This window comes from Saccharopolyspora sp. MMCC62, assembly GCF_057736575.1.
Genome location: NZ_JBYKCM010000003.1, coordinates 458,584 through 516,254 on the forward strand (window position 1 = coordinate 458,584; position 57,671 = coordinate 516,254).

The following is a 57,671-nucleotide window of genomic DNA, read 5'->3' on the forward strand; positions in this document are numbered from 1 at the left end:
CCGCGCTGGAGGTGCTCGGCGCCGACCCGGCGCGGGCCGTGCCCTGCCCGCTGCCCGCCGAAGCCCCCGCCGAGCTCGACGCCCGCTCGCTGCCCGCCACCGTCCTCGACTCCGAAGCGGAGACCGTGCTGCTGGCCGGGCGGGTGCGCGGCTGGACCTTCGTCATGGACGACGCCAACACCACCGAGGACCTCGGCGACGACCCCGCCACCGCGCTCTCCGCCGCGGCGGGCGGACCGGCGGTGTCGCTGCACATCGACATCAACGCCCTCAACCGGCTCTGCTACGCCGAGGGCGGGGCAGCGGTGTTCAGCACCGACTTCGACAACGTCGAGAGCGACGTGGCCGAACTGCCCGCCGACGCGCCCGCGGCCGTGCGTGCCGCGATCGACGCGGCCGGGAACCTCGACGAGCTCATCGAGGACGACCAGGACGACCAGGACGATCCGACGAGCCGCGACTTCGCGTTCCTCGACCGCCTGGCCTGCGCGCTCGCCGGTGCGAACTGGACCTACGACGAGCTCCGCGCCGCCGAACCCATCGCCGTCGAACTGGACTGAGCCGGGACCGCGCCGGTCAGGAGAGGGCTTCGAGGGCTCCGGCGACCAGATCGGCGAGCTCCCCGCCCGGCTCGGCGCGGTCCGCGCGCCAGATCAAGCCCGTCGCCAGCACCGGGTCGATGTCCGCGAACGGGAGCACCACCACCCGGTCGTGCTCCCACGGGCGGCCCATCTGGTTCTGCGGGTCCAGCATCGAGATCGCGAACGCCCCGCCGTTCGCCACGAACTCACCGGTGCCCGAGTAGTCCCTGGTGCTCAGCGTGGTGCGGCGGTGGATGCCCGCCGCGGTCAGCTGCACCTCCAGCTGGTCGAAGTACGTCGGGGACAGGCCCGAACCCGGTCGCGCGTAGACGTGGCCGGTCAGCTCGGACAGCGACACCGACTCGCGGCCCGCGAACTCGGCGGCGGGCAGCACCGCGCCCAGCGGTTCCCGCATCACCTCGCGGACCTCCACGCCCTCCGCGTGCGCGGGCAGGTGCACCAGCGCCAGCTCCAGCTCGCGGCGCCGAACCTGCTCCACCAGGTCCAGGCTGCCGCCCGGCCAGCGCCGCACCTCGCAGCCCGCCGTGCGGTCGAAGTCGCGCAACCGGTCCCGCAGCCGCGGGTGCAGGCCCGGCGGCACGCCCACGTGCACGATGCGCTGCTGGGTGCCCAGCTCCTGGCGCAACCGGCCCGGGATGTCGTCGAACCGGGTCAGCACCTCGGTGGCCAGCGGCAGCAGGGCGCTGCCCGCCGCGGTGAGGTTCACGCTGTGCGAATCGCGGTCGAACAGCCGGACGCCCAGCTCGCGCTCCAGGTCGCGGACCCGCCTGCTCAGCGGCGACACCGCCATGTGCAGCTGGCGCGCCGCCTTCGAGAAGCTCAGGTTCTCGGCGACGGCCGCGAAGTAGCGCAGGTGGAACACCTCCATGTGCCGCAGCCTATTACCCCGTTCGGCCACGCCCCGCCCCGCCCGATCAGCTGGTGATGTCCTTGCGCCGGAAGCTCCAGTGCGCCAGCAGCACGAACACCGCCGCGTACACCAGCGACGAGCACGCCCCGTTCGCCATGCCCGTCCAGTCGACCTCCTCGGCCAGCAGATCGCCCCACGCGTACGCGTAGTGCGTCGGCAGGAACGAGCGCAGCCCGCCCAGCGCCGAGATCTGGTCCAGGATCTGCGACAGGATCGACACCAGTACCGCGCCGCCCACCGCGCCCAGCGGCGCGTCGGTGCTCACGCTCAGCCACAGCGCCAGCCCGGCGACCCAGCTCAACTGCACCGCCAGGTACAGCACCGCCAGCACCAGGGTCAGCAGGCCCACCGGGAACGACAGCACGCTGCCGCTCGGCGTCACCAGCTCACCCGTGCCGTACCAGAACAGGCCCGCCGCCAGCGCCATCGCGGGCAGCAGCGCGATCCCCAGCAGCGACAGCAGCGCCGCCACCACCGCCTTCTGCCGCAGCAGCCGCCCGCGCGGCACCGGTGCGGCCAGCAGGTAGCGCAGGCTCGACCAGGAGGCCTCGCTGGCCACCGTGTCGCCGAAGAACAACGCCACCACCAGGACCAGCAGGAACCCTCCCGAGGAGGACACCGCGAACGCGGTGAAGTTCAACCCGCCGGAGGTCGCCATCCCGGACAGGTCCGCGGTCCGCGGCACCGAACCGTCGTCGCCGATCTCGAACGCGGCGAGCAGCAGCAGCGGCAGCAGCACCAGGAAGCCCAGCGCCAGCCGCGTCCGCCGCCTGCCCGCCTGCCGGGCCAGCTCCACCCGCACCGGCAGCGTCCGGCGCACCTGGTAGCCCTGCACGCTGCCGTCGGGCTGGGTGGGGTCCTGCGCGCTGACCGGCAGCGCGGCCGCGGTCTCCTCGTCCGCCGCCGGGGGCGGGTCGACGACCGCGGCCGGGATGCTCTCGACGACGCCGGTGCCGGGTCGCCCGCCGGTGGGGCGCTCGGTCCCGTCCGGCCCCGCGGGCCTCGGGTCGTCCGCCCCCGCGGACCTAGGGTCGTCCGGTTCGGCGGGCCGAGGCGCGTCCGGCCCGGCGGACCGGGGCTCGTCCGGTTCCCAGGTGGGGCTGGTCCAGTCCCTGGGGGAATCGTCGCGGGGTGCATAGCCGTCGCGGTACCCGTGCTCGCCGTGGCGTTCGGCATCGCCGCGATGCCGACCGCCGTCGTGGTCCGGGCCCGACCGGCCGGAACCGGCGGCCTCCGGTACCGGGAGGTCGAGGTCCAGGTCGTCGGGGACGGCGTCCGCCCGCTCCGGCGGCACGTCCCAGGTGAGCTCGGCCGGGTCGACGTCGCGCTCACCCGGTGGATCGTCCGGCAGCATCGCGTCCGAACCCCACAGCTGGCCGCGCGGCTCGGCGGAATCCCCGCCGAGCAGGCCGCCGGACTCCAGGGCGCGGGCGATCGCCGCCCGGTGCCGCTCGGACTCCGACGACAGCGGCTCGGTCTCCCGCCCGCCCGCGTCGGCCCACGGCTCGTCCGCCGAGGAGTCCGGGGCCGCCGGCCCGCTGGACCGTTCCGGCATCAGCGCTGCTCCTCTCCGACCAGGTTCAGGAATGCGTCCTCCAGCCTGCGCCGCGGACCCACCTGGTCCACCGCCACCCCCGAGATCACCAGCGCGTTCACCGCGATCGACCGGTCGTGCCCGCGCAGGTCGGCGTGCACCAGCTCGCCGTCCACCTCCACCGCGCCGAGCCCTTCCAGCGCCCGCAGCGCCGCCGCGGCCCGCGCCGGGTCGTCGACGCGGAAGGTGGCCTGCCCGTCCACCGACACGACGTCGGCGACGCTGCCGGAGGTGACCACCTCGCCGCGGTGCATCACGATCACGTGCGTGCAGGTCTGCTCCACCTCGGACAGCAGGTGGCTGGACAGCAGCACGCAGCGGCCGGTCGCCGCGTAGCGGCGCAGGATCTCGCGCATCTGGTGGATCTGCGGTGGGTCCAGCCGGTTCGTCGGCTCGTCCAGCACCAGCAGGTCCGGCAGCCCGAGCATGGCCTGCGCGATCGCCAGCCGCTGCTGGGTGCCCTGGCTGAACGTGGCGGTGCGCCGGTGCGCGTGCTCGCCGAGGCCCGCGATGTGCACGACCTCGTCGAACCGGGCCTGCAGCATCGGCCTGCCGGTCGCCGCCCAGTAGTGCTTCAGGCTCTCCAGCCCGGTCAGGTGCGGCGGGAAACCGGGGGACTCCACCAGCGACCCGATCCGGGACAGCACCGGAGCGCCCGGCTCGACCCGGTGCCCGAAGACGCGGACCTCCCCGGACGTCGGGTGCAGCAGTCCCAGCAGCAGCCGCAGCGTCGTCGTCTTGCCCGCGCCGTTCGGGCCGAGCAGGCCCACGATCTGGCCGCGCTCCACCCGCATCGACACCCCGCGCAGCGCGGTGACCTTGCGCGGGAACGTCTTGGTGAGCTCGCTGATCTCCAGCGGCGGGCCGGTGACCTCGGCCTCCGCGGCGGGCGCGTAGCCGCGCCGCAGCCGGGTGAACAGCCAGCCGAGCCCGCCGAGCAGGGCGACCGCGGCGATCCCGGAGACCGGGACCACGGGGAACGTGCCGCCGGTGGTGCTGGTGCCCTTCACCGACGGCACCGACAGCGCCCGCGGCCCCGCCAGGTCCACCCGGTGCACCGCGGTCGCCGTCGGCACCGCGTAGGCCTGGTCGGTGGTGCTCACGGCGAGCTCCAGCCGGTGCCCGCTCTCGACCGAGTGCACCACGCCGGGCAGCGCCACGTTCACCTCGACCGGCGTGCCGTCCGGGCGCAGGCCGGTCACGTGCATCGGGGCGACCGAGTCGCCGAGCAGTTCGCGGCGGCCCTCGCGGTCCACGTCGTAGAGCTTCGCGAACAGCACCGCGTCCCCGGTGGTGGGCTGGCCGGGTTCGGCGGCCACCGACAGCCGGGTCTGCGGCACCCCGGAGATCAGCATCCGGGAGGACATCGGCTCGGTGCCGAACACCGCGACCTGCCGCGGCAGGTCGTACGGTTCGGCCCCGCGGCCCTGCTGCCCCGGCAGCGAGCTCAGCGCGCCCGGGGTACCGCCCGGCGGGTTCAGCACCGTGGTGGCCTGCCCGCGCAGGTCCAGCGAGAACCGCGGGGTGCGGTCCGAGTGCACGCCCGGGTAGTCGGGGGCGGACACGGTGCGCACCGGCACCTCGCCGTCCGCGCGGGCGGTGCCCGCGATGTCGAACCGGAACCGGTCGCCCGGCGCGGGCGCCCCGCCGGCGCCCAGGTGGAAGGCGAACCAGTCGGCGATCCGGGACTGCACGCGCGGCCCCGGCGCCGCGCCGTCGTGCCCGCCCGCGAACCACAGCACGCTCACGTCCCCGCCTGCGGCGGCGATCTGGCGCGCGTTCGCATCGGCCTGGTCCAGGCCGAACAGGGTGTCCTGGGTGCCCTGCGCCAGCAGCGTCGGGATGCGGATGTTCCCGGTCACCGAGCTCGGCGACACCGAGGCGAGCAACCGCCGGGTCGCGGGGGAGGCGCGGCCGGTGCGCGCCAGCTCGCCGTACGCGGCGCACACGTCCGGGGCGAAGTTCCCGCAGGCCACCGAGGAGCCGTCGGCGGGCGCGGGCCCGCCCGGGTTGAACAGCCGGCCCGCCCAGGCGCGCCGGAACACGCCCTCCGGGCCCGCGGTGCCGTGCGCGGGCGTGTCGGCGGGGGAGTCCGCGCCGCTCGCCGCGTTCGGCAGCAGCGCCTGGCCGAGGTCGTTGTAGGTCATCACCGGCGCGATCGCGTCCACCCGCGGATCGCTGCCCGCCACCAGCAGGCTCAGCGCGCCGCCGTAGGAGACGCCGGTGAACCCGACCCGCGGGTCGCTCTCGCCGTCCCGCTGCACCTCCGGCTGCCGCGCCAGCCAGTCCACGATCTGGTGGGCGTCGGAGACCTCGTAGTCCGCGGCGTTGAGCCGGATCCGCCCGCTGCTGCCGCCGAAGCCCCGCGCCGAGTAGGTCAGCACCGCGAACCCGCGCCGCACCAGGTCCCGGGCCTGCGCATCCGCGTCCGTCTTGTCCCCGCCGATGCCGTGCGCGATCACCACCGCGGGCGCCGGAGTCGCAGCGGGCGCGTAGAGGGTCGAGTCGATCTGGATGCGCTCCCGGCCGCCCGGCCCGTCCTGCACGTCGATCAGCGCCTGGCGCGGCGCCGGCGCGGCCGGGGTGGGGCGCTCACCGGACCAGAGCGCCGCCAGCCCTGCGATCAGCAGCACGACGATCACGATGAGCAGCAGGAACGGCCTGCTGCGGCGGGGGAGCGGGGGCACGGGCCCGACAGTAGGGGAAAGAGGCGGCAACGGTTTCATCCTGAGTCGGGTCAGGGCGAAGACGCTATGAAGCAGCAACCGAACAGAAATCCGGCCGTCCGCCGCGGCGTCACCCTCGCGATCGTCGTGTCGTTCGGTGCACTGCCGCATCCCCGAGTGCGGGCGCGGTGATCATAACCGCGTCCCGCGCCACGTCCATCGCCCGTTCGTTCGAGCGCCGCTGGTTCGGGCGATGGGATTGCTCACACGCAGATACCGGTACCCCGGTTCGGGTGGTCCTGTGACCAGGGCATTGCCCCGACCGGTAGCTCGCCGTAGCCTTCCGGCTGCATTCGGGGCGATCAACCCGGGCTGGTGTTCGAAGCAGTGCATAAGTGACAATCTTGGCAACGTTGTGGAGGGGAGTATTCCTTCGCGGCGGCATCGTCATCACGGCCCCACCGGTTGCCTCGAAGCCCCCGTTGGGACCCGGTGCCGTCGACCGGTCGGAAACATCGCCGGTGGAAGAGACCTCCGGTCCCGGCGCACGCCCTGAACCGGAGGTAATCGATGGGTGCCGAGCTGACCTTGGTGGCGCAGCAGGCTCAGAAGACGGCCGACTCCTTGAACGTTCACTGGTGGGTCTGGGCGGCGACGCTGGGCGGTCTCGCCTTGCTGCTGCTGATCGACCTGGTGATCGTCGACCGCAAGCCGCACGAGGTGACCACCGGCGAGGCCGCTCGGTGGGTGACCTTCTACATCGCCTGCGCGATCGTGTTCGGCATCGGTGTGTGGATCTTCGGTGATCAGCATTTCGCGATCGAGTACTTCACCGGGTACATCACCGAGTACTCGCTGAGCGTCGACAACCTGTTCATCTTCATGGTGATCATGTCGAGCTTCGCGGTGCCGACGATCCACCAGCACCGGGTGCTGCTGATCGGCATCCTGCTGGCGCTGGTGATGCGCGGCGCGTTCATCGCGGTCGGTGCCGCGCTGATCGAGCGGTTCGTGTGGGTCTTCTTCGTCTTCGGAGCGTTCCTGATCTGGACCGCGATCGGCATGATCCGGAACAAGGACGAGGACGAGGAGTACAAGGAGAACATCGTCGTCCGGTGGGTCCGGAAGGTCTTCCCGGTCACCGACGACTACCACGAGACCAAGTCCGTGGTGAAGATCGACGGCAAGCGGTTCCTCACCCCGATGTTCGTGGTGATCGTCGCCATCGGCAGCGCCGACCTGCTGTTCGCGGTCGACTCCATCCCGGCGATCTTCGGCATCACCCAGGACCCGTTCCTGGTGTTCGCCGCGAACGCCTTCGCGCTGATGGGCCTCCGGCAGCTGTACTTCCTGCTGGGCGGGCTGGTCGACAAGCTGGTGTACCTCAACGTCGGGCTGTCGATCATCCTCGGCTTCATCGGCATCAAGCTGGTGGTGCACGCGCTGCACGAGTACCACGCGGTTCCCGAGTGGCTGGACATCAACAACTGGATGTCGCTGGGCGTCATCATCGGCGTGCTGGTGATCACCACGGTGGCCAGCCTGGCGAAGGCCCGCAAGGACGAGGCGGCGACGGCTCCGGCGGAGCCCGAGACCAAGCCCTGATCGCGCTCGGCGGCCGCCGCCGACGAGATCGAGACCGCGAACCGCGCGGCATCCCGACGACCGGGGTGCCGCGCGGTTCCGCGTTCGGGGCCGGTCGGCGCGGATCAGTCCGCGGGCATCGCGTAGTCCTGCTGGCGCCACGCCTCGTACACGGCCACCGCCGCCGAGTTCGCCAGGTTCATCGACCGGATGCCCGGCAGCATCGGGATCCGCACCCGATCGGTGATCCGGTCGGAACCGGAGATCTCCGCGGGCAGGCCCGTCGACTCCGGGCCGAACAGCAGCACGTCACCCGGCCGGTAGCGGACCTGCTCCAGCGAGGTCGTCGCGCCCGTGGTGAACGCGAACACCCGCTGCGGGTCCAGCTCCGCCAGCAGCGATTCCCAGTCCTCGTGCACCCGCAGCACCGCCCGGTCCCGGTAGTCCAGGCCCGCCCGGCGCAGCCGCGCGTCCTCCACGCCGAACCCCAGCGGCCGCACCAGGTGCAGCGCGCAGCCGGAACCGGCCGCCATCCGGATGGCGTTCCCCGTGTTGCCGGGGATCTCGGGGTGGTAGAAGACGACGTCGAACACGCGGGGTCCTTTCACGTTCGCTGCCCGCCGCATCGTAGTGACCCCGTCCGCGCCGCCCGGATCGCCGACCAGGTGCGCGGGCCCGTCGCCGTGCTCTGGTAGAGAAGTGCGCATGGCGGGGCGCGGGACCAACACGACGACGAAGGCCGAGCGCACGGCCGCACCCGCGCTGCCGGTGGCGAGCGTGCTGGTGGAGGTGTCGCTGCCCGCGCACCTGGACCGCACCTTCGACTACCTGATCCCGGACCGGCTGCACGAGGCCGCCGTCGTCGGCTGCCGGGTGCGGGTGCGGTTCCGCGGCAAGCTCGTCGACGGATATCTGCTGGAGCGCAAGGAGAACTCGGACTTCACCGGCACGCTGCAGTGGGTGGACCGGGTGATCTCTTCCGAGGTGGTGCTGCCGCCGCGGCTGCTGGAGCTGTGCCGCGCCGTCGCCGCCCGCTACGGCGGGATGCTCGCCGACGTGGTGCGGCTCGCCGTGCCGCCCCGGCACGCGCGCGCCGAGAAGCAGACCGCCGAACCCGCGCCCGCCCCGGAACGGCCGGACGTCGCCGCGTGGCAGCGCTACCAGCACGGCCCCGCGCTGCTGGAGGCCGTGCACGCGGGCAAACCGGCCCGCGCGGTGTGGCAGGCGCTGCCCGGGGAGCAGTGGACCGACCGGCTCGCCGAAGCCGCCGCCACGGCCGCGTCGGCCGGGCGGGGCGTGCTCGTGGTGGTGCCGGACCACCGCGACGTCACCCGGCTGCACGCCGCCTGCGCTCGGGCGATCGGGGAGGCCGGGGTCGTCGCGCTCACCTCTGAGCTCGGGCCGGGGGAGCGGTACAAGCGGTGGCTGGCGGTGCTGCGCGGCGCGGTGCGCGTGGTCATCGGCACCCGCGCCGCCATGTTCGCTCCGGTGCACGACCTCGGGCTGGTCGTGGTGTGGGACGACGGCGACGCGATGCACAGCTACCCGCAGATGCCCTACCCGCACGCGCGGGACGTGCTCACCCACCGGGCGCACGCCGCCGGGGCCGCGGTGCTCGTCGCCGGGTTCGCCCGGACCGCGGAGGCCGCGCTGCTGGTGGAGACCGGTTGGGCGCAGCAGGTCGTCGGCGCGCGCGAGCAGGTGCGGGCCGCCGCGCCGCGGGTGGTGGCGATCGGCGCCGACGACACCCAGCTGGCCCGGGACCCGGCGGCCCGCGCGGCCCGGCTGCCGTCGGTGGCGTTCGACGCGGCCCGCGCGGCGCTGGGCGCCGGGGCTCCGGTGCTGGTGCAGGTCCCGCGCCGCGGGTACGTGCCCGCGCTGGCCTGCGGGGACTGCCGGGAGCAGGCGCGCTGCCGCCGCTGCGCCGGTCCGCTGGGACTGCCCGGCGGGACCGAGGACGGGGCGCCGAAGCCGGCGGCCTGCCGCTGGTGCGGGGCCGCGGAGGCCGCGTTCCGCTGCGGGTCGTGCGGCTCGCGGCGGCTGCGGGCGATCGCGATCGGCGCCGGGCGCACCGCCGAGGAACTGGGCCGGGCGTTCAGCGGCGTCGCGGTCCGCACCTCCGGCGGCGGGGAGATCTTGTCCAGCGTGCCCGCGAAACCGGCGCTGATCGTGTGCACGCCCGGCGCCGAACCGGTCGCCGACGGCGGCTACGGGGCGGCGCTGCTGCTGGACGGGCGCACCCTGCTGTCCCGCCCGGAGCTGCGCGCCACCGAGGAGACGCTGCGGCTGTGGTTCGCCGCGGCGGCGATGGTGCGGCCCGCGCAGGACGGCGGCCGGGTGGTGGTGATGGCCGATTCCACCCTGCAACCGGTGCAGGCGCTGGTGCGCTGGGACCCGGCCTGGCACGCGTCGATCGAACTGGCCGGGCGCGCCGAGCTCGGCTTCCCGCCCGCGATGCGGGTCGCGGCGGTGGACGGCACGCCGGACGCGGTGAACGACCTGCTGGACCACCTGGAACTGCCCGGCACCGGCGAGATCCTGGGGCCGGTGCCGCTGGGCGAGGTCGACGAGGACGGCGGTTCCGAGCAGGAACGCGCACTGGTGCGGGTCACCCGTCCGGAGGGGCGCGAGCTCGCGGCCGCGCTGCACGCGGCGCAGTCGACCCGCGCCTCCCGCAGGCCGGCCGAACGGGTCAAGATCAGGGTCGATCCGCTCGAACTCCTCTGAGCACCCCGCTCCACCCGAGGTGAGTGGCCCATTCGCCCCATGACGCTGGGCGAATGGGCCACTCACCCGGTCAGTAGCGGTAGAGGTTCGGCAGGTTCGGGGCCGGATCCGCGGAGGCGGAGTTCGGCGCCGAGATCCGGTCCGGATCGCCGTCGGAGGTGTAGCGCGATTCGGGGTCGCCCGCCAGCTTGTCCAGCCACTGGGTGGACCCGTACTCGGCCTCCTCGCCGGTGGCGGCCTGCGAGCGGATCCGCGGGATGTTCTGCCCGTCGAAGTCCGCGTCGAACGGGGAGCGCGCCGGGTTCGAGCCGACGAGGAACACCGCGTCGTGGTGGTAGGTCACGCCCTCGGCGCTCCCGTCCGCGGCGAGCGCCTCGTCGTCCGGGTGCACGCCCAGCGGCAGCGCCAGCGCGCGCACCGGCACGTCGGGCAGCACCTCGTTGATCTCCCGCTGCATGCCGGCGATCTGGTGCTGCGCCTCCGCGGAGCTCACCTGGCCGAGGTTGGGGTGTTCCAGGGTGTGGTTGCCGACCTCGAAGCTGTGCTCGTGCAGCCACGGCAGCGTGGTCTTCCCGCCCGGGTCCTCGAACGGCGGGTCGAACACGAAGAAGGTGGCGGTGGGGCGGAACTCGGGGTGCTCGGCGGCGGTGTCGAGCAGGATGCGCACCGCGGTGTCCGGCGCGGGCTGCCCGGCGCCGTCCAGGGCGAACTGGCCGGTGGAGCCGTCGTCGAAGGTGAGCACCACCGGGTGCCTGCCCGCGGGGATGTCGATGCGGCCGCTCGCGTACTCGCTCGCGGTGATCGGCGTGTAGTCCTCCGCGGCGAGCCGTTCCAGCTCGGCGCGGAAGTCCTGCGGGGTGCGGTCGTAGACGCTGCTCGGCTCGGTGGTGATCCGGTGGTACATCAGCACCGGGACCTTGCCGAGTTCGTTGGCGTGCACCGATTCCGGCGCCGGCGGTGGCGGCGGTGCCGGTGGCGGGGGCGGCGGAGCGGCGACGTCAGGGGTGTCGGGGGCTGGGTCCTGGGTGCTGCACGCGGCACCGGACAGGGCGAGCAGCGCCACCGCCGTCACGGCGCAGGTGCGCTCGATCACGCTCAACATCGGTTCGCACGTTAGTGCAGTTTTGGGCCGATGTGGATACTCAAAGTCACTTGTTGATCTCCGCGTTATTACCTGGAAGGGTGGCGCGAACATTCGACCGGCAACGTAACGTGTTCAGTTGTCCGGATTCGCCGACGTCGGGGAGGCGAAAGCTGTGACCGAACCTGCGCCCGAAGGGGCCCCAGGACCAACGAAACCCAGCCGTGACAACGGAATCGGCGGCATCCCGCAGTGGGCCGTCGTCGCCGTCGCCGTCATCGTGCTGCTGATCGCGGGGTACGTGCTGCTCCGCATGTTGTCCACAGAGGACGTGCGGGTGGACGGGCTGCCGTCGCACCCGGTGCGTTCCGAGGCGACGGCCGATGGATCCATTCAGATCCGCTCCGAACGCGCCGATTCCACCGTCCTGCTCGACGGGAAGCCCGTGCCCACCACGCCCCAGGACGGTGCGGTGGCCGTGCACGCGGCCGACGTGCCCGATGGCTCCCACGCGCTGGAAGTCATCACGCCCAGGGCGATCTCCTGGCTCGGCTCCGCCAGCACCACGCACGAGTTCACAGTGGACAGCGAGCCACCGGAACTCCAGGTCGAGGATTCGCTGCGGCCCGAGAAGCTCGGCGAACCCGTCACCGTCACCGGCAAGGCCGCGGGCGCCGACCAGGTGACCGTCGCGGGCAAACCGGTCCGGCCCGGTCCGGACGGCGCGTTCTCCGCCGTCGTCGACAGGCCGGAACGGGAAGTCCAGGTCGTGGCCACCGACCTCGCGGGCAACCGCGCGGAGCGCACCATGACCGTGCACATCAAGCACCCGGGCATGCGCGCCGTGCACATGACCGGGCTCGCCTGGACCAGCGATTCGCTGCGCGAACCCGTGCTCGAACTCGCCAGGCAGGGCCGCATCGACACCGTCGAGCTCGACATCAAGGACGAAAGCGGCGAGATCCCCTACGATTCCGCGCTGCCCGAGGCCAACCGCATCGGCGCCGTGAAGAACTACTACGACGCTCGCGAAGCCCTCGACCAGTTGCACGGCATGGGCGTGCGCGTCGTCGGACGGCTCGTCGCCTTCAAGGATCCGGTGCTCGGCGAGGCGTCCTGGCGCGAAGGCCACCGGGAACGGGTCGTGCAGACCGCGGGCGGGCAGCCGTGGAGCAGCGGGTACGGCGACTTCGCGTTCACCAACTTCGCCGACCCGGCGGTGCGGCAGTACAACATCGACCTCGCCGCCGAGGCCGCCTCGCTCGGCTTCGACGACATCCTCTACGACTACGTGCGCAGGCCGGACGGCGGCATCGAGAAGATGCGCTTCGCCGGGCTGCACACCACGCCGGAGCAGGGCATCGCGGACTTCCTCCGCGACACCCAGACGGCGGTCCGCTCGAAGGGGGCGCTGCTCGGGGCGTCGGTGTTCGGCATCGCCGTGGACCGGCCCACTCAGATCGCCCAGGACATCCCGCGGATGGCGAAGTACGTGGACTACATCGCACCGATGGTCTACCCGTCGCACTGGGGGCCGGGCGAGTTCGGCGTCGACGACCCGAACACCCAGCCCTACGACATCGTGCAGCGGTCGCTCGCCGAGTTCGCCAAGGCGGTCGAGGGGACCGACGTGCAGATCATCCCGTGGCTGCAGGACTTCAGCCTCGGCGCCAGCTACGGGCCCGCCGAGGTGGCCGCGCAGATCAAGGCCGCGGAGGACGACGGCATGCCGTCGTACCTGCTGTGGGCGGCGAACTGCCGCTACCACGGCGACGCGCTGGTACCGCAGAAGCCGTAGCCGCACCCGCGGTCGCACCGGAGTGAACGGACCGTTCGTCCCACCTCGTCGGACGAACGGTCCGTTCACTCGTATCCGCATGAGTGAGCTGCGCGAGATCGTCTCGGCGTGGGGTGTGGGGAACGGTCGTCCGGTGTCGTCGGGCCAGCGGTCCGTGCTCCCGGGCCGCGCAGTTGATCTCGGTCCGCCAACGATGACCCGTTCGTGTTGTCGAGGCGGCTTTCGCTCGGCACAGTGACGGGCACTCGGAGATCGGAGGCACTCGATGGTGCGAGCACGACCCGTTCGGATCACCCTGGCGGCGGTCACCTCCTGTGCGCTGATCACCCCGATGGCCCAAGCGTCCCCGGCCCCGCAGCCGCCGCCGGTGCCACCGAAATCGCCGGAGGCCGTCGGCTACGGCGGCGCCGTCTCCAGCGTCGACCCGGACGCCACCCGCGCCGGCATCGACGTGCTCCGGGCCGGCGGCACCGCGGCCGACGCCGCCGTCGCGGTCGCCGCGGCGCTCGGCGTCACCGAGCCCTACTCGGCGGGCATCGGAGGCGGCGGCTACTTCGTGCACTACGACGCGGCCACCGGCGAGGTCTCCACCCTCGACGGCCGCGAGACCGCCCCCGCCGCCGCGCACCCCGAGATGTTCCTGCAGGACGGCGAGCCGATCCCCGCGGCGGAGGCCATCACCAGCGGTCTCGGCGTCGGCGTGCCCGGCACCCCCGCCACCTGGGAGCAGGCGCTGCGGCGGTGGGGGAACAAGGATCTGGGCGAGGTGCTGCGGCCCGCCGAGCGCCTCGCCGCGGACGGCTTCGTCGTCGACGACACCTTCCGCGAGCAGACCGCCGCCAACCAGGAGCGGCTCAGCGCGTTCCCCGCCACCCGCGACCTGTTCCTGCCCGGCGGGCAGCCACCCGCCACCGGGAGCACGTTCCGCAACCCGGACCTCGCCGCGACCTACCGCACCCTCGCCGACGAAGGCCTCGACCCGCTGTACCGCGGCGAGATCGGCGCCGACGTGGTCGACGCGGTGCGCAACCCGCCGGTCGACCCGGCGGCCGGGCGCACCGTGCGGCCCGGCGGCATGACCGCCGAGGACCTGCGCGACTACCGGATCGAGGAGCGCGACCCGACGCACGTGTCGTACCGGGGGCTCGACGTGTACGGGATGCCGCCGTCGGCCTCCGGCGGCACCACGGTCGGCGAGGCGCTGAACATCCTCGAAGGCACCGACCTGGGCGCGCTGGACGAGGCGCAGTACCTGCACCACTTCCTGGAGGCGAGCAAGATCGGCTTCGCGGACCGGAACCGCTGGGTCGGCGACCCCGCGTTCGGCGACGTGCCCACCGCGGAGCTCACCGGCCAGGAGTTCGCCGACTCCCGCGCCTGCCTGATCACCCCGGACGCCGCGCTGCCCGCCCCGGTCGCCGCCGCCGATCCGCGCCACCCCACGCCCTGCGCGCCGCGGCCGCCCGCGCGCGGCACCACCCCCTACGAGGGGCCGAACACCACGCACCTCACCGTCGCCGACCCCCGCGGGGACGTGGTGTCCTACACGCTGACCATCGAGCAGACCGGCGGCAGCGGCATCACCGTGCCGGGCCGCGGGTTCCTGCTCAACAACGAGCTCACCGACTTCTCGTTCACCCCGGCCACGCCCGGCGAGCCCGACCCGAACCTGCCCGAGCCCGGCAAGCGGCCGCGCAGCTCGATCAGCCCCACCGTCGTGCTGCGGGACGGCGCACCGGTGCTGGCGGTCGGCAGTCCCGGCGGCGCCACCATCATCACCACCGTGCTGCAGGTGCTGACCGAGCGGATCGACCGCGGCCTGCCGCTGGTGGAGGCCATCGCGCGGCCGCGCGCCTCGCAGCGGAACTCGCCGAGCACCGAGGCGGAGGCGGAGTTCCTGGCGCTGCCCGAGGCGGAGAAGCTGCGCGCCCTCGGCCACGAACTCGACCCGTCCGCGGAGATCGGCGCCGCGACCGGCGTGGAACGGCTGCCCGACGGCCGCTGGCGTGCCGCCGCCGAAACCACCCGGCGCGGCGGGGGAGCCGCCGAAGTGGTCCTGCCCGCCCCCTGACCCGGCCGTTCGCCGGGGAAGACCCGGTCGTCCGCTCCGCCGAGCGAGCCGAGCCCGGAGCAGGGGGGGCGCGGGTGAGCGCCCGGTCGGAGGGCGCGGGAGCGACGACTAGACTCGCCGGGTCCCGCCGCCGAGCCCGACCGGGGAGCCCGAGTGACCGTCCAGCCCGTCCGCCTCTTCGGCGACCCCGTCCTGCGCACCCGCGCCGACGAGGTCGTCGACTTCGACAAGGAACTGCACGGCCTCGTGCGCGACCTGTGGGACACGATGCACGAGCAGGGCGGGGCCGGGCTGGCCGCGCCGCAGCTCGGCGTCGGGCTGCGCGTGTTCACCTACCGCTGCGACGGCTTCGAAGGCCACCTGATCAACCCGGGCTGGGAGGTCGTCGGCGAGGAGATGCAGGACGGCCCCGAAGGCTGCCTGTCCATCCCCGGCATGCGCTGGGACTGCCTGCGGCACAAGCGCGTCGTCGCGCGCGGCTGGAACATGCACGGCGACCCGGTGGAGATCGAGGGCACCGACCTGCTGGCCCGCTGCATCCAGCACGAGACCGACCACCTGGACGGGGTCCTGTTCGTGGACCGGCTCGACGCCGAGACCCGCAAGCGGGCGCTGCGCGAGATCCGGCAGGCCGACTGGTTCGACGGGCAGGTGCCGGTCGTCAAGGAGAGCCCGCACCCGCTGTTCGGGAAGCGCTGACCATGCGGATCGTCTTCGCGGGCACGCCCGAACCCGCGGTGCCCGCGCTGCGCGCGCTGCTGGACTCCGCGCGGCACGAGGTCGCCGCCGTGATCACCCGGCCGGACGCCCGCGCCGGCCGCGGCCGCAAGGTGCTGCGCTCCCCGGTGGGCGCGCTCGCCGACGAGCACGGCGTCGAAGTCCTCACGCCCGCGCGCGCCACCGACCCGGACTTCCTGGCACGGCTGGCCGAACTCGAACCCGACTGCTGCCCGGTCGTCGCCTACGGGGCGCTGCTGCGGCAGCAGGCCCTCGACATCCCGCGGCACGGCTGGGTGAACCTGCACTTCTCGCTGCTGCCCGCGTGGCGTGGCGCGGCGCCGGTGCAATCCGCGATCCGGCACGGCGACGAGATCACCGGCGCCGCCACCTTCCACCTGGTCCCCGAGCTGGACGCTGGGCCGGTGTACGGGGTGGTCACCGAGCCGGTGCGCGACACCGACACCTCCGGCGCACTGCTGGACCGGCTGGCGATCTCCGGCGCCGACCTGCTCGTCGCCACCCTCGACGGCATCGAGGACGGCAGACTCCAGGCCCGGCCGCAGCCCGCCGAAGGCGTCAGCTACGCGCCGAAGGTCACCCCCGAGGACGCCAAGGCCGACTTCGCCGCGCCCGCGCTCGCCGTGGACCGGCTGATCCGCTCCGCCACCCCCGACCCGGGGGCCTGGGCCTGGTTCCGGGACGAGCGGTTCAAGCTCGGACCCGTCACCCGCACCGAGGAGACCGGGCTCGCACCCGGCGAGATCGACGTGCAGCGCCGCCGGGTGCTCGTCGGCACCGCCACCGAAGCGGTGCAGCTCGGCGAGGTGCAGGCCCAGGGCAAGAAGCGCATGGCGGCCACCGACTGGGCGCGCGGAACCCGCATCGAGCAAGGAGAACGTCTGCAGTGAACGACGACCGCCCCCGCCGTCCGTCCCGGCCCCGCGGCAGCCGCCCGCCGCAGCGCGGCAAGAGCCCGGCCCGGCCGCCCGAGCAGGACCCGGCGCGGATGGCCGCGCTGGACACGCTGCGCGCCGTGCGCGAACGCGACGCCTACGCGAACCTGACGCTGCCCGGCCTGCTGCGGCAGCGCAAGATCAGCGGACGGGACGCGGGCCTGGCCACCGAACTCGCCTACGGCGCTTGCCGGGCCAAGGGGCTGCTCGACGCGGTGATCGCCGACTGCAGCGGCCGCGACGTGTCCGAAGTGGACCCGATCACGCTGGACGCGCTGCGGCTCGGCGTGTACCAGTTGCTGCGCACCAGGATCCCGGCCCACGCCGCCGTGTCCTCCACAGTGGACATCGTGCGCGGTGAGGCCGGTTCGAAGCTCGCCGGATTCGCCAACGCCGTGATGCGCCGCGCAGGCGAACGCGACGAACAGCAGTGGATCGAACGGCTCGCCCCCGACCGCGCCACCGACCCCGTCGGCCACCTCGCGCTGCGCCACGCGCACCCGCGCTGGATCGCGCAGGCCTTCGCCGACGCGCTCGGCGACACCGGCGACGAGCTCGCCGCCGCGCTCGCCGCCGACGACGCCCGGCCGGCCGTGCACCTCGTCGCCCGGCCCGGCGAGATCAGCGCCGAAGAACTCGCCGCCATCACCGGCGGCGACGAAGCGCCCTACTCGCCCTACGGCGTGCACCTCGAAGCGGGCGCGGGCGACCCCGGCGACCTCGAACCCGTGCGCGAAGGCTTCGCCGCCGTGCAGGACGAAGGCAGCCAGCTCACCGCGCTCGCCCTCACCCGGCCCGACCTCACCGGCGGCGACACCCGCTGGCTCGACCTGTGCGCCGGGCCCGGCGGCAAGGCCGGACTGCTCGGCTCGCTCATCACCCTCGACGGCGGCACCCTCGACGCCGTCGAGCAGTCCGAGCACCGCGCCGAACTGATCCGCAAGGTCACCCGCGACCTCGCCGTCACCGTGCACGTCGCCGACGGCCGCGAACCCGGGCTCGAACCCGGCTACGACCGGGTGCTCGTCGACGCGCCCTGCACCGGGCTCGGCGCGCTGCGCCGCAGGCCCGAGGCGCGCTGGCGGCGGCAGCCCTCCGACGTCGCCGAACTCGCCAAGCTGCAGCGCTCGCTGCTGCTGTCCGCCGTCGGCCTCACCCGGCCCGGCGGCGTCGTGGCCTACGTCGTGTGCTCCCCGCACCTGTCCGAGACCGAAGGCGTCATCTCCGACGTCGTCCGGCGCAGCGGCGCGGAACTGCTCGACGCGCGCGAGGCGTTCCCCGGCGTGCCCGACCTCGGCGACGGGCCGACCGTGCAGCTGTGGCCCCACAAACACGGCACCGACGCGATGTTCTGCGCGCTTTTGCGGGTGTCCTGACGTACTCCTGTTGATCGGGGGCGGGTGGCGGAACCTCAGCGGTTCCCTCGCTGCGGGATCTTTTTCACAGGTGGCTCCGCCACATGCGAGAAAGCTGTCCTCGCGAGGGAACCGCTGAGAACCCGCTGCGGCGCCGGTTGGTCAGGTGGTCGGCGGGTCAGCGGCTTCGCCGCTGAGATGATCACATGATCAACTGACCTTCCGCGTGCGTCAGGCCGCTTCGCGGTGGGCCGTCGGGCGGAGGTGGGGTGGGCCTTCCGGGGCTCGGGGAGCGGTGGAGGTGTCGTCCGCCGCGTGCGGGCCGTCGGCCGCGGTGCGGTCCGCGTCCGCCGGGCCACCGCCGCCGGTGCGGTGCACCGCGAACAGCAGGCCCAGCCCCACGAGCAGCAACGCGTGCGACGCCACCCGCTCCACCGTCGCCGCCCCGATCACCAGGTCGTGCACCGAGAAGCCCGCCAGCGCCGCCACGAACGCGCTCAGCACCGGCAGCACTCCCGCCACCGTGCGATCGCGCCACGCCGCCCACAACATCCCCACGCCCAGCGCCAGGTTCCACGCGGTGCTCTCGTTGAACAGGTGCGCCGCCATGCCCGGCCCGCCGTGCACCTCGTGCCCGTGCACCCCGATCAGCCCCAGCAGCTGACCCAGCGCGAGCAGGATCTGCGCCACCGCCGTCAGCGCCAGCGCCCCGCGCGCCACACCGCGCCAGCGGCCCGGCCGCTCCGCCGCCGCCAGCACCGCCCCCGCCAAGTCCGGGGTGGGCGTCACCGCCCGCACCCGCAGGTGCCGGGTCAGCTCGCCCGCCTCGGCCTGGAAGGCCCGGCAGGCCGCGCACGTCTCCAGGTGGGCGTCGACCTCGGACTCCGGAGCCTCCGGCCGCTCCCCGTCCAGCAGAGCCGACACCGAGGTCCGGCATCGTTCACAGTTCACAGTCAGATTGTCGGCCGAGCAGGGGGAGGAGTTCCCGGCGGGGCTTCGACTAGTCTCGACCACCGTGACGCACTCGGAGGCCGAAGACAGCCGTGTGACCGAGCTCGCGCTGGCCGCCGGGAAGGGCGACCGCCGCGCCCTCGAAGAGCTCGTCCGGGCCACCCAGCGCGACGTCTGGCGGTTCCTCGCGCACCTCGCGGGCGTGCCCGCCGCGGACGACCTCGCGCAGGAGACCTACCTGCGGGCCATGCGGGCCGTGCGCACCTTCCGCGGCTCCTCCTCCGCGCGCACCTGGCTGCTCGCCATCGCGCGCCGCGTCGTCGTCGACCAGATCCGCTCCGAACGCGCCCGGCCGCGCACCGTCACCGCCGACTGGGTGCAGGCCGCCGAGCGCGGCGGGCGCACCGGGCGCGGTTTCGAGGAACTCGTCGAGGTCAACGTCCTGCTCGACGGGCTCGACGCCGACCGGCGCGAAGCGCTCGTGCTCACCCAGGTCCTCGGGCTGACCTACCAGGAAGCGGCCGAGGTGAGCGGCTGCGAGATCGGCACCGTGCGCTCCCGCGTCGCCCGGGCCCGCGAGAACCTGCTCCACCGCACCCGCGGCCAGGACACCGGCACCGGCTGAGCCCGGGACCGTCCCCGGTCGTGCGGGGCGATCGAACCACCAGCAGCGGAGGACGACATGCCAGGCACACCGGTCGAAGTGCACCGCACCGGCGAGCACACCTTCACCGCCACCAACGGCCGCGGTGGCGAGGTCACCATCGGCCGCGACGGCGCTCCCGACGCGTTCACCCCCGGCGAGCTGCTGCTCGCCGCCATCGCCGGGTGCTCCGCCGTCACCAGCGAGAACCTGCTGGTGCGCCGCGCGGGCGAGGACGCCGACATCGCGGTGCACGCCGACCGGGACAAGACCGCCGAGGACCCGAACAAGTTCTCCGCGGTGCGGGTGCGCTTCGACGTCGATCTGAGCTCCGTCGCCGACGCAGACCGGGCGAAGCTGCTCGATGCGGTGGAACGCGCCGTCGAGCGGTACTGCACCGTGTCCCGCTCGGTCCAGGAGGGCACTCCTATTTCTTTGGAGCTGCCTCGGTGACGGTGGTGGTCGGCTGGCGGAACCTCAGCGCCCTCCTCGCTGCGGGATCGTTTTCACCGGTGGCTCCGCCACAGGCGAAAACGCTGTCCTCGCGAGGAGGACGCTGAGAACCCGCGGGTGGTCGAGCTGCGTGCTGGGTCGCCGCTCATCGGCTTCGCCGCTGACAGAATCAACGGCAACCGCTGTGTGCGGGCGGTGGCGGTCCGACGCTGGTGAGTGGGCCGTTCGGCCTGCCCGGGCGGGCGAACGGGGCATTCGTGCCGGGGAAGCGCTGCGGTGGGGAGACTGTCGCGTGCTCCCGGATTCGCCGTCGTTAGGGTGCTGTGCGCGCGAGTGCGCGCCAGGCGAGGAGGCGGCGAGTTGGAACCAGCGGGAACGGACCCGGAGCGGGCTGCGGACGGCGGCGGGCTCCGCCGCGACCTGAGCAGCCGCCAGGTCGGCATGATCGCCATCGGTGGAGCGATCGGCACCGGGCTGTTCCTCGGCTCCGGACTCGCCATCAACATCGCGGGCCCGGCCGTGATCATCGCCTACGCGGTGGCCGCGTTCGCCGCGCTCGCCCTGGCCTACGCGCTCGCCGAGATGGTCGTGGTGCACCCCGAGGCGGGCGGGTTCGGGCCCATCGCGCAGCGCTACCTCGGTGGTCTGGCCGGGTTCGTGCAGCGGTGGATCTACTGGGCCGCGCAGGTCGTCAACATCGGCAGCGAGGTCGTCGCCGCCGGGCTCTACGTGCAGTTCTGGTACCCGCAACTGCCGCTGTGGCTGCCCGTCGTGGTGTTCTCGCTGATCATGCTGGCGATCAACGCCTCGGCGGTGCGGTTCTTCGGCGAGTTCGAGTACTGGTTCGCGCTGATCAAGGTCGTCACGATCGTCGTGTTCGTGCTGCTGGGCATCACCTACATCGTGTTCGGCCTGCCCGGGCGCCCCGCCACCGGCGTCGACGCGCTCACCGAGCACGGCGGGTTCCTGCCGAACGGGATCGGCGCGGTGTGGCTGGCGCTGACCGTGGTCACCTTCTCCTACCTGGGCACCGAGGCCGTCGCCGTCACCGCCTCCGAGTCGCGGAACCCGCGCCGCGACGTGCCGCGGGCGGCGCGGAACATGGTGCTGCGGCTCGGGTTGTTCTACGTGCTGGGCATGCTGGTGGTCGTCTCGGTGCTGCCGTGGAACCAGGTGTCCACGGAGGAGGACGTGACGCAGAGCCCGTTCGTGGCGCTGTTCGCCACCGCGGGCATCCCGGCCGCCGCCGGGGTGATGAACTTCGTGGTGCTCACCGCGGCGCTCTCGGCGATGAACACGAACCTGTACGTGACGGCGCGGATGACGTACTCGCTCGCCCAGGACGGCTACGCGCCGAAGTGGTTCGCCGGGTTGAGCCGGCACGGCGCGCCGCAGCGGGCGCTGCTGCTCTCCGCGTGCGGGCTGGTGCTGGCGGCGGGCATCTCGGTGTTCGCCGAGTCCACCGCGTTCCCGCTGCTGCTGGGGCTGGCGCTGTTCGGGGCGCTGATCACCTGGCTGCTCATCTTCGCCAGCCATCTGGCGTTCCGGCGCAAGCGGGCCGCCGCGGGACTGCCGGCATCGCCGGTGCGGCTGGCCGGGGCGCCGGTGACGACGGTGCTGGCGATGGTGTTCGTGGCGGCGGTGCTGCTGACGACGCCGTTCACCGAGCAGTTCGACACCGCGTGGAAGGCCGGGGTGCCGTTCCTCGTCCTGCTGTGCGCGGCCTACTACCTGTTGCGCCGCCGGGCCGCCGGCCGCTCGTGATCCGCGCCCGGGGCCCGGGCGGCGAGCGGCCGCCGCCGGGGCGCGCGGGCGGTTCCCCCGTCGGGTCGACGCGGGCGCGGGTGGCGTGCGGGTGAGATTTACACTCCCGCATGTGTCGAACCAGCCGATGATCGCGCCCTCCATCCTGTCCGCGGACTTCGCCCGTCTCGCCACCGAGCTCGACGCCGTCAAGGGCGCCGACTGGGTGCACGTCGACGTGATGGACGCGCACTTCGTGCCGAACCTGACCCTCGGACTCCCGGTCGTCGAGTCGCTGCTCAAGGCCACCGACATCCCGCTGGACTGCCACCTGATGATCGAGAACCCGGACCGCTGGGCGATCGGTTACGCCGAAGCGGGCGCGCACAACGTCACCGTGCACGCCGAAGCCGCCGAGGACCCGGTGAAGATCGCCAAGGACCTGCGCGCGGCGGGCGCCAAGGCCGGGCTGTCGATCAAGCCGGGCACCCCGTTCGACCAGTACGTCGAGGTGCTCAAGCACTTCGACACGCTGCTGGTGATGTCCGTCGAACCCGGCTTCGGCGGCCAGAAGTTCATCACCGAGGTGCTGGAGAAGGCCCGCGCCGCCCGCAACCTCGTCGACACCGGGCACCTGAACCTCGTCGTGGAGATCGACGGCGGCATCAACGCCGACACCATCGAGCAGGCCGCCGAAGCCGGGGTCGACTGCTTCGTCGCCGGTTCCGCCGTCTACGGCGCCGACGACCCGGCCCGCGCCGTGGAGGCGCTGCGCGCCCAGGCCGCCCCGAACTTCGCGCACGCCCGGAAGTGACCGCCGCGACCGCGGACCCGGTGCGCGCCGCGATGTTCGCCGCGCTCGCCGCGAGCGAACGCGTCCGCGGCAGCACCAGCCCGAACCCGCCGGTGGGCTGCGTGGTGCTCGACGCCGACGGCGCCGTCGCCGGGACCGGCGCGACCCAGCCGCCGGGCGGGCCGCACGCCGAGGTGATGGCGTTGCGCGCCGCCGGGGACCGCGCCCGTGGCGGCACCGCCGTGGTCACGCTGGAGCCGTGCGCGCACACCGGCCGCACCGCGCCGTGCACCACGGCGCTGCTCGCGGCCGGGGTGGCGCGGGTGGTGCACGCCGTGGCCGATCCGAACCCGCAGGCCGCGGGCGGCGCCGAAGTGCTGCGCGCCGCCGGGGTCCGCGTCGAGTCCGGCCTGCTCGGCGAGCAGATCGCGCGCGGCCCGCTGCGCGCCTGGCTGCACTTCGCCCGCACCGGCCGCCCGCACGTCACCTGGAAGTACGCGGCGAGCCTGGACGGGCGCTCGGCCGCCGCGGACGGCAGCAGCAAGTGGATCAGCTCGGCGACCTCGCGCGCCGAGGTGCACGAGCTGCGCGGCAAGGTCGACGCGATCCTCGCGGGCACCGGCACCGTCCTCGCCGACGACCCGCAGCTGACCGCCCGCGAAGCCGACGGCGGCCTGCGCCCGCACCAGCCGCTGCGCGTCGTCGTCGGTGACCGCGAGGTGCCCGCCGGGGCGCGCGTCTTCGACGACTCGGCCGCCACGATCCGGCTGCCCGGCGGCGACCCGGCGGCCGCGCTGGCCGAGCTCGGGCGGCGCGGCGTGGTGGACGTGCTGCTGGAGGGCGGGCCGACGCTGGCCGGGGCGTTCGTCGCCGCCGGATGCGTCGACCGGGTGCTGGCCTACCTGGCGCCCGCGCTGCTCGGAGCCGGTCCCGCCGCGCTCGGCGATGCCGGGGTGGCGAGCGTCTCCCAAGCATGGTGGTGGGACATCGAAGAGACCACGATGAGCGGACCGGACGTGCGCGTCAGCGCCGTGCCCACCGGTCGCTGAGGAGGAAGACATGTTCACCGGCATCGTCGAGGAGCTCGGCACCGTCACGTCCGTCGACGCGGACGGCGACGGGGTGCGGCTGACCGTCGAGGGCCCGCTGGTGACCTCCGACGCGAAGCACGGCGACTCCATCGCCGTGAACGGCGTGTGCCTGACCGTCGTGGACTCCGGCGCCGGCCGGTTCACCGTGGACGTGGTGGCCGAGACGGTGCGCCGCTCCGCGATCCGGCACATCGCCGCCGGGGACCGGGTGAACCTGGAGCGCGCGATGGCGCTCGGCGACCGGCTCGGCGGGCACATCGTGCAGGGCCACGTGGACGGCACCGCGGTGCTGCTGGCGTCGGACGGCGACCTCACCCGCTTCGAACTGCCCGCCGGGTTGTCGCACTACCTGGTGGAGAAGGGCTCGATCACGGTGGACGGGGTGTCGCTCACCGTGGTCGAAGCGGGACGCACCGAGTTCAGCGTCGCGCTGATTCCCACCACGCGGGAACTCACCACCTTGGGGGTGCGCCGACCGGGTGAAGAGGTCAACATCGAGGTCGACGTGCTGGCCAAGCACCTGGAACGGCTCGCCGCCGCGCAGCTCGACCGGCCGCGCACCGGAGCCGCCGGGTCCTGACCGCCCGATCGGCGGCCCTGGACCCGGGTGGCGGGAGGACAATGACGGTGCCGGGACGCACAGCCGCCCGGCAGTCCGAACCGAGGGCGGGCGCACCGGTGGTGCGCCGCAGCCCCAGAGCGAAAGAACACGGGACACGGTGAGCAACAGGTTCGACGACATCGAGCGCGCCCTGGCCGACATCGCGGCCGGCCGCCCGGTGATCGTGGTCGATGACGAGGATCGCGAGAACGAAGGCGATCTGATCTTCGCCGCCGAGAAGGCGACGCCGGAACTCGTGGCGTTCATGGTGCGCTACACGTCCGGGTACCTGTGCGTCGGCATGACCGGCGAGGACTGCGACCGCCTGGACCTCCCGCCGATGTACCACTCCAACCAGGACCGCAAGGGCACCGCCTACACGGTCGCGGTGGACGCGGCCGAGGGCGTCAGCACCGGCATCTCCGCCAGCGACCGGGCCCGCACCCTGCAAGTCCTCGCGGACGGCGGGTCGCAGGCCGCGGACCTGCACCGACCCGGTCACGTGGTGCCGCTGCGCGCCCGCGACGGCGGCGTGCTGCGCAGGCCCGGGCACACCGAGGCGAGCGTCGACCTGTCCCGCCTCGCCGGGCTGCGGCCGGTGGGCGCGCTGTGCGAGATCGTCAGCCAGAAGTCCGAGGGCGACATGGCCCGCCGCGACGAGCTGGAGGTCTTCGCCGACGAGCACGACCTGCGGCTGATCACCATCGCCGACCTCATCGCCTACCGCAGGCGGTTCGAGAAGCAGGTGGAGCGGGTCGCCGAGGCGCGCATCCCCACCGCGCACGGCACCTTCCGCACCTTCGGCTACGACAGCACCCTCGACGGCATCGAGCACCTGGCGCTGGTCTACGGCGAGATCGGTGACGGCGAGGACGTGCTGGTGCGGGTGCACTCGGAGTGCCTGACCGGGGACGTGCTCGGCTCGCTGCGCTGCGACTGCGGCCCGCAGCTGTCCGCCGCGATGGAGAAGGTCGCCGCCGAGGGCCGCGGCATCGTGCTCTACATGCGCGGCCACGAAGGCCGCGGCATCGGACTGATCCACAAGCTGCAGGCGTACCAGCTGCAGGACGACGGCGCCGACACCGTCGACGCGAACGTGGCGCTGGGCATGCCGGTGGACAGCCGCGACTACGGGCAGGGCGCGCAGATCCTCTGCGACCTGGGCGTGAAGTCGATGCGGCTGCTGACGAACAACCCGGAGAAGCGGATCGGCCTGGAGGGCTACGGCCTGCGGGTGCTGGGCCGGGAGGCGCTGCCGATCCGCCCGAACCCGGAGAACCTGCGATACCTGCGCACCAAGCGCGATCGGATGGGGCACGAGTTGAACCACCTCGACGACGGCGAGGACTCCTCGATCACCGGCGACGGCGACGAGACCGGCTTCGGCAGGCCGGGGGTCACCGCATGAGCGGCGAAGGCAGGCCCCGCGTCGAGGTCCCGCGGGCCGACGGGCTGAAGCTGGCGATCGCGAGCATCCGCTGGCACGACAAGATCACCGGCCGGATGCTGGAGCGCGCGCTCGCCGCCGCCCACGAGGCGGGCATTGCGGAACCGACCGTGGTGCGGGTGCCGGGCTCGATCGAACTTCCGGTGGTGTGCCAGGAACTGGCGCGCGGGCACGACGCGGTGGTGGCGCTCGGCGTCGTCATCCGCGGCGGCACCCCGCACTTCGAGTACGTCTGCGACTCGGTGACCGCCGGGCTGACCCGGGTGGCGCTGGACGAGTCGACGGCGGTCGGCAACGGACTGCTCACCTGCGACACCGACCAGCAGGCCAGGGACCGGGCCGGGTTCCCGGAATCGGTGGAGGACAAGGGCTTCGAGGCGACCGCGGCCGCCCTGGAGACCGCGCTGGTGCTGCGCGACCTGCGCTCCCGCTGACCCGCGACCGGGAGGTCGCCGCGGGACGGGCAAACTGGACGCATGCAGTCAGCTGAGGCTCGGGACGAGGTGGCCGGTCCGGAACCGGCGGGAGGTGGGGACGCGGTGGAGTCCTCGGACGCGGTCCGGTCCGTGGTGGTGCGGCCGATCAAGATCCGCCGGGTGGTGATCCCGGTGGCCGTGGTGCTGGTGGTCGTGTTCGCCGTGGTGGCGGTGCTGCTGCGCAACACCCCGACCGGCGTGTACTTCCGGGTGTCCGACCAGGTCGCGATGGCCGGGCTGGGCGTGCTGCTGGCCTGCGGTGCGCTGCTGCTGGCGCGGCCGCGGCTGCGCGCCGACCTGTCCGGGCTGGAGGTGCGCAACGTGATCGGCACCCACCGCTACTCGTGGGACGAGGTGCAGGCCGTCAGCTTCCCGGACGGCGCCGCCTGGGCCCGGCTGGAGCTGCCGCAGGACGAGTACGCCTCGGTGATGGCGATCCAGTCCACCGACGGCGCGCACGCCGTCCAGGCGATGCGCGACCTCCGCGAGCTCCGCCGCGAAGTGGAGATCCGCCGCGGCGGGGAATGACCCCCGAACGCGAGAGGTGCCCGGGAGCGAGCGCTCCCGGGCACCTGCGCGTCGAACCCCGCGTCAGGAACGCGACCGGTTGAAGACCAGCCGGTAGGCGATCAGCAGGATGAGCGAGCCGATCACGGCCCACACGAAGCTCATGAAGCTGAACCCGGTGACGCCCTGGCCGCCGAACTGGCTGCTGATCCAGCCGCCGAGCAGGCCACCGACGACGCCGATCAGGATCGTCACGATGATGCCGCCCGGGTCCCTGCCGGGCAGGATGAACTTGGCGATCGCGCCCGCGATCAGGCCGAAGATGATCCAGCTGAGGATGCCCACGGTGTCCCTCCTTCCGTTGGCGCGCCGGTAGGCGGCGCGCTGCGCACACGCTCTTCCCACGGGTTCCCCGCAGTGACGTCGATCAATCGCGATCTCGGCCACCGCATCACCCGATCAAGCGTTCCGGAGGCTACGCCCTCACCCGGAGTGGCTGATCACGCCCGTCCGGGAGCCGCCGAGGTCGCGGGTTCCGGACGCACCGCGCCCGCCGCGCCCGCCACCAGCAGCGCCAGCGCCGCGGGCACCGCCAGCCCGGCCGTGAGCCCGAAGCCCTGCGCCAGCAGCCCGATGAACACCGGCCCGGCCAGCAGCCCGCCGTAGGACAGGGTGCTGACCTGCGCCAGGTCCCGTCCGCTGCGCCCCGGGTTCCGGTGCCCGGCGGCGCTGAAGATCTGCGGCACGATGCAGGACAGCCCCACCCCGAACAGCGCGAACCCCGCCAGCGCCGCCACCGGGTGGTGCAGCAGCAGCGCCGCCGCGAGCCCGCTGCCCGCGACGATCCCGCACACCCGGACCAGCGGCACCGGCCCGAACCGCCGCACCAGCCCGTCGCCGAGGAACCGGAACAGCCCCATCGTGGCGGAGAACACGGCGAGGCCCAGCGCCGCGAACCCGGGCCCGGTGCCGAGCTCGTCGTGCAGGTAGATCGAGGACCAGTCGCCCATCGAGCCCTCGCCGACCGAGCAGCAGAACCCGAGCGCGCCGAGGAACACGATCGCCGGCGGGAACCCGCGCACTCGCGGTCCGTCCGCGGCGGGCGGCGCGGGTTCCGGTGGCAGCAGCGCGGGCCGGGCCAGCAGGGACAGCGCCAGCAGCACCGCCCCGCTCAGCGCGAAGTGCGCGGCCGGGCTCATCCCGAGGTGCGCGGCCAGCGCCCCCGATCCGGCGCCGAGCAGACCGCCGAGGCTGAACGTCGCGTGGAAGGTGCTCATGATCGGCCTGCGGTAGCGCTGCTCCACCCGCACCGCGTGCGAGTTCATCGCCACGTCGATCGTCCCGTGCGCGGCGCCGAACAGCAGCAGCCCCGCCACCAGCGTCCCCAGGCCGCCGGCCAGGCCCGGCGTCGTGCCGGACAGCGCCACCAGCACCCCGGCGGGCGGCACCACCCGGGTGCTGCCGAACCGGTCGGTGAGGTGCCCGCAGACCTGCATGGCCAGCACCGAGCCGGCGGCGACGGCGAACAGCGCGATCGTCACGCCGCCGTCGTCGAGGGCCAGGTCCCGCTTGATCGTCGGGATCCGCGCCGTCCAGGTCGCCAGGGCGAACCCGCTCACCACGAAGTAGGCGGTCACCGCCCACCGCGCGCGCCGCGCGGCCGCGTCGGGCTCGACCGGTGTCGTCTCGGGCACCGCTGTCCTCTCGTCCGGCTGCCGGGGTTCGGTCCGCGCAGGCCCCGTCTCGGCACCACCCGATTGTTTCCGAGACCGCATCGTCCGGTCTCCACGAGTGCAATCGATCACCGCGGCACGGCGGCTGTGAAGGGGGCGAACGGGTGAGGGACAATGGCGCAGGCGTCGAGCGCCGGAAACCCCGGCACGCGCGCCGGGACCCGGCTCCGGCGCGGCCGCCGAACGGGCGGGTGCACCGGTGCGGCCGGGCGGCGATGGAGGAGGAGACCGTGAGCGTGGCCCAGGAGCGAAATCTTCGGCTGGTGCGGGACGAGCCCCGCGCGCCCGCCGTCCGGATCGGTGACATCCACCTGCGCAACCGGCTGGTCACCGCGTCGAGTCTGCTGGGCTACGGCGTCGCGAACTCCAAGCTGGTGCCCTACGGCATGAGCCCGATCTCGATGTTCGTCCCGCTGGAGCGCTTCGGCGCCGTCACCGCCCGCACCGTCACGGTCGAACCGCGCGAAGGCCACTTCACCACCCAGGACGTGTGGCCGCTGCACGAGGTCCCGGCGCTGATCAAGCGCTACGGGCAGGCGCTACGGCAGGTCGACGGCGGCTGGATGAACGCGTTCGGCTGGTGCAACGTCGGCATCGACGCCTACCTGCGCGACTACTACCCGCGCACCCGCTCGCAGAACACGATCATCTCGGTCGGCGGGTTCTCCCCGGAGGAGTTCGTCACCCTCGTCGAGAAGGTCAACGCGGCGGTGCCCGCGGGCGACATCGCGGCGGTCGAGTTCAACGTCTCCTGCCACAACGTCAACTTCGACTTCAACGCGATCATCGAGCAGGTGCTGGCGCAGGCGGTGCCGCGCAGCGACCACCCGGTGATCCTGAAGCTGTCCTCCGACTACGACTACCTGGCGCACGCCAAGCTGGCCGCCCGGCACGGGGTGTCCGCGCTGACCGCGATCAACACGGTGAAGGGCCTGCGGCTGGACCCGAACACCGGGCAGCCGCTGCTGAAGAACGGGTTCGGCGGGCTGTCCGGGCGGGCCATCAAGCCGATCGGGCTGCGCGTGGTGAAGGAGCTGCGCGACTCCGGGGTGAAGCTGCCGATCATCGGCACCGGCGGCATCCGCAGCTTCGACGACTGCCGCGAGTACTTCTGGGCCGGGGCCGACGCGGTGAGCATGGGCAGTGCCAGCTGGTTCGCCAGCTACCCGGGCTACGCGCTGTCCCCGGTGCACGGCGCCCGCATCCGCAGCGTGCTGCGCCGCATCGAGCACTACCGGCCGCCGAACCGCTGAGCGGGCGCCGGTCCTCCCGACGGGAGGACCGGCACCCGAGCGGTCACCGCCCGGCGGTCGCCGACCGGGCCGGGTGCAGCGGGCGCCCGATCGCGCGCAGCAGCGCCCGGAACTCGGCGCCGTTGGGCGGCACGCGCAGGCCCGCGTACCGGAACACGTCCCCGTGCTCGGCCATGCGCACGATCCGGCCGTCCGCGGCCTCGAAGCGGCCCACGTAGGCGTTGCGGTACGGCTTGCCGGTGCGGGCGACGACCATGTCCCCTTCCCGCGGAAGAAGACCGCGCCGCCGGGCGTGGTCTCCCGCTGCCCGAACTCCTCGGCGAGGAGAGCGCCGCGCTGTTCTCCCGCCTCGCGGCGGCCGAGTTCCGCGCGGCGCTGAGCCGGTATCCCGGCGACCCCTACCTCCGCGCCGTGTTCGCCGAACCGACCGCGACCAGCCCGGCCTTCCGCGAGCACTGGGCGCGGGGCGGTCCGCGGTCAAGACCGTGCGCCACCCCGTCCGGGGCTGGACCGAATTCGGCGTCGAGGTGCGCCACGACCCGGAACGGGACCACTGGATCATGCGCTACACCTCCCGCACCGAGGATCGGCAGCGGCGGACTCCGCCCGCTGGAAACGGTGATCTTGGGAAATGCCGATCGGATGAATGATCTCGACACGAACGGGTCGCGGAACGTTGACTCTCCGGGGGCGGGGATCACCGGTCCAGCACGCGAACTGGGAGGGGCGCATGTCGGGTTACGGGACGTTCGGGAGCAGCCTGCGGGATCTGCCGCGGCTGCGGCAGTCCAAGCGGGGGCGGGTCTCCAGCTGGGACCGGACCGGGGGCAACGACGACAACATCCGGCTCGAACCCGGCGAGAGCCGCGAGCTCGCCCGGCTCACCGGTCCCGGTGCGGTGACCCACATCTGGTGCACGGTCGCCGTCGAGGACGGGCCGCACCGGCCCGAGGTGGAGGGCGACTACCTGCGCAGGCTCGTCCTCAAGATCACCTGGGATGACGCCTCGCACCCGAGCGTGCTGGTCCCGCTCGGCGACTTCTTCGGCATGGGCCACGGCCGCACCGAGAACTTCGTGTCCGCGCCGCTGCAGATGAGCCCGCAGGACGGCAAGGGCTTCAACTGCTGGTTCGCCATGCCCTTCGCCGAAGGCGCCCGGTTCGAGCTGATCAGCGAGCTCAGCCTCAAAACGGTGATCTTCTACTACTACGTCGACTACGAGCAGTACCAGCGGGCCGACCCGGACCTCGGCTACTTCCACGCCCAGTGGCGCCGCGAGGACCCCACCGACGGCGTCGAGCAGGGCGACCAGACCAACGACGAGTTCCTGTTCGGCGGCACCAACCTCGACGGGGCGGGCAACTACGTGATCCTGCAGGCCGAGGGCCGCGGGCACTACGTCGGTTCGGTGCTCAACGTGCACAACCTGCGCTCCACCACCGACTGGAACTGGTACGGCGAAGGCGATGACATGATCTTCATCGACGGTGAGCCGTGGCCGCCCCGGTTGCACGGCACCGGCACCGAGGACTACTTCAACACCGCCTGGTGTCCCAGCCAGCCGTACCACGCGCCGTACCACGGGCTCACGCTGCCGGGCGGGCGGAACTGGAGCGGGCAGGTGTCCTACTACCGGTTCCACGTGGAGGACCCGATCACCTTCGACTCGTCGATCGAGGTGAGCATCGAGCACGGGCACGCCAACAAGCGCTCCGACGACGTCTCCTCGGTCGCCTACTGGTACCAGACCCTCCCGTCGAAGCCGTTCGGGCTGCTGCCGGTGCACGACCGGCTCCCGCACCCGCTGTGAGCTCCGCTCCGGTCCCGCCGCGGGCGGGGCCGGAAGTTCAGGGGGCGTCGGCCGGGCGGTTCCCGGTCAGCGACCACAGGACCGCCACATCACCCGCGATGATCAGCAGGGACCACAGCGGCTGGTAGGGCACGAACAGGAACCCGGCCACCGCGCTGAGCACCGCGGCGGTCAGCGCCGCGGGCCGGGATGGGCGCCCGCCCGCGAGCAGCCCGATCCCGGTGGCCGCCACCAGCACCGCCAGCACGAGGTGCAGCCAGCCCCACGTCGCCACGTCGTAGCCGAACACGTAGCTGCCCAGCACCACGAGGAACAGGTCCGCGGCGACCGTGGCCACCGCGACGGCCAGGTGGAACGCGCCCACCAGCACCAGCATGATCCCGGCGAACCGCGCCGGCCCGCGCACCCGGGCACCGCCGGTGCGGCGCACGGCGTGCGCACCGCCGTGCCCGACCTGCGCCATCGGTGATCATCTCCTCGTCGCCGCGCACGCCCCCGGGCCGACCCGGCGGGCCTCCCAGGACACCGCGTGACGGCGGCATCACCAAGGGGCGAAGGTCCCCGCACGGGCGCCGATGCCGTGACGGGGAGTGTCGGTCGCGCACGTAGGGTGGAGCCGTGGCCGACCCGTCGACGTACCGCCCAGCACCCGGAACGATTCCGGACGCCCCCGGCGTGTACCGCTTCCACGACGCCGAGGGGCGGATCATCTACGTCGGCAAGGCGAAGAGCCTGCGCAGCAGGCTGGCGAACTACTTCGCCGACCTCTCCGGGCTGCACCCGCGCACCCGGCGGATGGTCACCACCGCCACCGGCGTGCGCTGGACCGTCGTCGGCACCGAGGTGGAGGCGCTGCAGCTGGAGTACTCCTGGATCAAGGAGTACGACCCGCGGTTCAACGTGCGCTACCGGGACGACAAGTCCTACCCCGTGCTGGCGGTGACCCTGCACGAGGAGTACCCGCGGCTGCACGTCTACCGCGGCCCGCGCCGCAAGGGCGTGCGCTACTTCGGTCCGTACGCGCACGCGTGGGCGATCCGGGACACGCTGGACACGCTGCTGCGCGTGTTCCCCGCCCGCACCTGTTCAAGCGGGGTGTTCAAGCGGCACGGCCAGATCGGGCGGCCCTGCCTGCTCGGCTACATCGGCAAGTGCTCGGCGCCCTGCGTGGGCCGGGTCGACGCCGCGGAGCACCGGTCCATCGTGGACGACTTCTGCGATTTCCTCAGCGGCCGCACCGACACCCTGATGCGCAAGCTGGACCGCGAGATGAAGGAGGCGTCCGCCGAGCTGGAGTTCGAGCGGGCCGCCCGGCTGCGCGACGATCTGGAAGCGCTGCGCCGCGCCATGGAGAAGCAGGCGGTGGTGCTCGGCGACGGCACCGACGCCGACGTGATCGCGTTCGCGAAGGACGAGCTCGCCGCCGCCGTGCAGGTCTTCCACATCCGCGGCGGGCGGGTGCGCGGCCAGCGCGGCTGGGTCATCGACCTGGAGGCCGAGACCGAGCTCGCGGAGCTCACCGGCCGGTTCCTCACCCAGTTCTACGGGGAGCAGGCGGCGCTGGCCGACCAGGCCGACGCGGGCGGCACCCCGGTCCCGCGCGAGGTGCTGGTGCCGGAGGTCCCCGAGGACGCGGAGGCGCTGGGGCAGTGGCTCGGCGAGCTGCGCGGCAGCCGGGTGGACCTGCGGGTGCCGCAGCGCGGCGACAAGCGGACCTTGATGGAGACCGTCGAGCGCAACGCCAAGGAGGCGTTCACCCAGTACAAGCTGCGCCGCGCCGGTGACCTCACCGCCCGCTCGGCGGCGCTGCAGGAGCTGCAGGAGACGCTGGAGCTGGACACGGCGCCGCTGCGCATCGAGTGCGTCGACGTCAGCCACGTGCAGGGCAGCGACGTGGTGGCCTCGCTGGTGGTGTTCGAGGACGGGGTGCCGCGCAAGTCCGAGTACCGCCGGTTCTCGGTGCGCGAAGGCGCCGAGGGCGGCGACGTGGGCTCCATCGACGAGGTGGTGCGCCGCCGGTTCGCCCGCTACCTCAAGGAAACGGGCACTGAGGGGACCGGTGCCGGGCGGCCTGCCGCGGGGGAGGCCGACGCGGGAGCGTCCGGCGCCCCAGGTTCCGGCACGGCGGGTTCCGGCATCGCAGGTTCCGGCACGGCGGGTTCCGGCAACGCGGGTTCCGGCACGGCAGGTCCCGGCGCCGCGGAACCCGGTGCCGCGGACCAGCGCGCCGAGCGCACCGCCGAGTCCGAAGTGGACGTCCGAGCCGCTTCCGGCGAGCTCGCCGACCTCGACGGCCCCGCCCCCGGCATCGACCCGGAGACCGGCCGCCCCCGCAAGTTCGCCTACCCGCCGAACCTGCTGGTCATCGACGGCGGTGCGCCGCAGGCCAACGCCGCCGCCGACGCGCTCGCCGACCTCGGCGTCACCGACGTCGCCGTGATCGGACTGGCCAAGCGCCTCGAAGAGGTGTGGCTGCCCAACGAGCCCGATCCGGTCATCCTGCCCCGCACCAGCGAGGCGCTGTACCTGTTGCAACGGGTGCGCGACGAAGCGCACCGGTTCGCGATCACCTACCACCGGCAGAAGCGCTCCAAGCGCCTCAGCCGGTCCGTGCTCGATTCGGTCCCCGGGCTTGGGGAGGCCCGGAAGACCGCCCTGCTGAAGCACTTCGGTTCGGTGCGCAAGCTCAAGCAGGCGAGGATCGAGGACATCATGGCGGTACCCGGCTTCGGCAGGAGTACCGCCGAGACCGTGTGCGCGGCCCTCGCCGCTGAGGCGGCCGGGGCAGGCGGGGGAGACACCAGCACTGAAGGGGAGAATCAGTGAGCGAGGAGAAGTCGGGCATCGAGGTCGCCGTCGTCAGCGGCCTTTCCGGCGCCGGGCGCAGCACCGCCGCCAAATGCCTGGAGGACCTGGGCTGGTTCGTCGTGGACAACCTGCCCCCCGAACTGATCGCGACGATGGTGGAGCTGGGGGCGCGTTCCAGCGGCGCGATCACCCGCGTCGCGGTCGTGATGGACGTGCGCAGCCGCGCGTTCACCGAAGACCTCGGATCGGTCATCAAGGACCTGGACGCCCGCGGCTACAAGCCGAAGGTGCTGTTCCTGGAGGCCACCGACGAGGTCCTGATCCGCCGCTTCGAGCAGGTGCGCCGCGGCCACCCGCTGCAGGGCGAAGGGCGGCTCGCCGACGGCATCGCCAACGAGCGCGCGCTGCTGTCCCGGCTGCGCTCCGAGGCCGACCTGGTGGTGGACACCACCGGGCTGTCCGTGCACCAGCTGCGCACCAAGATCGAGGACGCGTTCGGCACCGAGGCCGAGACCCGCACCCGGGTGACCGTGCTGTCCTTCGGCTACAAGTACGGGCTGCCGATGGACGCGGATCTGGTGATGGACTGCCGGTTCCTGCCGAACCCGTTCTGGATCCCGGAGCTGCGCGAGTTCAACGGCCTCGACGAGGAGGTCCGCAACTACGTGCTCGGCCAAGAAGGTGCCGAGGAGTTCCTGGAGAGCTACCAGGGACTGCTGCGGCTGGTCGGCGCCGGCTACCACCGGGAGGGCAAGCGGTACCTGACGCTGGCGCTGGGCTGCACCGGCGGCAAGCACCGCAGCGTCGCCCTCGTCGAGGAGATGGCCCGCAGGCTCGCCGACGACGAAGGGATGATGGTCAAGACCGTCCACCGGGACCTGGGGCGCGAGTGAGCCCGGCCGCACCACCGCACGACCCCGCCGAGCGCCCGCTGCGCGCGGTCGCGCTCGGCGGGGGGCACGGCCTGCAGGTCACGCTCGCCGCGCTGACCCGGCTCACCCCGGACGTCACCGCCGTGGTCACCGTCGCCGACGACGGCGGTTCTTCCGGGCGGCTGCGCCGCGAACTCGGCATGCTGCCGCCCGGCGACCTGCGCAAGGCGCTGGCCGCGCTGGCCGCGCCGGACGAGAACGGGCAGCGCTGGGCGCAGGTGTTCCAGCACCGCTTCGGCGGCAACGGGGCGCTGGCCGGGCACGCCGTCGGGAACCTGCTGCTGGCCGGGCTGCTCGACGTGGTCGGCGACCCGGTCGCGGTGCTCGACGAGGCCTGCCGCCTGGTCGGCGCCCGCGGCCGGGTGCTGCCGATGTCCGGTGAACCGCTCGACATGGAGGCCGAGGTGGTGGGCCTGGACGCGGACCCGGACTCGGTGCGCACCATCCGCGGCCAGGTCGCCATCGCCAGCACCCCGGGCCGGGTGAAGAAGGTGCGGCTCGCGGCGGCGAACGGCGAGCAGCACACCCCGCAGGCCTGCCCGCACGCGGTGCGCGCGGTGCTGGACGCGGACGTGGTGCTGCTCGGCCCCGGTTCCTGGTTCACCAGCGTGCTGCCGCACCTGCTGGTTCCGGAGCTGCACGAGGCGCTGGTGACCACGAGCGCGCGGCGCGTGGTGGTGCTCAACCTCGTCCCACAACCGGGCGAAACAGCGGGTTTCTCCCCGGAGCAACATCTCGACGTACTCTCGCAGCACGCACCGCGATTGTCCGTGGACGCGGTTCTCGCGGACGCCGGATCGGTGCCGACACCTGATCGGCTTCGTGCTGCGGCTGCCGGGCTGGGTGCGCAAACTCTGCTCGACACTGTCGCCTCGCCCGCCGCGCCGGGCAGGCACGACCCGGAGGCGCTCGCGGCGAGCCTGGCGGCCGCGCTGGAGAGGAGGACTGACCGGTGGCGATGACCGCGGCGGTCAAAGACGAACTGAGCCGGTTGCCGGTGACCAAGACCTGCTGCCGCAGATCCGAGGTCTCCTCACTGCTGCGGTTCGCGGGCGGGCTGCACATCGTCGGCGGCCGGGTCGTGGTGGAAGCAGAGCTGGACAGCGGTTCCTCGGCGCGCAGGCTGCGCAAGGAGGTGCACGAGCTGTTCGGGCACACCTCCGACGTGCACATGATCACCTCCGGCGGGCTGCGCAAGGGCACCCGCTACGTGGTGCGCGTCGTCAAGGACGGCGAGAGCCTCGCCCGGCAGACCGGGTTGCTCGACCCGCGCGGACGACCCGTGCGCGGCCTGCCCGCGCACGTCGTCTCCGGCGGCTCCTGCGACTCCGAATCGGCGTGGCGCGGGGCCTTCCTCGCGCACGGCTCGCTCACCGAACCCGGCCGGTCCTCCGCGCTGGAGGTCACCTGCCCGGGACCGGAGGCGGCGCTCGCCCTGGTCGGGGCGGCCCGGCGGCTCGGCGTGCAGGCCAAGTCCCGCGAGGTCCGCGGCGCCGACCGCGTCGTGGTCCGCGACGGCGACGCCATCGGCGCGCTGCTGACCAAGCTCGGCGCGCACTCCAGCGTGCTGTCCTGGGAAGAGCGGCGGATGCGCCGCGAGGTGCGGGCCACCGCGAACCGGCTGGCGAACTTCGACGACGCGAACCTGCGCCGCTCGGCGCGCGCCGCGGTCGCCGCGGCCGCCCGCGTGCAGCGCGCGCTGGACCTGCTCGGACCCACCGCGCCGGATCACCTGCTGGTGGCCGGGCGGCTGCGGCTCGCGCACCGGCAGGCGTCGCTGGAGGAACTGGGCCAGCTCGCCGACCCGCCGATGACCAAGGACGCGGTGGCCGGGCGGATCCGCAGGCTGCTGGCGATGGCCGACAAGCGGGCCAGGGAGCTCAACCTCCCCGACACCGAGTCCGCGGTCACCTCGGAACTGCTCGAAGCCGAGGTCTGACGGCCGAACGGCCCCTCCGGTGCGGGAGGGGCCGTTCGCGCGCGGATCACCTGTTGTAGACGGCGACGTAGTCGACGAGCATCGGGTGCCCCGGCTCGGTCGCCTCGGTCGGCGTGGTGATCCCGGAGTTCTTGTCCGGGAACTGGCCGCCGACCGCGACGTTGAGCAGCACGAAGTACCCGTCGTGCGAGGTCATGTTCTGCCACGCCGCCGGGTCCACATCGGACTCGCGCACCGAGTGGTACTGCTGCCCGTCCACGTACCAGCGCAGCTCCTCGACCTCGCCGCTGCGGTCCCACTCGAACCGGTAGGTGTGGAACGCCTCCTGGCAGGTGCTGTCCGGGCACTCCCGGTTCGCGGCCAGCCCGTCCGTCTCGTCGCAGGAGCCGCCGGGGGAGACGTCGCAGTGCAGCACCCCGTACACGCGGTTCTCGGCGTTGACGTTCTCCATGATGTCGAACTCGCCGATGCCGGGCCAGCTCCACAGGTCCTCGCGGTACGGCGACCCCAGCGCCCAGAACGCGGGCCAGTAGCCCAGCGCGCGGTCCGCGGCCACGTCCGGCATCCGGACGCGGCCCTCGATGCGCAGCACCCCGCCCTCGGCGGCCTTGAAATCGCCGCGCCGGGTCTCGATCCGCGCGGACGTCCAGCCCCCGGACTCGTCCTGGCGCGGGGTGATCACCAGGTTGCCGTCGCCGTCCTGCTGCAGGTTCTCCGGATCGGCGGTGTAGTTCTGCACCTCGCCGGTGCCCCAGCCGTCCGGTCCGCCCGGATAGCCGCGGCCGGTGTCCACCTGCCAGTCGTCGCCGGGCGCCGACCCGGCCGCGCCGGTGAAGTCGTCGCCGAAGGTCAGCGTCCAGCCGTCTTCCGGCGGCGGGACGTCCGCCCCGGCGGGGGCGGTGGCCAGGCCGGTCAAGCCGATCCCCGCGGCCAGCGCCGCCGCGGCCAACCGGCCCCGCCGGCGCGGTGCCGATCCCGTCCTCGTCCCGTTCCGCGATCGTCCGGGCAGCGCCATCGCGCGGTCCTCCCTCAGGTCGGGCCCGGCCGGGTGCCGGGACCTCCACCGGCCGCCGCGCCCCGCAGGTCGCGCCGCGCAGGCGGTACCGGTGCAGAGACGTCGATCACGACGGCCCCGCACATTCTCGAGAGCCCGCTCAAGATCGGTCAACCGGCGGATGCAGCACGTCGGGGCACCCGAAAGGCAGATATCGCGGCACGAGCGGGTGATCATCCCCCGCGGTGCGGCGAGCTGCGCCATGATTGTTCCGGAAGGCGCGCGCCCGGTCGTCTGCGCAGTTGGCGCGGACAGATAGGGTGCTGAGGAATCCACCAACCGCTCACCCGTCGCGTCGAGGCGGCAGGGTCAGTCACGAGGAGATAGGCGTGACCGTTCGCGTAGGGATCAACGGCTTCGGCCGCATCGGGCGGAACTTCTGGCGGGCTGCGACCGCCAGCGACCACGACATCGAGATCGTGGCCGCCAACGACCTGGGCGATGTCGCGACGATGGCCCACCTGCTCAAGTACGACAGCGTCCTCGGGCGCCTCGAGCAGGACGTGAAGGTCACCGGCGAAGGCATCGAGGTGGGCGGCAAGCAGATCAAGATCCTGGCCGAGCGCGACCCGGGCAAGCTGCCCTGGGGCGACCTGGGCGTGGACGTGGTCGTCGAGTCCACCGGCTTCTTCACCAACGCCGCGGACGCCCGCAAGCACGTCGACGAGGGCGGGGCCAAGAAGGTCATCATCTCCGCGCCCGCCAAGGGCGAGGACCTGACCGTGGTGCTCGGCGTCAACGACGACAAGTACGACGGCTCGCAGACGATCATCTCCAACGCGTCCTGCACCACGAACTGCCTGGCCCCCATGGTCAAGGTGCTCGACGACACCTTCGGCATCCAGCGCGGTCTGATGACCACGGTGCACGCCTACACCGCGGACCAGAACCTGCAGGACGGCCCGCACAAGGACCTTCGCCGCGCCCGCGGTGCCGCGATCAACGTGGTGCCCACCAGCACCGGTGCGGCCAAGGCCATCGGCCTGGTGCTGCCCGAGCTCAACGGCAAGCTCGACGGCTACGCCATGCGCGTGCCGGTGCCGACCGGCTCGGTCACCGACCTCACCGCGACCCTCGGCAAGGAGACCTCCGTCGACGAGGTCAACGCCGCGTTCCGCGCCGCTGCGGGCTCGGGCCCGCTCAAGGGCGTGCTGCGCTACAGCGAGGACCCGATCGTCTCCAGCGACATCGTCACCGACCCGGCCTCCACGGTCTTCGACGCGCCGCTGACCAAGGTCATCGGCGACCAGGTCAAGATCGTCGGCTGGTACGACAACGAGTGGGGCTACTCCAACCGCCTCGCCGACCTTTCCGCTTTGGTCGGTTCGAAGCTGGCCTGACGGGCTCGTTCTGACTCGCGGATCCGGTAGCGGAACCTCAGCCGCCTCGTCGCTGCGGGGTCTTCTTCCCAAGTGGCTCCGCCACGAGGGAAGAAGCCGTCCTCGCGACGAGACGGCTGAGAACCCGCGGCGGTGCCGGTTGCTCTGGGGGTCGCTGTTCAGCGGCTTCGCCGCTGACAGGACGATGGTCGGCCGGTGCCGGAAGCTCGAATCGGCGAGCTGACAGTCCCCGATGGTCGGAAGCTTGTTGAAGGTCCCGCATGAGCCGTGCTCGTGCGGGCCTTCTCTTTCACATGAGGAGCAGACGTGAAGAACCTCGACGATCTGCTGTCCGAAGGAGTCCGGGGGCGACGCGTGCTGCTGCGCGCCGACCTCAACGTTCCGCTGGACGGCGACAGGATCACCGACGACGGCCGGGTGCGGGCCTCGCTGCCGACGATCGAGAAGCTGACCGGGGCCGGTGCGCAGGTCGTGGTGACCGCCCACCTCGGCCGCCCCAAGGGCGAGCCGGACCCGCAGTTCTCCCTCGCCCCCGTGGCGCGCAGGCTCGGTGAGCTGCTGGGCACCGAGGTCGCCGTCGCCGAGGACGTCACCGGTGCGTCGGCCCGGTCCACCGTGGACGCGCTGGCCGACGGTTCGGTGGCGCTGCTGGAGAACGTGCGGTTCGACCCGCGCGAGACCAGCAAGGACGAAGCCGAGCGCGGCGCGTTCGCCCGCGAACTGGCCGACCTGGTCGGCGACGGCGCGGCGTTCGTCTCGGACGGATTCGGCGTGGTGCACCGCAAGCAGGCCTCCGTCTACGACGTGGCGAAGCTGCTGCCGGGCTACGCGGGCGGCCTCGTGCTGTCCGAAGTGGACGTGCTGCGCACCCTCGTCGGCGACCCGCGGCGGCCCTACGTCGTAGTGCTCGGCGGCTCCAAGGTCTCCGACAAGTTCGGCGTGATCGAAGCGCTGCTGCCGAAGGTCGACAAGCTGCTCATCGGCGGCGGCATGGCCTACACCTTCCTGGCCGCGCAGGGCCACCAGGTCGGTTCCTCGCTGCTGCAGAACGACCAGCTCGACGCCACCCGCGACCTGCTCGCGAAGCACGGCGACAAGCTGGTGCTGCCCGTCGACGTGGTCGTCGCCGACGCCTTCGCCGCCGACGCGAACACCCAGGTCGTCGAAGCCGACGCCATCCCCGAGGGCTGGATGGGCCTGGACATCGGGCCGCGCAGCGTCGAGCTGTTCGCCGACGCGCTGCGCACCGCGGGCACCGTGTTCTGGAACGGCCCCGCGGGCGTCTTCGAGTTCGAGGCGTTCGCCGCGGGCACCCGGGGCGTCGCGCAGGCCATCGTCGACTCCGACGCGTTCAGCGTCGTCGGCGGCGGCGACTCCGCGGCCGCGGTCCGCACCCTCGGCCTCCCCGAGGACGGGTTCTCGCACATCTCCACCGGTGGTGGCGCGTCGCTGGAATTCCTCGAAGGCAAGGACCTGCCCGGGGTCGCGGTCCTCGAAGGCGAAGCCTGAGCGCCCGAACCTCCGGACGTGGTGACTAGCGGCTCCGCCGCAGGAAAGGACTCCGCATGGCCAGGACTCCGCTGATCGCGGGCAACTGGAAGATGAACCTGAACCACCTGGAAGCGATCGCCTTGGTGCAGAAGGTCGCCTTCGCGCTGCCCGAGAAGTACTTCGCGAAGGTCGAGGTGGCGGTCATCCCGCCGTTCACCGACATCCGCAGCGTGCAGACCCTGATCGACGGCGACAAGCTGCTGCTCAAGCACGGCGCGCAGGACGTCTCCGAGCACGACTCCGGCGCCTACACCGGTGACGTGTCCGGGCCGATGCTCGCCAAGCTCGGCTGCAGCTACGTGGTCGTCGGCCACTCCGAGCGCCGCGAGTACCACGCGGAGACCGACGAGGTCGTCGGCCGCAAGGTGCGGGCCACCCTGAAGAACGGCATGTCCCCGATCCTGTGCGTCGGCGAGCAGCTCGACGTCCGCGAATCCGGCGGGCACGTCGAGCACTGCACCACCCAGCTGATCAACGCGCTGAAGGGCCTCAAGGCCGAGCAGGTCCGCTCGGTCGTCGTCGCCTACGAGCCGGTGTGGGCCATCGGCACCGGCAAGGTCGCCACCGCCGCCGACGCGCAGGAGGTGTGCGCGGCCCTGCGCGTGGCGCTGGCCGAGAAGTACGGCAAGGAGATCGCCGACGAGGTGCGGGTGCTCTACGGCGGCTCGGTCAAGTCCAGCAACATCGGTGAGCTGATCGCGCAGAGCGACGTCGACGGCGCGCTCGTCGGCGGCGCGAGCCTCAACGGCGACGAGTTCACCAAGCTCAGCGCCATGGCGGCGGGCGGCCCGCTGCCGTGATCCGCAGGCCGGTCCGCACGGGCCGGCACCGCGACCGCCCCGGCCGCGCGACCTCGTCGGCCGGGGCGGTGCACCCACCGAACCCGGGGGAACACCGGCGCTAAGGCGGACGGCGGTCCACCGGACGAACGCCAACCGGTACTCTCGGTGGCGAACCGCTGTGTGAACGAGGACGTGATGAATCTAATCCTGCAGATCGGCCTGATCCTGACGAGCGTGCTGCTGGTGCTGCTGGTTCTGCTGCACCGGGCCAAGGGCGGCGGGCTCTCCTCGCTCTTCGGCGGCGGCATGCAGTCGAGCCTGTCCGGTTCCAGCGTGGCGGAGAAGAACCTGGACCGGATCACGATCGTGGTCATCGCGGTCTGGGTGATCTGCATCATCGGTACCGGGCTGCTGATCAAGATCGGTTGACGGTCCGGCGAGCTGGCAGCGGTTGACCAACAGCGGCCGGCCGGTGCGGCCGGTCCTCCGTGCGGCTTGGTGGGTGAGAGTGCATGACTGGCGGTAACGCGATCCGAGGCACGCGCGTCGGCGCGGGCCCGATGGGCGAATCGGAGCGGGGCGAGTCGGCACCGCGCAGGCGGGTCGACTACTGGTGCGCCAACGGCCACCACACGCGGCCGTTCTTCTCGATGGACGCCGAGGTGCCGGACCAGTGGGACTGCCCCCGCTGCGGGCTGCCCGCGGGCCAGGACGAGCAGAACCCGCCGGAGGCGCGGCGCAACGAGCCGTACAAGAGCCACTTGGCGTACGTCAAGGAGCGGCGCAGCGACTCCGACGGCATGGCCATCCTCGAAGAGGCGTTGACGAAGCTGAAGAAGCGCCAGGGGCGCTGACGGCGAGTCCACCGCGGGCGGGCCGGAGACCTCTCCGGCCCGCCTTCGTTCGTCCTCCGGGCAGGAACATCGAGTTGTGGGCCGTCGCGGCCCGGTCGTAGCTTGGGGCGCACCGCAGCACGGCGTCGTCGCAGGAAGCAGGCCCGCATGGTGTCGTCCGAGAGCAGCCGCCCCGCGCGGGCGCGGTTGCCCCGTTCCGGGGGAGGGCGTGCGCGCCGGGGCCGGTGGGAATTGCGATGGGGGTCGGGTCGTGCGCGCGTTCCGCGACGAATGCGCGCCGCCCATCGGCGGTGGTCGGATGTCGGGGGATCCGCCGCGGTGCGCCGAACCATTCGACGGGTCCGGCGGGGGAGCGGAACGGGAAAGCGCGGTTCCGGCTCGCCGCCAGGTCACTGACCGTTTCCGGCGATGCCGTGCGCATTGCTCTATCCGCGTGATGTGCGTGCGGAGTGCGTTTCGCGGGCCATTCCGGTATGGAGAACCGAACGGTTCTCTGCGACGATGAGATGATCTTTACCGCGCCTGGACGGATCAGCCGGAATCCGCCCGGACGCCACAGCTGGAGGTGCGAGAGATCATGCGCGGTGGGTACGCAGCAGCGGGCCGCGCCGGGGTCCGGGTGTCGGGGCCGGACTTCCCCGAACCGTGCGGCCACGAAGGACCGTCCGCTTCGGACGGTGCGGTCCCCCGGCAGCGGATCTCCGACGCGCAGGCGGAGCGGACGCGGAACTCGTTGGCACGGCGCAGGATTCTCGCGCTGAACCTGATGAGTTCGCCCGGCTCCGGGAAGACGACCCTGCTGGAGCGCACGCTGCGCGAGCTCGGCTCGACCATGTCGATCTCGGCCATCGAAGGCGACCAGGAGACCCACCTCGACGCCGACCGGTTGCGCGCCGCGGGCTGCCGAGTGGTGCAGATCAACACCGGTTCCGGCGGGCACCTCGACGCCGACATGGTCGACGAAGGATTGCGTTCCCTGCAACCGGCCGGGCGATCCATGGTGTTCATCGAGAACATCGGCAATCTCGCCGCGCCCGCGCTGTTCGACCTCGGTGAGCACCACCGGGTGCTCATCGCCTCGGTCACCGAGGGCGAGGACAAACCGCTGAAATATCCGCACGTATTCCGCAGCACCGATCTGGTGCTGCTGAACAAGGTGGATCTGCTGCCGCACCTCGATTTCGACGTGGACCGATTCATCGCGCACGCGCAGCGCATCAATCCGCGGATCCGGGTGGTGCGGTTGTCCGCGAAACGCGGTGAAGGATTCGCCGAATGGTGCGGCTGGCTGCGCGCGCACCACGACGGGACCGCGCCCGTTCCCGCCTGAGCGCTGTGGCGTTGCTCGCCCGAACCCGCATCGCGCGCTGATCCGCGGATACGCTCGCCGGATCATGCTCCGGGCGCTGCCGCCCGCGCCGGCTCGGCGCCCGGGAAGGTGCGGCGCCGCGAGCGCCGCAGGCCCAGCCGAGGAGATTGCGATGGACCTGTCGACCGCCGACCTCGCGGACCGCGAAGGCCCGGCCATCCGCAGCTGCGACGTGCAGTTCCGGCAGTACGGCGGCCGCGAGGTGTTCGCCGGACGCATCCGCACCGTCACCTGCTTCCAGGACAACGCGCTGCTCAAGAAGGTGCTGTCCGAACCGGGCGACGGGCAGGTGCTGGTGATCGACGGCGCCGGATCGGTGCATACCGCGCTCGTCGGGGACCTGATCGCGGAGCTCGGCCGGTCCAACGGCTGGACCGGCATCGTCGTGAACGGCGCGGTGCGCGACACCGCGGTGCTGGCGGGCATGGACTTCGGGGTCAAGGCGCTCGGCTCGAACCCGCGCAAGAGCAGCAAGAACGGCGACGGCGTCCTCGACGAGCCGGTGGAGCTCGGCGGCGTGCGGTTCGTGCCCGGCGAATACCTGGTCAGCGATCACGACGGGGTCGTCGTCCTCACCGAGCCGTGAACGAGCCCGGAACGCCGGATTCACCCGGGTGAATGGCCCACCCGCCCACTCCTGCTGGGCTGATGGGCCATTCACCTCGGTGCTGCCGAGGTCGTCGAGGTGCCGGTGCGCAGCCGGACACGCGGCGGACATCGGATCTCGCCCGGATGGTGGCGGATGTCCGGTTCGGTTACCTGGTGGACATCTGCGCCGCGGCAGTTGACCCGCCGGACACGCGCGCGTAGCAGGACCGGCGCCTCCCGCTCCTAACGTCCGAGGAGTGGGAAGCACTGCCGGATGAGCGCCGGTCCGGACACGCGGGAGCCGCGGACCCGGCGGGCGCTGCACGCGCTGACGGGACGCCACGACGTCGAGTACGAGCGGGCGGTGCCGCCGCGGCTGGACCGCACCCGGCAGGCCGCCGTGCACGACTGCCTGTTCCTCGGCGGTGACCTGGACGGCTGGTTCGCGACGGTGCTGCCCGACGCGCTCACCGGCCTCGTCGACACCGCGCGGGCCGCCGGATCCGCGGCCGTCGCGCACACCACCGGCGTCGGGCCCGCCGTCCGCGCCATCGCGGCCGAGGTGGGAGCCGTGGGCTATGAACGCCTGCCCGCCACGTTCCAGGCGCTGCAGCCGCACCACCTGCGCGAATCGGACGTGCTCGGTGCGGTCGTCGCGGCGAAGCGGATGCTGCACCGCGGGCCGAAGATGCCCGTCGACCGCGACGTGTTCGACGACGTCGAGCAGTGGGCCGAGGCCGCCGCGGCCGTGCAGGTCCCGTTGCCGGTCGACTTCACCTGGATGCGGGAGCGGGTGCGCCGGATCGGCGCGGTGCTGCGCGCAGGTGGCCGGGACTCGCGGCCCTGCCACCGGGACGGCAGCCCCTCCAACGTGCTGCTCGGCGCGGCGGGGGAGGTGCGGCTCGTCGACTTCGACGTCGCGGGCAACGCCGACCCGCACCACGACATCGCGGCGCTGCTGGTGGAGACCTGCCAGCTCGACGACGAGTGGCGGCGTGCCGCCGAGATCGTCGACGGCAGGCCCGACCAGCAGCGCCTCGCCCGCTACCGGCTCAACGCCATCGCCGACGACCTGGCGGTGGGGGCGTGGGCGCTGCTGGCCGGGGCGCGCGCCGAGCAGCACGCGGGGTTCACCGGGTACGGCCAGTGGCGGCTGCTGCGCTGCCGCTACGCGCTCCGGCACCGCCACTTCGACACCTGGCTCCGCCGGGCGTGATCGGGCTCGTGCGGCTCGGTGGGGCCTCGGCCGCGTCCTCGCCGCGGGGCCGGTGGCTCCAGGCGACGGCGCCGTGCTCGCGAGGAGGTGGCCGAGAGCTCGCGGCCGCGCCGGTCGATCGAGTGGCCGGTCGGGCTCAGCGGTGTCGCCGCCGACCGGAGGACGACAGGCTCGTTCGTGGCGCGGTGGACGCTCAGCCGGCGGGGTTCCGGCGGTCGGTGATGTGCGGCGGGGTGGGAATGCCGTCGGCGAGGTCCGGGGCGGCCTGCGGAACCCCCCACTCGGTGCGGAGCGGGAGCACGCCGGCCCAGGCGCCCGCCCCGTGTTCCGCCGGGTCGTCGGTGGGCGGGCCGGAGCGGACCTTCACCGAGGCCTCCGCGAGCGAGAGCGCCAGCACCGCCACCCCCGCGAGCTCCTTCGCGTCCGGTTCCCGCGCGTGCTCCCACGAACCCGGCGCCAGGTGCTCGGACAGCACCCGCAGCCCGTGCAGCTTCTCCGCCGGGTCCAGCACCGCCCGCGGCCTGCCGTAGATCACCGCGCTGCGGTAGTTCATCGAGTGGTCGTTGATGGTGCGGGAGTACACGACGCCGTCCAGCAGGGTGACCGCGACGCACACCTCCGGTTCGCGGCCCGCCGCGAGCACGCTGCGCGCCCCGGTCGAGCCGTGCAGGTACAGCACGTCGCCGTCCCGCCCGTACCCGGTGGGCAGCACCTGCGGATGTCCGTCCAGGACCAGTCCGAGGTGGCAGATCAGCGCCCCGTCGAGGACGTCGTGCAGGTCGGCGCGGTCGGTACGCGCCCGGTCCTTCTTGCGGCCCAGCGAGGTGCGGGGCGTCGCGGACAACGGCGGTGCGGTGGTCGGTTCGGTCATGCGCTCATCCTGCGCCGCCGAAGTGGACGCCCCCAAGGTCCAATTTTACGGAAAAACGAAAGGCCACTTCACGCGAACGGGCCGTCCGCTCCGAGGGGGAGCGGACGGCCCGGACTCGATCAGCAGTGCTCAGCCTCGCGGCGCCGCCGACGGATCCAGCAGCCACAGGGTGCGTTCCAGCCCGACCGCGCCCGCGGCCGGGATGTCCACCGGATCCGCACCGCCCAGCGCGGCCGCCACCGGCTCGGCCTTCGCCGCACCCGTGGTCATCAGCCACACCTCGGCGGCCGCGCGGATCGCGGGCAGCGTCAGCGAGATCCGCGTCGGCGGCGGCTTCGGGCAGTCGTGCACGCCCACCACCGCGCGCTCCTGCTCCCGCACGTACGGCGTGTCGGGGAACAGCGAAGCCGTGTGCCCCTCCTCGCCGACGCCGAGCAGCAGCACGTCGAAGCGCGGCACCGGGAACTCCACGGCGGGCTCGGCCATCGTGGCCAGCAGCTCCGCGTAGTGCGCGGCGGCCGCGTCGGCGTCCGCGCCGAACTTCCCGCCGGACGGGGCCATCGGGTGCACCCGTTCCGGGTCCACCGCCACGTGGTCGAGCAGCGCCGCCCGCGCCTGGGTCTCGTTGCGCTCCGGGTCGCCGTCCGGCAGGAACCGCTCGTCGCCCCAGTACACGTCCACGTTCGCCCAGTCCACCGCGTCCCGGGCGGGGGAGTTCCGGACCTGCTCCAGCACGCCGATGCCGGTGCGGCCGCCGGTGAGCACCACCGACGCCGAACCGCGCGCGGCCTGCGCGTCCACGATCCGGGTGATCAGCCTGGCTGCGGCGGCCGCCGCCAGGACCTCGCCGTCGCCGTGCACGACGACTTCCTGCCCGCTCATGCCTCGCCTTCCGCCTGCTCCGGCTCGGACTCCGCCTGCGCCGGTTCCTGCTCGAGCTCGTCGGCGGGCGGGGCTTCGGCCACCCGCCGGATCCCGGCCAGCCCGCCGAGGGTGATCTCGTAGATCTCGTCCGGGTCGAGCCTGCGCAGCTCCTCGGCCAGGCAGTCCCGCACCTCGCGGCGGTGCAGCGAGAGCCGCCGGTCCGGCTGGCCCGGCTGGGTCAGCGTGCCGACCTTGCCATCCGGACGCACGATCTTCACCGAACCGGAGGGCCGCCGCAGCTCGGCCGAGACGATGCCCGGTCCGCGCGGGTGCTCCACCCGGTACACCGGCACCTCCAGGTAGGCGCCCAGCCACGCCGCCAGCAGGTCCGTGGACGGGGAGTCCGCGGCACCGGTGACGACGGCGCTGGTCACCGCCTCGTACGGCGGCAGGTCCAGCGCGGCGGTGAGCATCGCGCGCCACGAGGTGAGCCGGGTCCAGGACAGGTCCGTGTCGCCCTCCACGTAGGAGCCGACGCGGGTCTTCAGGAACTCGATCGGGTCCGGCTCCGCGGCCGCGTCGGTGATCCGGCGGTGCGAGAGCAGCCCGATCGGGTCCTTCGCCGGGACCTCCGGGGCCTCGGTCGGCCACCACGCCACCACTGGCGCGTCCGGCAGCAGCAGCGGCACCACGGAACCGGCGCCCTCGTCGGCCAGCGCGCCGTACAGGCGCAGCACCACGACCTCCGAGGCACCCGCGTCCCCGCCGATGCGGATCTGCGCGTCCAGCCGCGGCGCGGCCTCCTTGGAGCCCCGGGCCACCACGATCACCCGCGCGGGGTGCTCCCGGCTGGCGTCGTTGGCGGCCTGGATGGCCTTCTCCGTCTCGGTGCCGTCCCCGGTGACGATCACCAGGGTCAGCACCCGGCCGAGCGCGACGGCACCGCCGGTCTCGCGCAGCTCGACCATCTTCTTGTTGACCTGCGAGGTGGTCGTCGACGGCAGGTCGATGATCACGGGCGCCTCCAGACACGTCCGGTGCGGGTCATCATGGAGTCCGCGGTCGACGGCCCCCACGTCCCGGCCTTGTAGTTCTCCGGCGCTCCGTGCGCCGCCCAGTAGTCCAGCACCGGGTCGAGGATCCGCCAGGACTGCTCCACCTCGGCGTTGACCGGGAACAGCGACGGTTCACCGAGCAGCACGTCCAGGATCAGCCGCTCGTAGGCCTCCGGGGAGGATTCAGTGAACGCGTGGCCGTAGCCGAAGTCCATCGTCACGTCCCGCACCTCCATCGAGGTGCCCGGGACCTTCGAGCCGAAGCGCATCGTCACGCCCTCGTCCGGCTGCACCCGGACGACCAGGGCGTTCTGGCCCAGCTCCTCCGTCATGGTGTCGTCGAACGGCAGGTGCGGGGCGCGCTTGAACACCACGGCGATCTCCGTGACGCGGCGGCCCAGGCGCTTGCCGGTGCGCAGGTAGAACGGCACCCCGGCCCACCGGCGGCTCTCCACCTCGAGGGTGATCGCCGCGTAGGTCTCGGTGGTCGAGTCGCTGGCGAAGCCGCCCTCCTCGTGCAGGCCGGGCACCAGCGAACCGCCCTGCCAGCCACCGGTGTACTGCCCGCGGGCGGTGGTCTCGCTGAACGGGCCGACCGGCTTGGTCGCCGAGAGCACCTTCAGCTTCTCCGCGCGCAGGTCCTCGGGGGAGAAGCTGACGGGCTCCTCCATCGCGGTCAGCGCCATCAGCTGCAGCAGGTGGTTCTGGATGACGTCGCGCGCCGCACCGATGCCGTCGTAGTACCCGGCGCGGCCGCCGAGCCCGATGTCCTCGGCCATCGTGATCTGCACGTGGTCGACGTAGTGGGCGTTCCACAGCGGCTCGAACAGCTGGTTCGCGAAGCGCAGCGCCAGGATGTTCTGCACCGTCTCCTTGCCGAGGTAGTGGTCGATGCGGAACACCGAGTCCTCGGGGAACACCTCGTTGACGATCTTGTTGAGGTGCTGGGCGCTCTCCAGGTCGTGCCCGAACGGCTTCTCGATGACCACCCGGCGCCACTGGTCGGGGGACTGGTCGGTCAGCCCGGAGCGGGACAGCTGGGTGAGCACCGTCGGGAACGCCGACGGCGGCACCGACAGGTAGAAGGCGTGGTTGCCGCCGGTCCCGCGCTCCTTGTCGAGCTGCTTGACGGTCTCGGCGAGCCGGTCGAACGCGGCCGGGTCGTCGAACGAGCCCGGCACGAAGCGGATGCCCTCGGCCAGCCGGTCCCACACGGACTGGTGGAACGGCGTGCGCGCGTGCTCCTTGACCGCCTCGTAGACGACCTGCATGAAGTCCTGGTCCTCCCAGTCCCGGCGGGCGAAGCCGGTCAGGGCGAACCCCGGCGGCAGCAGCCCCCGGTTGGCCAGGTCGTAGATCGCGGGCATCAGCTTCTTGCGGGACAGGTCCCCGGTCACGCCGAAGATCGTCAGGCCGGACGGACCGGCGATCCGCGGCAGCCGCTTGTCGCGCGGGTCCCGCAGCGGGTTGCGCGGCAGGTCTCTGGAGCTCACGCCCCACCCCTCTCGTCGTGCAGTTCCTGAACGGCCTTGACCAGTTCGACCAGGCCGGCGGCCCGGTCGGTCAGGTGCAGCCGCAGCACCGGGCGCTCGTGCTGGGCGAGCACCTGGCCGTCGCCGAGCGCCTGCGCGCGCTGCAGGCCCGCCAGCGCGTACGGCCGCTCCGGCACCGGCAGGTCCTCCTCGGCTTCGCCGGTGACCTGCAGGAACGCGCCGTTCTGGTGGCCGCCCTTGTGGTACTGGCCGGTGGAGTGCAGGAAGCGCGGTCCCCAGCCGAACGTGGTCTGCAGCCCGGTCCGGCGGGCCAGCTCCGGGCGCAGCAGCGCGGCGGAGGCGTCGTCGAGGCGGTCCAGGTAGGCCTGCACCGCCAGGTAGCCGTGCTCGGGCGCGGCCTTGACGAAGGCGCGCAGCGCCTCGGCCACCGTGCCCACGCCCGCGGTGAGCCAGTCACCGGAGGCGTAGACCTCGACGGAACCGGACACCAGCGACGGCGTCACCACCGGGCCGCCGTCGGGGCCGTCGAGCAGCGCGCGGGCGGCCTTCTTCGCGGCCTCCACGTCGGGCTGGTCGAACGGGTCGATGCCGAGCAGCCTGCCGACCAGCGCGGTGGCGAACTCCCACAGCAGGATCTGGGCGCCCAGCGGGCCGGAGGTCACCAGCTGCGCGCCGTCGACGGCGCCGCCGATGGCGATGGTGGTGGCGTCGCGTCCCGCGTCGGCGAAGCCCGGGGCCTGCGGGTTCTCCACGACCACGGGCAGCAGGCCGGTGCCCTGCTTGCCGGTGGACTCGGCGATGAGCTGCTCGGCCCAGTCGCCGAAGCCGGGGATGCCGGAGCCGCCGTCGGCGAGCACCAGCTTCTCGGCACCGCGCTCGTGCGCCGCGCCCCACGCCGCGGCCAGCCGCACCGCCGGGTTGTCCGCCGAGTCCGCGCGGACCAGTTCGAACGCGCCGGCGGCCTCGTCGAGCAGCGCGGTGATGTCGGCGCCGGCGAGCCCGGCCGGGACCAGCCCGAACGCGGTCAGCGCCGAGTAGCGGCCGCCCACGTTCGGGTCGGCGGTGAAGACCCGCCGGTACCCGGCCTCGCGGGACGCGGTCTCCATCGGTGACCCGGGGTCGGTGACCACGACGATGCGGGTAGCCGGATCGATTCCGTTCGCGGCGAACGCGGCCTCGAAGATGCGGCGGTGGCTGTCGGTCTCGACGGTGGTGCCGGACTTCGACGACACCACCAGCACGGTGCGGTCCAGGTCGCCGGACAGCGCGTCCCCGACCTGACCCGGGTCGGTGGTGTCCAGCACGGTCAGCGGCACGCCCGCGGTCGCGGTGATCACCTCGGGGGCGAGCGAGGACCCGCCCATGCCGGCGAGCACGACCCGGTCGACGCCGTCGGCGTGCAGTTCCGCGCGCAGCTCGGCGATCTCCGCCAGCAGCGGACGGGAGGTCTCGTGCAGGGTGGTCCAGGAGAGCCGGATCGACGCCTCGCTCTCGGCGTCCGGGCCCCACAGGGTGGCGTCGCCTGCGGCGAGACCGCTCGCCGCGCCGTCGGCGGCCAGCCGCTCGGCGAGCGCACGAGCCTCCCCGGCCAGGCCTTCGTCTGCGATCTCGACTGAAGTTTCGGTTGCCATCTGCTTCCTCGTGTCTAGGGAATGGGCGACGTCGGCGGTGGGCGGACCGGACGCCTCCGCCGCGGGCTTACCCCGATGAGCCTGACCGGGCCCACCCGCCACAGCACCCGGGGCACGCGAATTCCGTGGAATGTCGCGTGCCCCGGGCGGGCGCGGGGCACACCCGCGGTGGAACGGCCGTTCGCCTACTTGGCCTGGTCGAGCTGCTCGCGCACGGTGTCGAGCAGTTCCTCCCAGGACTTCTCGAACTTCTCCACGCCTTCGCGCTCCAGCACCGCGAACACGTCGTCGAGGTCGATGCCGATCTCGGTCAGCGCGTCGAACACCTGCTGCGAGGCGTCCTTGGTGCCGCGGACCTGGTCACCTTCGACCTGCGCGTGGTCGGCGGTGGCGAACAGCGTCGCCTCCGGCATGGTGTTCACCGTGTTCGGCGCCACCAGCTGGTCGACGTAGCGGGTGTCGGAGTACGCCGGGTCCTTCACGCCGGTGGAGGCCCACAGCGGGCGCTGCGGCTTCGCACCGTCGGCGGCCAGCGCCTGGAAGCGGTCCGAGGAGAAGACCTCCTCGTAGGCCGCGTAGGCCAGCCGGGCGTTGGCGATGGCCGCCTTGCCCTGCAGGTCCTGGCCGCCTTCGATGCCCTCCAGCCGCTTGTCGATCTCGGTGTCCACCCGGGACACGAAGAACGAGGCGACCGAGGCGATGGAGCTCAGCGAGTGGCCGTTGGCCTTCGCCTGCTCCAGGCCCGCCAGGTAGGCGTCCATGACGTCCCGGTAGCGCTCCACGGAGAAGATCAGCGTCACGTTCACGCTGACGCCCTCGGCCAGCACCCGGGTGATCGCGGGCAGGCCCTCGACCGTCGCCGGGATCTTGACCATCAGGTTCGGCCGGTCGACGGCCTTCCACAGCTCGAGCGCCTCGGCGACGGTGCGGTCGGTGTCGTGGGCCAGCCGCGGGTCGACCTCCAGGGAGACCCGGCCGTCGTCGCCCGCTTCGTAGACGTTGCGGAAGACGTCGGCGGCGTCGCGCACGTCCTTCGTGGTCAGCTCGCGGACCGTGTCGTCCACGCCCGCGCCGCGGGCGGCGAGCTCGCGGACCTGGTCGTTGTAGTCGGCCGCGTTGGACAGCGCCTTCGCGAAGATCGTGGGGTTGCTGGTGACACCCACGACCGCGTAGTCGTTGATCAGCTCGGTCAGGTTGCCGGACGTGATCCGCTGGCGGGACAGGTCGTCCAGCCAGATCGCCACGCCCGCCTGGCTGAGCGCGGTGAGGTTCTGGTTGTTCGTCACTGCAATACCTCCACTCACGCGTTCGAGCGCGCGTTCTCCAGGCTCCGCCGGGCGGCGTCGACGACCGCCTCCGTGGTGAAGCCGAACTTCTCGAACAGGGTCTTGTAGTCCGCCGAGGCGCCGAAGTGCTCGATCGACACGTTCTCGCCGAAGTCGCCGGTGAACCGGTGCCAGGACTGGGCGATGCCGGCTTCGACGGAGACGCGGGCGCGCACCGACGGCGGCAGCACCTGCCTGCGGTAGGACACGTCCTGCCGGTCGAACCACTCGACGCACGGCATCGACACCACACGGGTGGCAACGCCGTCGGCCTCCAGGACCTTCCTGGCCTCGACGGCCAGCTGGACCTCGGAACCCGTGGCGATGATCACCAGCTCCGGCGTGCCGGAGGACGCCTCGGCCAGCACGTAGCCGCCCTTGGCGACACCCTCGGCGTCGGTGCCCTCCAGCGTCGGCACGCCCTGGCGGGTCAGCGCCAGACCGGCGGGGGCGCTGGTGTCCTCCAGCACGGCCTTCCACGCGAACGAGGTCTCGTTCGCGTCCGCGGGGCGGACCACCGACAGGCCGGGGATGGCGCGCAGCGAGGAGAGCTGCTCGATCGGCTGGTGCGTCGGGCCGTCCTCGCCCAGGCCGATCGAGTCGTGCGTCCACACGTAGATCGTCGGGGCCTTCATCAGCGCGGCGAGCCGCACCGCGGGCCGCATGTAGTCGCTGAAGATCAGGAACGTGCCGCCGTAGGGGCGGGTGCCGCCGTGCAGCGCGATGCCGTTGAGGATGGAGCCCATGGCGTGCTCGCGGACGCCGAAGTGCAGCGTCCGGCCGAACGGCTGCGCGTTCCACGAGTTCGTGGAGATCTGGGTGGGGCCGAACGAGTCGACGCCCTTCATCGTGGTGTTGTTGCTCTCCGCCAGGTCGGCGGAGCCGCCCCACAGCTCCGGCAGCACGTCGGCGAGCGCGGACAGCACCTCACCGGAGGCCTTGCGGGTGGCGACGCCCTTGCCGTCGGCCTCCCAGGTCGGCAGCTTCTCGTGCCAGCCCGCGGGCAGCTCGCGGACGCGGATGCGCTCCAGCAGCGCCTTGCGCTCCGGGTTCGCCGCGGCCCACTCGTCGTAACGCTGCTGCCACTCGGCGTGCGCGGCCTGGCCGCGGTCGACGACCTTGCGAGCGTGCGCGAGGACCTCGTCCGAGATCTCGAACGTCTGCTCCGGGTCGAAGCCCAGCGCGTTCTTGATGCCGGCGATCTCGTCGCCGCCCAGCGCGGCGCCGTGCGCCTTGCCGGTGTTCATCTTCGTCGGCGCCGGGAAGCCGATCACGGTGCGCAGCACGATCAGCGTCGGCTGGTCGGGCTTGCCCTTGGCGGCGTCCAGCGCGTCGAGGATGCTGGCCACGTCCTCACCGCCGTCGACGGTCACCACGTGCCAGCCGTAGGCCTCGTAGCGCTTCGCGGTGTCCTCGGACAGCGCGATCTTGGTGTCGTCCTCGATGGAGATCTCGTTCGCGTCGTAGATCACCGTGAGGTTGCCCAGCTGCTGGGTTCCCGCCAGCGACGACGCCTCGGAGGTGACGCCCTCCTCGATGTCGCCGTCGGAGGCGATCACGTAGATCTGGTGGTCGAACAGGCTCTCGCCCGGTGCCGACTCCGGATCCAGCAGGCCGCGCTCGCGGCGGGCGGCGATGGCCATGCCGACGCCGTTGGCGAGGCCCTGGCCCAGCGGGCCGGTGGTGGTCTCGATGCCGGGCGTGTGCCAGTACTCCGGGTGACCGGGGGTCTTGGAGTCCCAGGTGCGCAGGGCCTTGATGTCGTCCAGCTCCAGCCCGTACCCGGACAGGAACAGCTGGAGGTACAGCGTCAGGCTGGAGTGACCGGCGGACAGCACGAAGCGGTCGCGGCCGATCCAGTCGGCGTCGGTGGGGTCGTGCCGCATGACGCGCTGGAACAGCGCGTAGGCGGCGGGGGCCAGGCTCATGGCGGTGCCTGGATGCCCGCTGCCGCATTTCTCGACCGCGTCGGCGGCCAGCACCCGGACCGTGTCCACGGCGCGCTGGTCCAACTCGGTCCAGTCTGCGGGCAGTCGCTTGGTGGTCAAGCGGGCAAGATCGTCGGTGACGGACACGGACGCAGCTCCAAGTTTCAATCGAAGCGGTCCTTCGCGGCTCCGGCGCGTCGCCCGCTGACCCGGACCGATTCGGACCGCAGTTATCCCTCGTCCAGCGGGCAGCCTAGTCGTGACCTCGTGGACGCGCGGCGGCCCGCCTGAATTGATGCGGTCCCCCACCGGGGTGAGAGGATCGCGGGTCAACCGCGTGCATCGCCGGAGACCCCTCGTCGTGCGGAGTCGAACCGTGCCGGTCGGTGTTCGTGCAGCGCACCGGCATCGCCACCGCCGTGCTCCCCAGGCTGCCGACGGTGCGTGCCCGGGGCGCCACGGCCGGTGTCCGGCCCGGTTCGCGGTACGTCGCCCGCCCGGCGGCGCCTCGACCGCCGCGGGACCGATCTCGCGACGGTGCGGCGGACCCACCACCGGCAACGCGGCGCGGCGGGTGTTCCTTCCGCGCGGAGCGTGTCCGGTGGCTCACCCCACGGTACCGGCGCCGCCGACTCCGGTCCCGCGGCGCCGCGGCCCGGACCCTGCGGTCGGCGGCGGGGTGTAGCGCGCCTACTATTCAGGGCGGTCGGTCGCCGTCGTTCCGGCGGTCACCCCGAGCTGACGAGGAGTCCCATGCCTGCGATGCGGTGCGCTTCGGGCGGACACCACGGCGCGGTCCCGGCCGCGCTCCCCGGTGCGGCGGAGCTCGCCGGACGGCTCGCGGGAGCGGCCTCGTGACCAGCACCGAGACCCCGGTCAGCGGAGCGCAGCGGCACGCGACGCGGCCCGGCGACCTGCTCAAGGCCTACCTGGGGCTGCTCAAGCCGCGCGTCATCGAACTGCTGCTGGTCACCACCATCCCGGCGATGCTGCTCGCCGAGCGCGGCATCCCTTCGCCGTGGCTGGTGCTGTCCACCCTGGTCGGCGGCACCCTGGCCGCGGGCAGCGCCAACGCGCTCAACTGCGTCGCCGACGCCGACATCGACCAGGTCATGCAGCGCACCAGGGCCCGGCCGCTGGTGCGCCACACGGTCTCCAACCGGCACGCGCTGATCTTCGGGATCGTGCTCGGGCTGGGTTCGTTCGGGTTCCTGTGGGCGACGACGAACCTGCTGGCCGCGGTGCTGGCGGTCGCCACGATCCTGTTCTACGTCCTCGTCTACACGCTGGTGCTCAAGCGCCGCACCGCGCAGAACATCGTCTGGGGCGGTGCCGCCGGCTGCATGCCGGTGGTGATCGGCTGGGCCGGGGTGACCGGGCGGGTGGACTGGCCCGCGCTGGTCATGTTCGGGATCATCTTCTTCTGGACGCCGCCGCACACCTGGGCGCTGGCGGTGAAGTACAAGGCGGACTACGAGCGCGCGGGCGTGCCGATGCTGCCCGTCGTCGCCGAACCGGCCTACGTGTCCCGGCAGATCGTCGCCTACAGCTGGCTGATGGTGCTGTGGACGCTGCTGCTCGCTCCGGCCACCGGGTGGTTGTACACCGCGTTCGCGGTGCTGTCCGGCGCCTGGTTCCTGTGGCTGGCGCACCGGCTGCACACCGCGACCAAGCGGGGCGAGCCGACGAAGCCGATGCGGCTGTTCCACATGTCCAACACGTACCTGATGATCGTGTGCGTGGCGCTGGCGGTGGACTCGGCGCTGGGCCTGCCGGTGCTGGGCTGGCCGTTCTGACCCTTCCCGGGCTACTCCCCGCCGGGGCGAGCGAGGCGTTCACCTGGTCCTTCCTGCGGGCCGCCGCGACCGTCCACCACGCGCTCGTGCAGGTGTGCGACCGTGGGCGCCGATCAACGGCGGAGGGAGACCGATGAGCGCGGAACTGCCCCCGCGGCAGCGGCAGGCGCTGGAGCGCCTCGTCGAACGCGGCACGCTGACGTCCGAGCAGGCCGAGGCGGTGCGCACCGAGTTCGCCGCCGAACCGGCACCGCAGCGCGCGGGCGGCATCTGGGAGGTCCTCGGGTACGCGGGCGGTGCCCTGGTGCTCGGCGGCGCGTCGCTGCTGGTCGGCATGTCCTGGGAGACGTTGTCCGTCCCGGCCCGGGTGGGACTGCTGGTCGCCGCCACCGCGGTGCTCGTGCTCGCCGCCGGGTTCATCGCGGGCGGTCCGCGCGGCGCGCGGGAGCTCGCCGCCGACGCGCCCTCGCGGCGCAGCCGCATCGTGTCCGCGCTGCTCGCGTTGGCCTCCGGAGCCGCGGCGATGGCGGTCGTGGCCGGGTTGGACGGCACCGATTCCTCGCTGGCCGCGAGCGCGCTGGGGCTGGTCGCGGCCGCCGCCGGGTACGCGCTGCTGCCCGCGGTGCCGGGTCTGGTCGCGACCGGTGTCTTCGCCTACTGGTCCGGGATCGCGCTGGCCGGTGAGCTGCCGGGCGGCGGGTCGGTCCCGGAGA

General features: G+C 72.8%; 51 protein-coding genes and 1 pseudogene (2 of these 52 only partly in view). 34 read left to right on the forward strand and 18 right to left on the reverse strand.

Annotation, left to right across the window (positions count from 1 at the left end; translation table 11 throughout):
* Positions 1-560, forward strand: the 3' portion of a protein-coding gene (locus AC29IT_RS09335; RefSeq protein WP_488218439.1) for a DUF6461 domain-containing protein. Its footprint begins 124 nt before the window's first position; only the last 560 of its 684 coding nucleotides appear in the window; the start codon falls outside the window, past its left edge; its stop codon occupies positions 558-560.
* 16 nt (positions 561-576) lie between these two features.
* Here the strand turns inward: AC29IT_RS09335 and AC29IT_RS09340 are convergent, their stop codons facing one another.
* From AC29IT_RS09340 to AC29IT_RS09350, 3 genes are all read right to left on the reverse strand, one after another.
* Positions 577-1,470, reverse strand: coding sequence for a LysR family transcriptional regulator (locus tag AC29IT_RS09340; protein ID WP_488218440.1), 894 nt, complete (start codon positions 1,468-1,470; stop codon positions 577-579).
* 46 nt (positions 1,471-1,516) lie between these two features.
* Positions 1,517-2,446, reverse strand: coding sequence for an ABC transporter permease (locus AC29IT_RS09345; RefSeq protein WP_488218577.1), 930 nt, complete (start codon positions 2,444-2,446; stop codon positions 1,517-1,519).
* Between the two features lie 620 nt (positions 2,447-3,066).
* The gene (locus AC29IT_RS09350; RefSeq protein WP_488218441.1) at positions 3,067-5,832 is read right to left on the reverse strand and encodes an alpha/beta fold hydrolase; all 2,766 of its coding nucleotides are present in this window, start codon (positions 5,830-5,832) and stop codon (positions 3,067-3,069) included.
* Positions 5,833-6,342: 510 nt separating this feature from the next.
* On the opposite strand from AC29IT_RS09350, the gene AC29IT_RS09355 reads away from it, so the two are divergent.
* Positions 6,343-7,377, forward strand: coding sequence for a TerC family protein (locus AC29IT_RS09355; protein WP_488218442.1), 1,035 nt, complete (start codon positions 6,343-6,345; stop codon positions 7,375-7,377).
* A 104-nt stretch (positions 7,378-7,481) separates the two neighbouring features.
* Here the strand turns inward: AC29IT_RS09355 and AC29IT_RS09360 are convergent, their stop codons facing one another.
* Positions 7,482-7,949 (reverse strand): tRNA (cytidine(34)-2'-O)-methyltransferase, encoded by a 468-nt coding sequence (locus AC29IT_RS09360; protein WP_488218443.1) that lies wholly within the window; start codon positions 7,947-7,949, stop codon positions 7,482-7,484.
* A gap of 112 nt (positions 7,950-8,061) precedes the next feature.
* Between AC29IT_RS09360 and AC29IT_RS09365 the strand changes: the two genes are divergently transcribed.
* Positions 8,062-10,083 carry a primosomal protein N' gene (locus tag AC29IT_RS09365; RefSeq protein WP_488218444.1) on the forward strand — a complete coding sequence of 674 codons (2,022 nt, stop codon included), beginning with the start codon at positions 8,062-8,064 and terminating at the stop codon, positions 10,081-10,083.
* A gap of 70 nt (positions 10,084-10,153) precedes the next feature.
* Here the strand turns inward: AC29IT_RS09365 and AC29IT_RS09370 are convergent, their stop codons facing one another.
* Positions 10,154-11,185 carry a polysaccharide deacetylase family protein gene (locus AC29IT_RS09370; RefSeq protein WP_488218445.1) on the reverse strand — a complete coding sequence of 344 codons (1,032 nt, stop codon included), beginning with the start codon at positions 11,183-11,185 and terminating at the stop codon, positions 10,154-10,156.
* 292 nt (positions 11,186-11,477) lie between these two features.
* Between AC29IT_RS09370 and AC29IT_RS09375 the strand changes: the two genes are divergently transcribed.
* The 5 genes from AC29IT_RS09375 (at position 11,478) to AC29IT_RS09395 (ending at position 18,082) form a co-directional block, all read left to right on the forward strand.
* Entirely contained in the window at positions 11,478-12,962 is a 1,485-nt protein-coding gene (locus AC29IT_RS09375) for a putative glycoside hydrolase (RefSeq protein ID WP_488218578.1), read from the forward strand.
* A gap of 265 nt (positions 12,963-13,227) precedes the next feature.
* Positions 13,228-15,033 carry a gamma-glutamyltransferase gene (gene ggt / locus AC29IT_RS09380; RefSeq protein WP_488218446.1) on the forward strand — a complete coding sequence of 602 codons (1,806 nt, stop codon included), beginning with the start codon at positions 13,228-13,230 and terminating at the stop codon, positions 15,031-15,033.
* Between the two features lie 153 nt (positions 15,034-15,186).
* Positions 15,187-15,732, forward strand: a complete 546-nt coding sequence (def, locus tag AC29IT_RS09385) for a peptide deformylase (RefSeq protein ID WP_224962695.1) — start codon at positions 15,187-15,189, stop codon at positions 15,730-15,732.
* A gap of 2 nt (positions 15,733-15,734) precedes the next feature.
* A complete protein-coding gene (gene fmt, locus AC29IT_RS09390; RefSeq protein ID WP_488218447.1) occupies positions 15,735-16,661 on the forward strand; it encodes a methionyl-tRNA formyltransferase in 927 nt (308 codons plus the stop codon).
* A complete protein-coding gene (locus AC29IT_RS09395) occupies positions 16,658-18,082 on the forward strand; it encodes an RsmB/NOP family class I SAM-dependent RNA methyltransferase (RefSeq protein ID WP_488218448.1) in 1,425 nt (474 codons plus the stop codon). Before fmt ends, AC29IT_RS09395 begins: the two co-directional genes overlap by 4 nt.
* A gap of 210 nt (positions 18,083-18,292) precedes the next feature.
* Here the strand turns inward: AC29IT_RS09395 and AC29IT_RS09400 are convergent, their stop codons facing one another.
* Positions 18,293-19,012 carry a zf-HC2 domain-containing protein gene (locus AC29IT_RS09400; RefSeq protein ID WP_488218449.1) on the reverse strand — a complete coding sequence of 240 codons (720 nt, stop codon included), beginning with the start codon at positions 19,010-19,012 and terminating at the stop codon, positions 18,293-18,295.
* Positions 19,013-19,076: 64 nt separating this feature from the next.
* On the opposite strand from AC29IT_RS09400, the gene AC29IT_RS09405 reads away from it, so the two are divergent.
* The 9 genes from AC29IT_RS09405 (at position 19,077) to AC29IT_RS09445 (ending at position 26,787) form a co-directional block, all read left to right on the forward strand.
* Positions 19,077-19,637 carry a sigma-70 family RNA polymerase sigma factor gene (locus tag AC29IT_RS09405; RefSeq protein ID WP_488218450.1) on the forward strand — a complete coding sequence of 187 codons (561 nt, stop codon included), beginning with the start codon at positions 19,077-19,079 and terminating at the stop codon, positions 19,635-19,637.
* A gap of 57 nt (positions 19,638-19,694) precedes the next feature.
* Positions 19,695-20,108: an OsmC family protein gene (locus AC29IT_RS09410; RefSeq protein ID WP_488218451.1), complete on the forward strand. Its 414-nt coding sequence runs from the start codon at positions 19,695-19,697 to the stop codon at positions 20,106-20,108.
* 360 nt (positions 20,109-20,468) lie between these two features.
* Positions 20,469-21,872, forward strand: coding sequence for an amino acid permease (locus tag AC29IT_RS09415; RefSeq protein WP_358440588.1), 1,404 nt, complete (start codon positions 20,469-20,471; stop codon positions 21,870-21,872).
* 127 nt (positions 21,873-21,999) lie between these two features.
* The gene (gene rpe, locus AC29IT_RS09420) at positions 22,000-22,665 is read left to right on the forward strand and encodes a ribulose-phosphate 3-epimerase (RefSeq protein ID WP_358440705.1); all 666 of its coding nucleotides are present in this window, start codon (positions 22,000-22,002) and stop codon (positions 22,663-22,665) included.
* Between the two features lie 32 nt (positions 22,666-22,697).
* Positions 22,698-23,693, forward strand: a complete 996-nt coding sequence (ribD, locus tag AC29IT_RS09425; protein WP_488218579.1) for a bifunctional diaminohydroxyphosphoribosylaminopyrimidine deaminase/5-amino-6-(5-phosphoribosylamino)uracil reductase RibD — start codon at positions 22,698-22,700, stop codon at positions 23,691-23,693.
* 10 nt (positions 23,694-23,703) lie between these two features.
* The gene (locus AC29IT_RS09430; RefSeq protein ID WP_488218452.1) at positions 23,704-24,315 is read left to right on the forward strand and encodes a riboflavin synthase; all 612 of its coding nucleotides are present in this window, start codon (positions 23,704-23,706) and stop codon (positions 24,313-24,315) included.
* A gap of 139 nt (positions 24,316-24,454) precedes the next feature.
* A complete protein-coding gene (locus AC29IT_RS09435; RefSeq protein ID WP_358440594.1) occupies positions 24,455-25,744 on the forward strand; it encodes a bifunctional 3,4-dihydroxy-2-butanone-4-phosphate synthase/GTP cyclohydrolase II in 1,290 nt (429 codons plus the stop codon).
* Complete coding sequence (gene ribH, locus AC29IT_RS09440) at positions 25,741-26,217, forward strand: 6,7-dimethyl-8-ribityllumazine synthase (RefSeq protein WP_488218453.1); 477 nt, start codon at positions 25,741-25,743, stop codon at positions 26,215-26,217. The genes AC29IT_RS09435 and ribH overlap by 4 nt, the downstream gene beginning before the upstream one ends.
* A 42-nt stretch (positions 26,218-26,259) precedes the next feature.
* Entirely contained in the window at positions 26,260-26,787 is a 528-nt protein-coding gene (locus AC29IT_RS09445; protein WP_358440600.1) for a PH domain-containing protein, read from the forward strand.
* 63 nt (positions 26,788-26,850) lie between these two features.
* Here the strand turns inward: AC29IT_RS09445 and AC29IT_RS09450 are convergent, their stop codons facing one another.
* Both AC29IT_RS09450 and AC29IT_RS09455 read right to left on the reverse strand, forming a co-directional pair.
* The gene (locus tag AC29IT_RS09450; RefSeq protein ID WP_358440710.1) at positions 26,851-27,111 is read right to left on the reverse strand and encodes a GlsB/YeaQ/YmgE family stress response membrane protein; all 261 of its coding nucleotides are present in this window, start codon (positions 27,109-27,111) and stop codon (positions 26,851-26,853) included.
* A gap of 155 nt (positions 27,112-27,266) precedes the next feature.
* On the reverse strand, positions 27,267-28,460 hold the full coding sequence (locus AC29IT_RS09455) for an MFS transporter (RefSeq protein WP_488218454.1): 1,194 nt from the start codon (positions 28,458-28,460) through the stop codon (positions 27,267-27,269).
* Between the two features lie 269 nt (positions 28,461-28,729).
* On the opposite strand from AC29IT_RS09455, the gene AC29IT_RS09460 reads away from it, so the two are divergent.
* Entirely contained in the window at positions 28,730-29,752 is a 1,023-nt protein-coding gene (locus AC29IT_RS09460) for a beta/alpha barrel domain-containing protein (protein ID WP_358440605.1), read from the forward strand.
* 43 nt (positions 29,753-29,795) lie between these two features.
* Here the strand turns inward: AC29IT_RS09460 and AC29IT_RS09465 are convergent, their stop codons facing one another.
* Positions 29,796-30,008 carry a hypothetical protein gene (locus AC29IT_RS09465; RefSeq protein WP_488218455.1) on the reverse strand — a complete coding sequence of 71 codons (213 nt, stop codon included), beginning with the start codon at positions 30,006-30,008 and terminating at the stop codon, positions 29,796-29,798.
* A gap of 80 nt (positions 30,009-30,088) precedes the next feature.
* Here AC29IT_RS09465 and AC29IT_RS09470 point away from each other — a divergent pair.
* Positions 30,089-30,229: pseudogene (locus AC29IT_RS09470) on the forward strand (MmyB family transcriptional regulator); the annotation flags it as partial.
* A gap of 253 nt (positions 30,230-30,482) precedes the next feature.
* On the forward strand, positions 30,483-31,562 hold the full coding sequence (locus tag AC29IT_RS09475; protein WP_488218456.1) for a glycoside hydrolase family 172 protein: 1,080 nt from the start codon (positions 30,483-30,485) through the stop codon (positions 31,560-31,562).
* A 37-nt stretch (positions 31,563-31,599) separates the two neighbouring features.
* Here the strand turns inward: AC29IT_RS09475 and AC29IT_RS09480 are convergent, their stop codons facing one another.
* Positions 31,600-32,025, reverse strand: a complete 426-nt coding sequence (locus tag AC29IT_RS09480; RefSeq protein ID WP_488218457.1) for a DUF7144 family membrane protein — start codon at positions 32,023-32,025, stop codon at positions 31,600-31,602.
* A 155-nt stretch (positions 32,026-32,180) separates the two neighbouring features.
* On the opposite strand from AC29IT_RS09480, the gene uvrC reads away from it, so the two are divergent.
* The 4 genes from uvrC to whiA are packed head-to-tail and all read left to right on the forward strand — an operon-like array spanning position 32,181 to position 37,241.
* On the forward strand, positions 32,181-34,388 hold the full coding sequence (gene uvrC / locus AC29IT_RS09485) for an excinuclease ABC subunit UvrC (protein ID WP_488218458.1): 2,208 nt from the start codon (positions 32,181-32,183) through the stop codon (positions 34,386-34,388).
* A complete protein-coding gene (rapZ, locus tag AC29IT_RS09490) occupies positions 34,385-35,263 on the forward strand; it encodes an RNase adapter RapZ (protein WP_184478207.1) in 879 nt (292 codons plus the stop codon). The genes uvrC and rapZ overlap by 4 nt, the downstream gene beginning before the upstream one ends.
* A gap of 38 nt (positions 35,264-35,301) precedes the next feature.
* Entirely contained in the window at positions 35,302-36,264 is a 963-nt protein-coding gene (locus AC29IT_RS09495; protein ID WP_358440713.1) for a gluconeogenesis factor YvcK family protein, read from the forward strand.
* Positions 36,255-37,241: a DNA-binding protein WhiA gene (whiA, locus tag AC29IT_RS09500; protein WP_224957711.1), complete on the forward strand. Its 987-nt coding sequence runs from the start codon at positions 36,255-36,257 to the stop codon at positions 37,239-37,241. Before AC29IT_RS09495 ends, whiA begins: the two co-directional genes overlap by 10 nt.
* A gap of 46 nt (positions 37,242-37,287) precedes the next feature.
* Here the strand turns inward: whiA and AC29IT_RS09505 are convergent, their stop codons facing one another.
* Positions 37,288-38,157: a glycoside hydrolase family 16 protein gene (locus AC29IT_RS09505; RefSeq protein WP_488218459.1), complete on the reverse strand. Its 870-nt coding sequence runs from the start codon at positions 38,155-38,157 to the stop codon at positions 37,288-37,290.
* 467 nt (positions 38,158-38,624) lie between these two features.
* On the opposite strand from AC29IT_RS09505, the gene gap reads away from it, so the two are divergent.
* The 8 genes from gap to AC29IT_RS09545 all read left to right on the forward strand — a co-directional run bounded on the left by gap (position 38,625) and on the right by AC29IT_RS09545 (position 45,995).
* Positions 38,625-39,635: a type I glyceraldehyde-3-phosphate dehydrogenase gene (gene gap / locus AC29IT_RS09510; RefSeq protein ID WP_488218460.1), complete on the forward strand. Its 1,011-nt coding sequence runs from the start codon at positions 38,625-38,627 to the stop codon at positions 39,633-39,635.
* A gap of 306 nt (positions 39,636-39,941) precedes the next feature.
* Complete coding sequence (locus AC29IT_RS09515) at positions 39,942-41,144, forward strand: phosphoglycerate kinase (RefSeq protein WP_358440628.1); 1,203 nt, start codon at positions 39,942-39,944, stop codon at positions 41,142-41,144.
* A gap of 56 nt (positions 41,145-41,200) precedes the next feature.
* Positions 41,201-41,986 (forward strand): triose-phosphate isomerase, encoded by a 786-nt coding sequence (gene tpiA / locus AC29IT_RS09520; protein WP_358440630.1) that lies wholly within the window; start codon positions 41,201-41,203, stop codon positions 41,984-41,986.
* A gap of 177 nt (positions 41,987-42,163) precedes the next feature.
* Positions 42,164-42,397, forward strand: a complete 234-nt coding sequence (gene secG / locus AC29IT_RS09525; RefSeq protein WP_224957705.1) for a preprotein translocase subunit SecG — start codon at positions 42,164-42,166, stop codon at positions 42,395-42,397.
* A gap of 83 nt (positions 42,398-42,480) precedes the next feature.
* Entirely contained in the window at positions 42,481-42,822 is a 342-nt protein-coding gene (locus AC29IT_RS09530; protein ID WP_224957704.1) for an RNA polymerase-binding protein RbpA, read from the forward strand.
* Positions 42,823-43,399: 577 nt separating this feature from the next.
* Positions 43,400-44,152, forward strand: a complete 753-nt coding sequence (gene hypB / locus AC29IT_RS09535) for a hydrogenase nickel incorporation protein HypB (RefSeq protein ID WP_488218461.1) — start codon at positions 43,400-43,402, stop codon at positions 44,150-44,152.
* A gap of 151 nt (positions 44,153-44,303) precedes the next feature.
* Positions 44,304-44,777 (forward strand): ribonuclease E activity regulator RraA, encoded by a 474-nt coding sequence (gene rraA, locus AC29IT_RS09540; RefSeq protein WP_488218462.1) that lies wholly within the window; start codon positions 44,304-44,306, stop codon positions 44,775-44,777.
* A gap of 276 nt (positions 44,778-45,053) precedes the next feature.
* Positions 45,054-45,995, forward strand: a complete 942-nt coding sequence (locus tag AC29IT_RS09545; protein ID WP_488218463.1) for a phosphotransferase family protein — start codon at positions 45,054-45,056, stop codon at positions 45,993-45,995.
* Between the two features lie 193 nt (positions 45,996-46,188).
* On the opposite strand, the gene AC29IT_RS09550 is transcribed toward AC29IT_RS09545, so the two are convergent.
* The 7 genes from AC29IT_RS09550 to tkt form a co-directional block, all read right to left on the reverse strand.
* A complete protein-coding gene (locus tag AC29IT_RS09550) occupies positions 46,189-46,866 on the reverse strand; it encodes a pyridoxamine 5'-phosphate oxidase family protein (protein ID WP_488218464.1) in 678 nt (225 codons plus the stop codon).
* 129 nt (positions 46,867-46,995) lie between these two features.
* Positions 46,996-47,748: a 6-phosphogluconolactonase gene (pgl, locus tag AC29IT_RS09555; protein WP_488218465.1), complete on the reverse strand. Its 753-nt coding sequence runs from the start codon at positions 47,746-47,748 to the stop codon at positions 46,996-46,998.
* Positions 47,745-48,746, reverse strand: a complete 1,002-nt coding sequence (gene opcA / locus AC29IT_RS09560; RefSeq protein WP_488218466.1) for a glucose-6-phosphate dehydrogenase assembly protein OpcA — start codon at positions 48,744-48,746, stop codon at positions 47,745-47,747. The genes pgl and opcA overlap by 4 nt, the downstream gene beginning before the upstream one ends.
* The gene (zwf, locus tag AC29IT_RS09565) at positions 48,743-50,278 is read right to left on the reverse strand and encodes a glucose-6-phosphate dehydrogenase (RefSeq protein ID WP_488218467.1); all 1,536 of its coding nucleotides are present in this window, start codon (positions 50,276-50,278) and stop codon (positions 48,743-48,745) included. Before zwf ends, opcA begins: the two co-directional genes overlap by 4 nt.
* Entirely contained in the window at positions 50,275-51,909 is a 1,635-nt protein-coding gene (locus AC29IT_RS09570) for a glucose-6-phosphate isomerase (RefSeq protein WP_358440652.1), read from the reverse strand. The genes zwf and AC29IT_RS09570 overlap by 4 nt, the downstream gene beginning before the upstream one ends.
* A 185-nt stretch (positions 51,910-52,094) precedes the next feature.
* Positions 52,095-53,195 (reverse strand): transaldolase, encoded by a 1,101-nt coding sequence (gene tal / locus AC29IT_RS09575; RefSeq protein WP_358440655.1) that lies wholly within the window; start codon positions 53,193-53,195, stop codon positions 52,095-52,097.
* 14 nt (positions 53,196-53,209) lie between these two features.
* The gene (tkt, locus tag AC29IT_RS09580) at positions 53,210-55,309 is read right to left on the reverse strand and encodes a transketolase (RefSeq protein WP_358440657.1); all 2,100 of its coding nucleotides are present in this window, start codon (positions 55,307-55,309) and stop codon (positions 53,210-53,212) included.
* A 707-nt stretch (positions 55,310-56,016) separates the two neighbouring features.
* Between tkt and AC29IT_RS09585 the strand changes: the two genes are divergently transcribed.
* Together AC29IT_RS09585 and AC29IT_RS09590 are read left to right on the forward strand one after the other, a co-directional pair.
* Positions 56,017-56,958, forward strand: coding sequence for a heme o synthase (locus tag AC29IT_RS09585; protein ID WP_358440660.1), 942 nt, complete (start codon positions 56,017-56,019; stop codon positions 56,956-56,958).
* Positions 56,959-57,091: 133 nt separating this feature from the next.
* Positions 57,092-57,671, forward strand: the 5' portion of a protein-coding gene (locus AC29IT_RS09590; RefSeq protein WP_488218468.1) for a DUF2157 domain-containing protein. It continues 404 nt past the right edge of the window; only the first 580 of its 984 coding nucleotides appear in the window; its start codon is at positions 57,092-57,094; the stop codon falls past the right edge of the window.

Coding starts and splice junctions, on each gene's coding strand:
- AC29IT_RS09340 (WP_488218440.1), bottom strand. CDS start 1,470: ATGGAGGTGTTCCACCTGCGCTACTTCGCGGCCGTCGCCGAGAACCTG.
- AC29IT_RS09350 (WP_488218441.1), bottom strand. CDS start 5,832: ATGAAACCGTTGCCGCCTCTTTCCCCTACTGTCGGGCCCGTGCCCCCG.
- AC29IT_RS09355 (WP_488218442.1), top strand. CDS start 6,343: ATGGGTGCCGAGCTGACCTTGGTGGCGCAGCAGGCTCAGAAGACGGCC.
- AC29IT_RS09365 (WP_488218444.1), top strand. CDS start 8,062: ATGGCGGGGCGCGGGACCAACACGACGACGAAGGCCGAGCGCACGGCC.
- AC29IT_RS09370 (WP_488218445.1), bottom strand. CDS start 11,185: ATGTTGAGCGTGATCGAGCGCACCTGCGCCGTGACGGCGGTGGCGCTG.
- AC29IT_RS09375 (WP_488218578.1), top strand. CDS start 11,478: ATGTTGTCCACAGAGGACGTGCGGGTGGACGGGCTGCCGTCGCACCCG.
- ggt (WP_488218446.1), top strand. CDS start 13,228: ATGGTGCGAGCACGACCCGTTCGGATCACCCTGGCGGCGGTCACCTCC.
- fmt (WP_488218447.1), top strand. CDS start 15,735: ATGCGGATCGTCTTCGCGGGCACGCCCGAACCCGCGGTGCCCGCGCTG.
- AC29IT_RS09410 (WP_488218451.1), top strand. CDS start 19,695: ATGCCAGGCACACCGGTCGAAGTGCACCGCACCGGCGAGCACACCTTC.
- rpe (WP_358440705.1), top strand. CDS start 22,000: ATGATCGCGCCCTCCATCCTGTCCGCGGACTTCGCCCGTCTCGCCACC.
- ribD (WP_488218579.1), top strand. CDS start 22,698: ATGTTCGCCGCGCTCGCCGCGAGCGAACGCGTCCGCGGCAGCACCAGC.
- AC29IT_RS09430 (WP_488218452.1), top strand. CDS start 23,704: ATGTTCACCGGCATCGTCGAGGAGCTCGGCACCGTCACGTCCGTCGAC.
- ribH (WP_488218453.1), top strand. CDS start 25,741: ATGAGCGGCGAAGGCAGGCCCCGCGTCGAGGTCCCGCGGGCCGACGGG.
- AC29IT_RS09445 (WP_358440600.1), top strand. CDS start 26,260: ATGCAGTCAGCTGAGGCTCGGGACGAGGTGGCCGGTCCGGAACCGGCG.
- AC29IT_RS09465 (WP_488218455.1), bottom strand. CDS start 30,008: ATGGTCGTCGCCCGCACCGGCAAGCCGTACCGCAACGCCTACGTGGGC.
- AC29IT_RS09475 (WP_488218456.1), top strand. CDS start 30,483: ATGTCGGGTTACGGGACGTTCGGGAGCAGCCTGCGGGATCTGCCGCGG.
- AC29IT_RS09480 (WP_488218457.1), bottom strand. CDS start 32,025: ATGGCGCAGGTCGGGCACGGCGGTGCGCACGCCGTGCGCCGCACCGGC.
- tpiA (WP_358440630.1), top strand. CDS start 41,201: ATGGCCAGGACTCCGCTGATCGCGGGCAACTGGAAGATGAACCTGAAC.
- secG (WP_224957705.1), top strand. CDS start 42,164: ATGAATCTAATCCTGCAGATCGGCCTGATCCTGACGAGCGTGCTGCTG.
- AC29IT_RS09530 (WP_224957704.1), top strand. CDS start 42,481: ATGACTGGCGGTAACGCGATCCGAGGCACGCGCGTCGGCGCGGGCCCG.
- hypB (WP_488218461.1), top strand. CDS start 43,400: ATGCGCGGTGGGTACGCAGCAGCGGGCCGCGCCGGGGTCCGGGTGTCG.
- rraA (WP_488218462.1), top strand. CDS start 44,304: ATGGACCTGTCGACCGCCGACCTCGCGGACCGCGAAGGCCCGGCCATC.
- AC29IT_RS09545 (WP_488218463.1), top strand. CDS start 45,054: ATGAGCGCCGGTCCGGACACGCGGGAGCCGCGGACCCGGCGGGCGCTG.
- AC29IT_RS09550 (WP_488218464.1), bottom strand. CDS start 46,866: ATGACCGAACCGACCACCGCACCGCCGTTGTCCGCGACGCCCCGCACC.
- pgl (WP_488218465.1), bottom strand. CDS start 47,748: ATGAGCGGGCAGGAAGTCGTCGTGCACGGCGACGGCGAGGTCCTGGCG.
- AC29IT_RS09570 (WP_358440652.1), bottom strand. CDS start 51,909: ATGGCAACCGAAACTTCAGTCGAGATCGCAGACGAAGGCCTGGCCGGG.